Here is a 57,671-nt window from a genome sequence, read left to right as displayed (position 1 = left end):
TATTTTAATGACCCGCTTTAATGCAGAAAAAGTCTTAATTATCTACTCGGTGATTGGTGCGCTGTTCCTAATTTATGTTGCATTTATTCCGAGTTTTACAGCGGTCTATGCAGCGGTGATGGTCAGTATTCTGTTTGGACCTTGCTGGGCAACTATTTATGCAGGCACTTTGGATACCGTTGATAATGAACATACTGAAATGGCCGGGGCGGTTATTGTGATGGCGATTGTCGGTGCTGCAGTTGTCCCTGCGGTTCAAGGCTATGTCGCAGACATGTTGCACTCATTACAACTTTCATTCCTTGTTTCCATGCTGTGCTTCGTGTATGTCGGTATTTACTTTGTGGGTGAACGCCGCTTTAAAGCGAAACAAGCCACGAAATAGTTCCTCAAATTGGGTAGTGTAAGCTGCCCAATTCCATTTATCTCATTAAACCGTGAGTATGAAAATGAATACATTGATACCTCTTCACAAAAGCTTATTTACGGAAAACCCGACGCTTATTTTAAAAAATGACCAATTTACTGCCACGGCATTTCGTTACCAAACAGGCGTGGAAGGGTTACGAATTGAAAATCAGCAAGGGTATTTAACGATTTTACCTTTTTTAGGGCAAATGATTTGGGATGCGGAATTTTGTGGCCAAAATCTGAAAATGGAAAATATGTTTTCAGCGCCAAAATCAGTTCCAACAGTAGTTGAAACCTACGGTTGCTTTGCATTCCATTCAGGTTTAATCAGCAATGGTTGCCCTTCTCCAGAAGATTCTCACCCATTACATGGGGAAATGCCTTGTGCATCAATGGATAGCGCTTGGCTGGAACTGACAGGCGAAAGTTTGAAAGTTGTCGGCGAATATGAGTATGTGATGGGTTTTGGTCACCATTATCGTGCGACACCGTCAGTGCAATTAAATGCGGGCAGTGCATTATTTGATATTCATATGTCAGTCACCAATTTAGCATCGGTTCCTATGCCTCTCCAATATATGTGCCATATGAATTATGCTTACGTGGAGAATGCAACGCTAACACAAAATATTCCTGAAAAAGCGATTAAATTGCGTGAATCAATACCAGGGCATGTACAGCCAACTGAAAAATGGCTGGCATTTAATGAAGCGTTGAAATCTGGCAAAGTCTCATTAAATCAGCTTAATCAGCCACAAATGTGTGACCCTGAAATTGTGTTTTTTATGGATGATCTTAGCCAATATACCGCAACGCCTGAGTTTAGGATGATTTCACCCGCAGGAGATACGTTTGTAACGCGTTTTAAATCTAACCAGCTAAATTATGCAACTCGTTGGATTTTGTACAATGGTGACCAAAAAGTTGGCGCATTTGTACTCCCTGCAACTTGTCGTCCAGAAGGCTTTTTAGCCGCGAAAAATAACCAAACACTGATTTGGTTAGAGGCGGGGCAAACTCGTGAATTTACTGTGACTACTGGTGTTGAAAAGTAGTTTTTTGCCTCAGAAAGGCAGCACATTGCTGCCTTTTACTCGTATTGTTGGCATTCTTCTGCTAAATCGGCGAGAAGCACCGCCGCATCATAAACTAATGTTTTTTTTCCATCAGGTTGCATCATCAAAGCAACCTTAATATTTGCTTCATGCATATCAGGCAAAATTTCTGTCATCAGGTGTTCAAGGGTAAATAGCATTGGCGTAAAATTCGCCCATTCACCCGTTAAACACAATTCAACATACGCTTTGGCAGGCCATAGGGGCAGAAAAAGACATTTTTCATCATTCCATGCGGTAACGAGGTTTTCCCCATCACCGAGGCTCCACACTTGCTCCCAGTCAGCAATTTTACCGACAAAGTAGTTATACTGTTGGTATGGCCTAAGCGCATGGACATTATTTATTTCTTTCTCATTTGGGGAAAATAGGTTGTTATTCATTATTGGATAATCTAAAAAGTAACTGATAATTATTGGGAAAATTATCTTTATAATTGTTATCTTAATAACAAGATAATGAGAAATAGTACACAGTAAAACAAATAAAAATAAGATCTATCAGGTAAATTTTAGGGCGGTTAGAAATGATAGAAGCATTACTTGAAAAATATGCGATTGGCATGACTTTAATTGCGGTTTTTCTCGCAATCTATTTAGCTTTTGAGATTGTACATAAACGACGTAAACATAAACATAAGCGCAAAAGTATTTTGATCCATGTGGTTCAAACTCTTGTGCTGTGTGGCGTGGTGATTGTTATTGCCCAATATGTAGACATGGCAGCAACGGATTTTGATTTAACCTTTATTTCAACTTCTCTGGTTAATTTTATTACCATCTCATTGATTGCATTGATTTTAATGCGAAAACTGTTCCAGCTAGCGAACCGACTAGAAAAAACACAGATTAAAAAAGGCAGTGATCCCACTTCGGCACGTATTGTCGCCCGCGTATTTAAAACCGCGATATTTGTCATTATGGTGCTACTGTTTGGTGAACATTTTGGGATGAGCCTTTCTGGTTTGATGGCATTTGGTGGGATTGGCGGTATTGCTATTGGTATGGCCGGTAAAGATATCTTGAGTAACTTTTTCTCTGGGTTAATGCTCTATTTTGATCGGCCCTTCAACATTGGTGATTGGGTCAGTTCACCGGATCGAAATATCGAAGGGACGGTAGTTGAAATCGGCTGGCGGATCACCAAAATTATTACGTTTGACCACCGTCCACTCTATATTCCCAACTCGGTTTTTTCTTCTATTAGTGTGGAAAACCCAGGGCGCATGACTAACCGGCGCATCAAAACTGAAATTGGTTTACGTTACGAAGATTCAGACAAAATTGGGGCGATTGTCGACGATATCCGCACAATGTTGCAACAAGATGCGAATATCGATACCAGTCAAACCTTATTAGTTTATTTCGATGCTTTTGCCGACTCTTCGTTAAATATTATGGTGTATTGCTTTACCAAAACAACAGTTTGGGCTGAATGGTTAGCGGCGCAGCAAGCGGTGTATTTGAAGATCATTGAGATAGTTAAACGCCACGATGCGGACTTTGCATTCCCATCACAGACTTTGTATGTGGAAAAAAACAACTAACGTCCCATTACGGATAAATTGACCGATTAATTGGTGGTGATCATCGGGTTAATTGGTTAATTTATCTTTTTATTATCTTTATGATGGCCTGAAGTATGGGGGCGTGGGTTGTGATGAGATAGAATTTTTATGCTATTAACCAGTGGCTTATAAAATATATTCGACTTTCTAAATCTGGTTATTTTTTCCGACCATGCTAATCATTTCAATTCCCTGATCTATCAAGTATATTGTCCGCCTCTTTTCCTCAGCTAACTAAGAGCCAGACTGCTATGAACAAAATCAATGTGGCATGTAGCCAGGGGGTCGCAATCTATTTCACTAATCAATTTCAGTGGATAGATATTCGCGATGCACAGTTAAACAATATTGCCGCTGTCGTGTTATCTGAACAAGATGCCAACCAAGGGCTGTGGGAAAGAGTCGTTGAGAGCCAGCTGAGTATTCCGCTGTTTATCATCAGTGATAAACAGCTGCCAACCGATGAAAATTTACCGCCTTATTTGACGGCGCTATTAGCACCCGCCCCCGCTGCTCGTGAAGAAAATAGTCGTCAATTACTCGATGCTGCGAATCAATATCTTGAGCAGTTATTACCGCCATTTTTTGCTCGAATGATGGATTATGCTGCGGGTCATAATGTCACTTTTGCCTGCCCAGGGCACCAAGGCGGCCAATTTTTCCGTCGTCACCCGACAGGGGAGCAATTTTATCAATTTTATGGTGAAAACCTGTTCCGTACCGATTTATGTAATGCTGATGTCGCAATGGGCGACTTATTGATTCACGAAGGCGCAGCGAAAGAGGCGCAAAAATTTGCCGCGAAAGTGTTTAATGCGGACAAAACTTATTTTGTATTAAATGGCACTTCATCATCCAATAAAGTAGTGTTAAACGCGTTGTTAACACCGGGTGATTTAGTTTTGTTCGATCGTAATAATCATAAATCAAACCACCATGGGGCGCAGATACAGGCGGGGGCAACACCGGTCTACCTCGAAACCGCGCGTAATCCTTTTGGTTTTATTGGTGGTATTGATGCGCACTGCTTTGGCGAAAGTTATTTACGTGGACTTATCCAAGAAGTGATGCCAGAAAAAGCGCAAGCCAAACGGCCATTTCGCTTAGCGGTGATCCAACTTGGAACTTATGACGGTACGGTGTATAACGCAAGGCAAGTCGTTGATAAAATAGGTCATTTATGTGATTACATTTTATTTGATTCCGCATGGGTGGGGTATGAGCAATTTATTCCCATGATGCGCCAGTGCTCGCCATTGCTACTTGAATTAAATGAGAACGACCCCGGGATCATGGTCACTCAGTCTGTTCATAAACAACTGGCTGGTTTTTCTCAAGCGTCACAAATCCATAAAAAAGATAATCATATCAAGGGGCAAGAGCGTTTTGTTTCACACAAAAAACTCAATAATGCTTTTATGATGCACGCCTCTACCAGCCCATTTTATCCTCTATTTGCTTCTTTGGATGTCAATGCACGTATTCACCAAGGTGATGCAGGCAAAATGATGTGGATGGACTGTGTGAAAGTGGGGATTGAGGTAAGAAAATCGATATTTCAGCACTGCCGCTATTTTAAGCCTTTTGTCCCTGAAATTGTCGATGGCAAGTTATGGCACGAATACCCAACAGAGCAGATCGCCGCTGAGCAACGTTTCTTTAACTTCATACCGCAAGAACGCTGGCATGCATTTGAGGGTTATGAGCAGGATCAGTACTTTGTTGACCCTTGTAAACTGATGTTAACGACACCGGGGATTGATGTTGAAAGTGGAGAATATGAATCTTTCGGTGTTCCTGCAACGATTCTGGCTCACTTTTTACGTGAACATGGTGTGATCCCTGAAAAATGTGACTTAAATTCAATTCTGTTTTTATTAACCCCAGCAGAAACACATGAAAAACTGGAACTGCTAGTATCTCATTTAGTCCGCTTCGAACAGTTATTGGATGAAGATGCGTTATTAGAGGATGTATTGCCTTCTGTTTATCTGCGTTATCAAGATCATTATCAAGGTTATACATTACGCCGTTTATGCCAAGAAATGCACCAGCTCAGCGTTAATGACAATATTAAACAGCTGCAAAAAGAGATGTTCCGTAAAGCTCACTTCCCTGAAGTGAAAATGGCACCTCAGCAGGCACATTTAGAATTTATTCGTGGTAACTGTGAATTATTGCCATTGGATGAATTAGAAGGCCGTATTGCTGTTGAAGGGGCATTACCGTACCCTCCAGGCGTATTGTGCGTTGTGCCTGGGGAAGTATGGTCAGGGCCAGTACTGCGCTATTTCAAGGCACTAGAAACTGGTATTAATGCATTACCGGGTTTTGCGCCGGAGTTACAAGGTGTTTATATTTCAAAAAATGAAGGTGAGAAAAAACGAGTCTATGCGCATGTTTTAAAATAAATTTCTGAATATTCAGATATTAAGCATAGATTTTACCTTGCTAGCTCGTTAAATTGGGGTCAGTGCCATTTCTGACTCCAATTTTAATAAGGTAAGGTATGAGCAAAAAAATAATCCTCGATTGTGATCCCGGCCATGATGACGCTATCGCGTTATTACTGGCTTACGGTAACCCTGACATTGAATTATTGGCGGTAACAACCGTTGCCGGCAATCAAACCCTCGAAAAAGTGACTCATAATGCACTGGCTATCGCTGAAATGGCGAAAATTACGGGTATTCCCTTTGCTGCTGGCTCGGTACGTCCTTTAGTTCGGGAAATTGAAGTTGCGCCTGACATTCATGGGGATTCAGGGCTTGATGGGCCTGTACTACCGACACCAACATTGCAGCTTGATGAGCGACATGCCGTTTCACTGATTATCGAAACCATTATGTCTCACCCGCCTAAAACAGTAACTTTAGTGCCTACTGGCGCATTAACCAATATTGCGCTTGCTGCTCGTCTTGAACCGCGCATTGTCGAGCGAGTTAAAGAAGTGGTGCTGATGGGTGGGGGCTATCATGTTGGGAATTGGAGTGCGGTAGCTGAATTTAATATCAAAATTGACCCAGAAGCGGCTCATATTGTTTTCAATGAGAAATGGCCGTTAACCATGGTGGGCTTAGACCTTACCCATCAAGCGTTAGCAACTCCTGATGTAGTGAATGAAATTGCTGCGATTGGCAGTGATTGTTCGCAGTTTGTCGTCGAACTACTGGATTTCTTTGGGAAAATGTACAAGCAGGCCCAAGGCTTCGATGCGCCGCCAGTACATGACCCTTGTGCGGTTGCTTATGTTATTGACCCTAGCGTAATGACCACACAAAAAGTCCCAGTGAATATTGAACTGACCGGAACGCACACGTTAGGCATGACAGTGGCTGATTTCCGCCATCCGGCTCCTGAAAATTGCCATACTCAAGTTGCCGTTAAATTAGACCATTATAAATTCTGGCAGTTAATTATCAAGGCATTAAAAAATATTGGGTAATCAATGGATAATGAAATAGAACAAATGCCTTATGAGGCATTAATTGAACGTAGCATGAATGCGTTACAGGCCAAAAACCAATTTCATTGTGATACATGGAAATTAGATGAAGCAGATTGGTCAGTAAACCAAGACGAAGGAACCATTATATTTCATGCACCTGATAATCTTATGGCAACAGCGCCGGTGCAAATTGTTGGTACATATGACCAAAGCCAAGGTAGTTGGATGTGGAGTTGGGCAAACAGTTCTATCGACAACGCTTTAACGCAAGATGCAATCGCGGTGAAAGCTTATGGCGAGCGGAAAGACAACACATTATTAACCGCCCGTATTAGCCAAATTGAAGAATATGACGCATGGCAATTAACGGCATTAGCCTGCGAACTCAATAGCCAACAAGGGGTATACCGTGGAATTGCAGGGCATACTTTAATCTTTATGACATTTGGCGAGGTTTCTCTTCAACAAATTTAGGTTGTATCGGTGCCTTATCTCTGGTCGATAAGGCATTTTAGCACCGTTATTCCATTAGCCTGTCCGTTATGCTCAGTTTCTTTTTCTATATAGAACTTGCTATCAGCTGCAACTCTAGAATTGGCTGAGCAAATGATTGAATTAATAAATAGCTAACTAAGCATCGATGGTTGGATCGATGTATTTAGCCACTTAGCCATCAATGAATCTCTTTCTTATTTCTCTTCTTTTTATCTTATTCAATTTAACTGAATAAGATGAGCGATATTATTAGCTTTAACCTAAATGTCATTACCCGTAAGATACCTTCATCGCAGACAACAAGGGTTGTCTCATCGAATACTAAGTGAAGGAATTAGACTATGAACATGTTAAAAACTTTGATGGCAGCTTCTGTATTATCTTTCGTTGCATTTGGTGCATCAGCAGTAACAATCACTGCAACAGGTGATACGCTGGCTTCAACAGAAGCAAAAATTGCAGCTAAAGCTAAAGCAGCCGGTGCAGACAGCTATACAATTACCAGCGCTCGTATGGGGAATTTTGTCACAATGAGCGCAGAAACTAAATAACGAATTGTATGAATTCATCTTGTTGAAATATTTTTGATAAAAAGTGGTGTTTTAGGCGCGATAAGCAGATTAAATACCACTTTTGTTTTATCTGAACCCACATAGAGTACTTTTCTAATCATTGAGGAGTCGTTGATATGAGTTTCAAATATAACCGACTAGATAAAGATAATGCAGCTGTATTACTTGTTGACCATCAAACGGGTTTGTTATCGCTAGTTCGTGACCAAGATCCGGACAAATTCAAAAATAGCGTGTTAGCGCTAGCCGATCTGGCAAAGTATTTTAACTTACCAACTATTTTGACGACATCTTTTGAAGATGGTCCTAATGGCCCATTAGTTCCTGAATTAAAAGAAACCTTTCCAGATGCGCCTTACATTGCCCGTCCAGGTCAAATCAACGCGTGGGATAACGAAGAGTTCGTCAAAGCGGTTAAAGCCACAGGTAAAAAACAGCTAATCATTGCCGGTGTTGTGACAGAAGTGTGTGTGGCATTTCCTGCACTATCTGCACTGGAAGAAGGCTATGAAGTTTTTGTTATTACTGATGCCTCAGGTACATTTAACCCAATAACACGTGATGCCGCATGGGATAGAATGTCAAAAGCAGGGGCTCAACTGATGAGCTGGTTTGGTGCTGCTTGTGAATTACACCGTGATTGGCGTAATGATGTGGAAGGTTTAGGAACGTTGTTCTCAAACCATATCCCTGATTACCGTAACTTAATGACTAGCTATGCACTGCTTTCTGCGAAAAAATAGTGCGTGACTGAGTATTAAAATGACATAATAGGTTTATAAATCCTCGATATGACATTGCTCATATCGGGGGTTATTTCGTTAAATTAACCAAGTCCAGCCACTCGTTTTCGTCATCATCGCACTTAGTTCGCTCTATGTTATAATAGCCTATTGTTTTTGCTTGGCTCCTTGCTTTTGGAGCTATCCATTTGATTTTAATACACAAGACCACCATGCATCAAAATACCTCAAAACAAGGCTATACCAACCTAAACCGATTTTCCGTTGCCCCTATGCTCGATTGGACAGATCGCCATTGCCGTTATTTCCATCGCCTATTAAGCAAAAATACCCTGTTGTATACCGAAATGGTCACAACGGGAGCGATTATTTACGGAAAAGGGGATTACCTTGCTTTTAGTGAAGAAGAGCATCCAATCGCATTACAACTTGGTGGCAGCGATCCTGCGGCATTAGCGCAATGTGCGAAGCTGGCTCAAGAGCGTGGTTATGATGAAATTAACTTAAATGTGGGATGCCCATCAGATCGCGTACAAAATGGGCGTTTTGGCGCTTGTTTAATGGGCGATGCCCAATTGGTAGCCGATTGCGTGAAAGCCATGCAAGACGTGGTTTCTATCCCGGTAACCGTAAAAACGCGTATTGGAATTGATGAGCAAGACAGTTACGCGTTTCTATGTGATTTTATTGAAACCGTTTCTGATAAAGGCGGTTGCGAAATGTTTATTATCCATGCGCGTAAAGCATGGTTATCAGGCCTTAGTCCAAAAGAAAACCGCGAAATTCCACCATTAGATTATCCGCGGGTTTACCAACTAAAACGTGATTTTCCGCATCTGACAATGGCCATTAATGGCGGTATTAAAACCTTAGAAGAAGCCAAACAACACCTTCAATATTTAGATGGTGTGATGGTGGGGCGTGAAGCCTATCAAAATCCGTCAATTTTAACTGCAGTTGATAACCAATTGTTTGGTGAGCACTTTCCTATCACCAATGGTGTTGATGCGGTTAGGGCGATGTACCCCTATATAGAAAGCGAATTAACAAAAGGGGCTTATTTAGGTCATATGACTCGCCATATGTTAGGAATTTTTCAAGGTATCCCCGGTGCACGCCAATGGCGTCGTCATTTAAGTGAAAATGCACATAAAAAAGGCGCTGACTTAGCCGTTGTTGAGCAAGCTCTGGAGTTTGTCACTCGCGGTGAATAGTTCATCGTGGAAAGAAAGAAAAAGCGCCCATTGGCGCTTCAGACTGCCGACAAACATAATATGTTTGGCAGCAAGTCTAATAGGTTTTGAATATAAATTAGGAAAATCAATCTATTGATTTTCGGCTGATAACACAAAGCGGGAAAAACCACGCTTTTATCCCGCTTTGTCAACAACCTCAAGCGCCAATGGGCGCTTTTTGTATGTTGGGCGGCTGATTACGGAATTAATAAACTTGAGCCTTGGGTTTTTCTCGATTCGATGGTGATATGGGCTTTTTGCGCATCTTTTAGGGCAAAAATTTGTGATTGCGGCACATCTACATTCACTTTTCCGCTTAAAATCATATCAAACAAGGCATTACTAGCTTGGTCTAGCTCAGCACGGTTAGTCACATAGACACCCAGTGATGGGCGCGTCACGTATAACCCGCCTTTTTGGTTTAAAATCCCTAAATTTACACCGGTGACAGGGCCTGATGCATTACCAAAACTCACCATTAATCCGCGACGTTTGAGTGAGTCTAAAGAAGCAAGCCATGTAGATTGACCCACAGAGTCATAAACAACATTCACTTTTTCGCCATGAGTGATTTCTTTAACGCGAGCTGCGATATCTTCGGTCTGGTAGTTGATGACTTCCCATGCTCCTGCCTCTTTTGCTCTTAATGCTTTATCTGCAGAACCCACAGTACCTATCATCTTAGCGCCCAGGGCGTTTGCCCATTGGCAAGCAATTAAGCCAACGCCACCGGCTGCCGCATGGAATAGAAAGACTTCATCGCGTTTTAATTGATAGGTTTGATGGAATAAGTAATAAACCGTCATGCCTTTTAATGAGCTAGCAGCAGCTTGTTCAAAGGTGATGCCATCAGGGAGATGGGCAACCGCACTCTCAGGCACGTTATGGACTTCGCTATAAGCGCCCAGAGGACCTTGCGCATAAACGACACGGTCACCCGGTTTGAAACCTGTAACATGAGCACCTGTTTTCACAACAACACCCGCAGCTTCTGTACCTAGACCACAAGGGAGTTGAGCAACAGGATATAAACCGCTGCGAACGTAGGTATCGATAAAGTTAATCCCGATAGCCCGGTTTTCAATTTGAATTTCGTTATCTGCTGGATTTGCTGGGGAATAATCTACTAAGTTAAGTACGTCAGCGCCGCCATGTTGCGCGAACTCAATACGTTTTGCCATGACAATCTCCAATAAGGACTATTCATTTTAATTACAATAACAATCGTTTTATCATAACGCCATGTTTCAATCAGAAGAATTACAGGTTTGTGCTTTCAGTGATGTATTTATCCTGTGATTACTTTGCGTAAAGACGCAAAGAAAACCACAAAAAAATAAGATTGGCGTATACTAAGCGCAGATCGTTAATTATAGACTTGGATATTAATGTATGGCTAAAAAACCCTCATCAAATTTCAAAACGGATGCCCCACGAGACCACCAAATGGAAGGGTTAAAACTTCCACCACATTCTCTCGAAGCGGAGCAGTCTGTTTTAGGGGGGTTAATGTTAGATAACGAGCGCTGGGATACCGTTTCTGAACGTGTGACTCACGCTGATTTCTTTAGCCGACCCCATCGCACCATTTTCTCACAAATGCAATTTTTGCTTGAGCAAGGCAAACCCATTGACCTTATAACGTTATCGGAATCACTAGAACAGCAGGGTGAGTTGGATAGCGTCGGTGGTTTTGCTTATTTGGCTGAGCTATCTAAAAATACGCCAAGTGCGGCGAATATTAATGCTTATGCAGACATCGTCCGCGAACGTGCGATTGTTCGCGATATGATTTCAGTCGCTAATGAAATTGCAGATGCAGGTTATGATCCACAAGGGCGAAGCAGTGAAGATCTCCTCGATTTAGCCGAAACCAAAGTATTCCAAATCGCCGAGTCAAGAGCGAATAAAGACGAAGGGCCAAAAGGTATTGAAGCCATTTTGTCTGAAACTGTTGAAAAAATTGAGCAACTTTACCAACAACCGCACGACGGCGTTACTGGGGTTTCAACAGGTTACCAAGACCTCGATAAAAAAACCGCAGGTTTACAAGGTTCTGATTTAATTATTGTGGCCGCGCGTCCATCGATGGGGAAAACCACTTTTGCAATGAACTTGTGCGAAAACGCGGCGATGACGGAAGAAAAACCTGTTTTAATCTTCAGTTTAGAGATGCCAGGAAACCAAATTATGATGCGTATGTTGGCATCATTATCCCGTGTTGACCAAACCCGTATTCGTACTGGGCAACTTGATGATGAGGATTGGGCGCGAATTTCAAGCACGATGGGTATTTTGATGGAAAAGCGCAATATGTACATCGATGACTCTTCGGGCCTGACTCCCACAGAGGTTCGTTCACGTGCGAGGCGTATTTATCGTGAACATGGTGGTTTAAGTTTGATCATGATTGACTACCTCCAATTGATGCGAGTTCCTGCTCTTTCTGACAACCGTACGTTAGAAATTGCCGAAATTTCACGTTCACTTAAGGCGCTAGCGAAAGAATTAAATGTACCTGTGGTGGCTCTGTCGCAGTTAAACCGTAGTCTTGAGCAACGTGCCGATAAGCGCCCTGTTAACTCGGATTTACGTGAATCAGGGTCTATCGAGCAGGATGCGGACTTAATCATGTTTATCTATCGTGATGAAGTTTATCACGATAACAGCGAACTCAAAGGCGTTGCGGAAATCATTCTCGGTAAGCAACGTAACGGGCCGATTGGTACAGTACGGTTGACGTTTAATGGGCAGTGGTCGCGGTTTGATAATTACGCGGGGCCTGCGTATAACGACGAAGACTAAATACTCGTCATATTTTACACGGTCGCGGTGTTGGCTGCACTCAGCTACGCGAATCATATACTTATGTATGCTCCCCGCGATATCTTCGCTTGCCGCCTAGCGATATTGCAAACTATTTAGAGTATTAAAGCTAAACGACCAAGATCGAATGGAAATTGGTTTTTTTTAGCGTATAACAAATAGAGAACATATTGAGCTGCCAATGTGCAGCTTAATTTTTAGCGGCTTTATAGAAAAAAGAACGAGGAAACAATGAAAGCGGCAACCGCATTGATAAACCGCCGCGCTCTGCGACACAACTTGCAACGGGTGAAAGAAATTGCACCAAATAGCCGAATGATTGCAGTTGTTAAAGCAAACGCTTATGGTCATGGATTAGTAGGGGTTGGTCAGGCAGTAGAAGAGCTGGTGGATGGCTTTGGTGTGGCAAGACTCAATGAGGCGCTACTTTTACGACAGCACGGCGTGATAAAACCGATTGTTTTACTGGAAGGTTTTTTTGAGCAGTCTGACTTGCTGTTGATGGCAGAGCACCAGATTGACACCGTGATCCATTGTATTGAACAGCTTGAAATGTTAGAAGCCACCAAATTACCTTATCCTCTTAAAGTTTGGATGAAACTGGATACAGGCATGCACCGCCTTGGTGTACTGCCGAAAGATGCCGAAGACTTTTATCAACGTTTACAACGCTGCCAACAAGTTCAGCTTCCTATTAATATTGTTAGCCATTTTTGCCAAGCAGATGCCCCTCATTTACCGACAACTGAAAAACAAATTACTTGTTTTAAACAGTTTATTGCTGGTAAAGAGGGGGAAAAATCCATTGCCGCCTCCGCCGGAATTTTGCTGTGGCCAGAAGCTCACTATGACTGGGTTCGCCCAGGGATCATGATGTATGGTGCATCCCCACAAGAAGGGAAAAGCGCAAAAGATTTCGGTTTATTTCCTGTGATGACATTAAAATCAACATTAATTGCGGTTAGGGAGCATTCGGCAGGGCAATGTGTGGGTTACGGTGAAACATGGTGCAGTGATAAAGATACGCTGCTTGGTGTTGTTGCCATCGGCTATGGAGATGGTTATCCACGTAACGTTCCTTCAGGCACACCGGTGTTAATTAATGGGCGAAAAGTGCCTATTGTTGGGCGAATTTCCATGGATATGACCGTGGTGGATTTGGGACTAAATGCGGAAGATAAAGTGGGTGACGATGTTATTTTATGGGGAAATCAACTGCCAGTTGAAGAAATTGCCGCACAAACAGGCATTATAAACTATGAGTTACTGACGAAGTTAACCTCTAGAGTTGCAATGGAATATGTAGACGAATAGTCAGCAAAGGGTTATTTTCAGATAACAACGTAAAAAAATGGCGCTAAATATGGCAAATCATCGCTTGGTTTATTTAGCGTAAAACAATGATTAGGAGATGTCCTGTGTTCGAACATGTTGATGCTTATCCGGGCGACCCAATTCTGTCGTTAATGGATGAATTTAATAAAGACACTCGTGAAAATAAAATTAATTTGAGTATCGGTCTTTACTATGATGGTGAAGGAAAAACCCCTGAACTGGCAACAGTCGGTACGGCAAAAGCGGCGTTAAATAAACTGCCAGCAAGCGCATCACTGTATTTGCCTATGGAAGGTTTGAAAGATTACCGTACTGAATTACAAAAATTAGTCTTTGGTGAGGATTGCCCGCTAATTGCACAGGAACGTATCGCTACTGTCCAAACTATTGGTGGTTCTGGTGCGTTAAAAATTGGTGCCGATTTTTTACATCAATATTATCCCGATTCCGAAGTGTGGTGCAGTGACCCAACTTGGGAAAACCATGCCTCTATTTTTTCAGGCGCGGGGACAAAAGTGCATTACTACCCGTATTTTGATGAAAAAACCAAAGGCGTTAAATTTGATGAAATGCTAGCAACATTCAAAAAATTACCAGCAAATAGCATCATCCTAATGCATCCGTGTTGCCATAACCCAACAGGCTCCGACCTTACTCCTGCACAATGGGATGAAGTCACTAAGGTGGCATTAGAACACAAACTGATCCCATTCTTAGACATTGCTTATCAAGGTTTTGCCGAAGGCATTAATGAAGATGCTTATGCTATCCGAGCGATGGTCAAAGCCGGTTTACCCGTGTTTGTCAGTAATTCATTTTCTAAAATTTTTGGTATCTACGGTGAACGTGCGGGTGGCCTGTCGGTGATCTGTGAAAACCAAGATGAACGTGACCGTGTGTTAGGTCAGCTAAAAGCGGGTGTTCGCCGTTTATATTCTAGTCCACCATCTAATGGCGCAAAAATTGTTGCTGCGGTATTAACCAATAGCGCTGAAAAAGCTAAATGGTTAGCGGAAGTGGAAGAGATGCGTTTACGTATTTTAGACATGCGTACGGTACTGGTTAATGAGCTGAAAAAGGCACTACCAAACCAAAATTTCGACCACTTATTAAAGCAACGCGGTATGTTCAGCTACACGGGTTTTTCTAAAGAGCAAGTGGCTCGCCTGAAAGACGAATTTGCGGTTTACTTGGTTGGAACTGGCCGCGTTTGTATGGCAGGTGTTAATCGTCATAATGTTAAACGTATTGTGGAAGCATTTGCCGCCGTTAGCCAATAATTTTTAGCTATCGTAATAATTATCAGGGAGCAAAATGCTCCCTGATGGTCTTTCTACTTATTTTTAATGGCCTTTCGACTTAATAGCCGCGTTCTAAAATCGTTTTCAAGAACCTTGCAGTGTGCGATTTTTCACACTCAGCCACTTCTTCTGGTGTACCAGCAATTAAAATTTCACCGCCACCACTACCACCTTCTGGGCCTAAATCGACAATCCAGTCCGCTGTCTTAATGACATCAAGGTTGTGTTCAATCACCACAATGGTATTTCCTTGGTCACGAAGTTGATGTAAAACGACTAAAAGTTGTTGGATATCAGCGAAATGCAGGCCTGTTGTTGGCTCATCCAAAATATAGATAGTTTGCCCTGTTCCGCGTTTAGACAGCTCTTTGGCTAATTTCACACGCTGTGCTTCACCACCTGAGAGTGTTGTCGCTGATTGGCCGAGACGTATGTAGGATAAACCAACGTCCATCAAAGTTTGTAGCTTGCGGGCAAGTGCAGGTACGGCATCAAAGAATTCACGAGACTCTTCGATAGTCATATCCAAAACTTCATGGATATTTTTACCTTTATATTTAATCTCTAATGTTTCTCGGTTATAGCGTTTACCTTTACATTGGTCACAAGGGACATACACATCAGGTAAGAAGTGCATTTCAACCTTGATGACCCCATCACCTTGGCAAGCCTCACAACGGCCACCTTTTACGTTAAAGCTAAAACGTCCTGGGTTATAACCTCGAGTCCGAGATTCAGGTACACCAGCAAATAGCTCACGCACAGGTGTAAATACACCAGTATAGGTGGCAGGGTTCGAGCGTGGTGTCCGGCCTATTGGGCTCTGGTCAATATCAATCACTTTATCAAAGTGCTCTAAGCCCTCTACATCCAAATAAGGGGCTGGTGTGATGGTGGTTGCACCATTTAATTGACGTTGAGCAATAGGGAATAGGGTATCGTTTATCAGTGTTGATTTACCCGAGCCAGACACACCAGTGATACAGGTAAATAACCCGACTGGGATTTTTAATGTCACATTTTTCAGGTTGTTGCCTTTTGCCCCGAACACAGTCAGCATTTTATCTTTATTAATTGGAACGCGTTTTTGCGGGATGTCAATTCTGCGCTCACCACTTAAAAATTTACCTGTGAGTGAATCTGGGTTTGCGACAATATCTTCCAATGTTCCTTGGGCAACAATTTGCCCGCCATGCACCCCAGCACCAGGGCCGATATCAATCACATGGTCTGCGGCGCGGATCGCGTCTTCGTCATGTTCAACCACGATCACGGTATTTCCTAGATCGCGTAGGTGGATCAAGGTTTCAAGTAAGCGGTCATTATCACGTTGGTGTAAGCCAATTGAAGGTTCATCAAGGACATACATCACACCCACTAAACCTGCACCAATTTGGCTTGCTAAACGAATGCGTTGTGCTTCACCACCGGACAAGGTGTCGGCAGAACGTGAAAGAGTCAGATAATTAAGCCCAACATTGACGAGAAACTTCAGGCGATCGCCAATTTCTTTTAAGACTTTTTCTGCGATTTGAGCACGCTGACCAGTGAGTTTTAGGTTTTGAAAAAATTCCATTGCGTGGCCAATGCTGTAATCTGCGATTTCCGGCAACGTTGTATTTTCAACAAAGACAAAGCGCGCTTCTTTACGTAAGCGCGTTCCATGGCAAGAGACACATGGACGGTTACTGATATATTTCGCTAACTCTTCACGGACAGCTGTTGATTCCGTTTCTTTATAGCGGCGCTCCATATTATTGAGTACGCCTTCAAAAGGGTGTCGGCGTACAGTGATATCGCCACGGTCATTACGGTATTTAAACTCAATCGTTTCTTTGCCTGAACCATATAAAATAATTTTTTGGATAGCTGGGCTCAGGGTGTCGTAAGGCGCTTCCACATCAAATTTATAATGCTCAGCTAATGACATTAGCATTTGGAAATAGTAAAAGTTACGGCGATCCCAACCGCGAATTGCGCCACCGGCAAGTGAGATTTCGGTATTTTGGATGACTCTTTCGGGATCAAAAAACTGCTGAACACCTAAGCCATCACAGCTTGGGCAGGCCCCAGCAGGGTTGTTAAAAGAAAATAGGCGAGGTTCAAGTTCTACCATACTGTAGCCGCAAACGGAGCAGGCAAAATTCGCAGAAAAAACCAGTTCTTCTGCGTTTGCGTCATCCATATCAGCGACAATTGCAGTACCACCAGATAGTTCTAGCGCGGTTTCAAAAGATTCGGCTAAACGCTGAGCAATATCATCACGAATTTTGAAACGGTCAACAATGACTTCAATCGTATGTTTTTTCTGTAATTCGAGCTTTGGTGGATCGGAGAGATCGCAAACTTCCCCATCAATTCGGGCGCGGATATAGCCTTGGCTGGCCAAGTTATCGAGTAGCTTAACATGCTCCCCTTTACGTTCTTTAACGACAGGAGCAAGTAGCATCATTCGGCGATCGGTGGGTTGAGCCAAAACATTATCGACCATCTGGCTAACAGTTTGAGCTGCAAGCGGTATGTCGTGATCAGGGCAGCGAGGTTCACCAACACGGGCAAATAATAATCGCAGATAGTCATGAATTTCTGTGATGGTTCCGACCGTCGAACGAGGGTTATGTGAAGTGGATTTTTGTTCAATCGAAATAGCAGGGGATAACCCTTCAATATGATCGACATCCGGTTTTTCCATTAAAGAAAGAAACTGGCGGGCATAAGCAGATAAAGATTCAACATAACGGCGCTGACCCTCTGCATACAGGGTATCAAAAGCTAAAGATGATTTCCCTGAACCAGATAACCCAGTAATAACAATGAGTTTGTCGCGAGGGATGACGAGATTGATGTTTTTCAGATTATGCGTACGTGCGCCGCGGACTTCGATATTATCCATTTACCACTTCCCGGATGATTTGATATTGAACAATCGCAAGAGACTATTATCACATATTTATGGCTGAATGGATATACAGTATTTCCTATTCGTCATATTTCAAACCGTGGCGTTGTTGGCTTCTCTCAGCTACGCAGGTCACATACTTTTGTATGCTCCCCGCGATACCTTCGCTTGCCGCCTAGCCACAGCTTGAACTATTTAGAATAGGTTCTGCTCGTCATATTTCAAACCGTGGCGTTGTTGGCTTCTCTCAGCTACGCAGGTCACATACTTTTGTATGCTCCCTACGATATCTTCGCTTGCCGCCTAGCCACAGCTTGAACTATTTAGAGTAAGATTTTAATGGTGAAACAGAAAAACAGAAAAACAGAAAAACAGCGATCTGAATTTATCGAAAAGGAAAAGATAGATGCGGTGTGCATTATTTTGTGTCTATACTGACAAAAGCACTATGAAATTTCACTAAAAGCTGGAAAGCGTTTCGCAAATTAACAAGCTCAATTTCAAATATTGGTGCAAATCAGCTCTGTCGTGGTAAACTTCACGGCTAATCCAGAGATTAAAATTCAATGCATCAGGAGTAATAAATGGCCAGCAGAGGCGTAAACAAAGTAATTCTTATCGGTAACCTAGGACAAGATCCAGAAATCCGTTATATGCCTAACGGCGGAGCTGTGGCAAACCTGACTCTGGCAACTTCTGAAAGTTGGCGTGACAAGCAAACCGGTGAGATGCGTGAAAAAACCGAATGGCACCGAGTCGTTATTTTCGGCAAACTTGCTGAAGTAGCAGGTGAATACCTAAAAAAAGGTTCACAAGTCTATATCGAAGGTTCTCTGCAAACACGTAAATGGCAAGATCAAAGTGGTCAAGATCGTTATACGACAGAAGTTGTTGTGAATATCGGTGGCTCAATGCAAATGTTAGGTGGCCGTGGTGGTGATGCACCATCACAAGGTCAAGGCGGTCAAGGTGGTTGGGGCCAACCACAGCAGCCTCAAGCGGCACAACAATTCAGTGGTGGTGGAGCGCCAGCCGCACGCCCATCAGCACCTGCACCACAAACCAATGAACCACCAATGGATTTTGATGACGATATTCCGTTCTAATTCTTACTGATTAGAATGTATAAATAAAATAAAGGCTTCCTTGTGAAGTCTTTATTTTTTAATAAATATAAATGCTAATAATATATATCTAGAAAATATTATTTTTTATTGGAATGATAAAACAAATACAGAACCGAAACATTAAGAGTTTATTAATTCTAAATTAAGAATTTCTTAAATAAATAAAAAATCCCCAGCAATTAAATTACATGGGGATTTGTATTGGTAGTGTTATAAAAAAAAGAAATATAAATTTTATTTTCATATTAGCATATCAAGCTACTTTAGGTTCCAGTAGTAATGGGTCATTTTGGCTTTCACCGGACAGGCGGTAGATTGACGGTGACGTACCTAAATAAGCTCTAAATCGCTTTGCAAAAGATTGCTGGGAGTCAAATTGGTATTTTAATGCAATATCAATAACCTGAAGTTCAGTGGAGCATAGGTCTTTAGCAGCTTCACAGATCCTTCTTCGGCGAATATATTCACCTAAAGGCATACCAACAACTTTTCTAAATACTCTTTGTAAATGCCATTTTGTATATCCTGATTTTAGTGCAATATCATCAAGTAATAGACGACTGGTTAAGTTCATTTCAATCCAAACTAATATTTCATTAACAACTGTAGATTGAAATTCTGTGTACTTCCCATTATAGGGAACAGGGATTTCTTTATACATAATATCTTCCTATTAGTTACTTTTTAATCTTATCCCTCATTCAGTCAATAGCCAATAAATAAATAGTAAACAAAGTTGAATTCAGTTTGTTAATTGGCAAAACAGACAAAATACCGATTTTTAATTAGTTTATAGCCAGTAGAGTTTATCTTAAGGAGATATATTCATCATATCGATTAACAATAGATGAAATTATTACGCTCTCTGAATATAAAACCATCGCACAGTGATATCACTTTTCATTGGTGTTTGGGGATATATTTTTTTAGCTTCCAAAAACTCATTAAAATTGTAGCGGAAATGATTACAGATAGAATATTCATCGCTTGCCATCCGAGAGTGAAGAAAAGAACGCCTGCTCCTAAACTGCCTATTCCACCGAAAAAATAGATAAGAAAATCAGTCATGCCTTGTACTTTAGCTCGCTCATGCATTTTATATGTATGGGGCAGTAGGTTGGTGGTACTGATTAAAAGCAAATTCCAAGCAACACCCACAAATATACCCGCCAACAAATAATTGTAAAAATGGTTACCTAGCAGGTTCATAGTTGCTGATAAAATTAACAGTACGATACCGCAGGAAATAATGCGTTTTGCCCCTAAAAGATGAATTAATGTTCCAGTGAAGAATGACGGTGCAAACATACCTAATACATGGAATTGAAATACAATCGCAATAGAGGAAAAGGCGAAGTCATGTTGTTTCATAGATAACGGTATCGAGGCAAAAGTAAAAACTACAATGGCATACCCAGCGGCACTGACAATAGCGATTAATTTTAAAATAGGTTGTGAATACAATGCACTGTAGTTGCGTTTGACTAACACTTCATCCGATGGTGTTTTCACTATTTTCTTTAAAGGCACAACGAGTAATAGAATAAATGCGATCACATAAATGGCGGCTAACGTGATGAACGGCCCTGCAAACGGGTATTCTGTAAAAAAGCGCTGGGTGGTAATGGCTAATGTTGGTCCGATTAAGGCCGCAGCAATACCTCCGCTCATAACAAGGCCAATAGCTTTTGCTCGTAAAGAAATAGGTGCTTCTTCAATTGCGGCAAAACGGAATTGTTGTGCAGTACCAATAGCAATCCCAGTGAAAAACAACCCGATGGAAAAATACACTAAATGACTTTCTATCACACCAAGAATAGAGAAGCCTGCACCGATTAACCCACCGATGTTACCAATAATAAAGCCCACCCTTCTCGAATATTTTTGCATTAAAAATGCGATCGGAATAGTTGCTAAGATTAAGCCAACGTACTGACTTACCAGTGGAATAGTTGCATAAGTTGGGTTGGTAGCCAATTTTTCGCCAATAACTACTGCTACAGAAAGGACAATCGCATTTCCTGTGATAAATAATGCAAGTGTGATAGTTAACCACCAAACGGATTTTGGCATATATCCCTCTGTCTATTAATTAAAAATCAATTGGTTATATTTCTTACATTGAGGGAATAATCCCTCTGAATGCGGCAAAGGATACAACTTAAAGTTGACTTTAAGTCAAGGTCTGCGATGGTATTTTAAGTAGTGATTAATGCTATATTTTTTTATTTTAATGGATAATGTCGCTGCTGGTGCGAGATGTGATGAGTGTCGCAATTACTATTCCTTTGGGATAAAACAAGAAAAAATGATTGTCATGCTGGGAAATTTATGTTCTTTTAATAAAAGAAACTGAAAAACAATAATCAATAAATTAGACAGACTAAACAGGAAGAACCCGTGAACATGACGACTAATCACTTAAACCTACTACTAACCGCGCCACGTGCCGCGGTGGTCGTGCGTGTGGTGGTGGTCGTGGGCTTAGCGCCGTAACGGGTACAAATCAACGCAGATTTAGAAACCCCGCCGGCGCAAACCGAGCGGGGTTTTTTATCACCTCTCGCTCGGATCCGCAGGCTAGCAAAGGATAATTATGATGAGCGAATCGGGCACCACAACACCACATAAAACCCGCTTTACGGGCGCAGAATTAATCGTACATTTACTGGAAAAACACGGTATTACCATCGTTTCTGGCATTCCAGGTGGAGCGGCTTTACCTTTTTATGACGCATTAGGTCAAAGCCAGAAAATCCGTCATATATTGGCTCGCCATGAGCAAGGTGCAGGTTTTATTGCTCAGGGAATTGCACGTACCACGGGGAAAGCCGCGGTTTGTATCTCTTCAAGTGGTCCTGGGGCAACAAACTTAGTGACTGCTATCGCTGATGCAAAATTGGATTCTATCCCGCTGGTTTGTATTACGGCTCAAGTTTCTTCGTCAATGATTGGTACAGATGCCTTTCAAGAGGTTGATACCTATGGTATTTCGATTCCAGTCACCAAACATAATTATTTGGTTCGTAATATCAATGAATTGCCACGAGTGATTTGTGATGCTTTTCGTATTGCAGAGTCAGGCCGCCCTGGGCCTGTTTGGATTGATATTCCAAAAGATGTGCAAACTGCCACTATTGAACTAACTGAAATACCAGAAGTATTACCGAAAGATAAAGCACCTGCATTTGATATGGAAAAAGTTCTGCAAGCGGCTGAAATGATTAATAAGGCGAAACGTCCAGTACTGTATTTTGGTGGTGGGGTAATTAGTTCTGATTCGACAGAAACAGCGATCGCATTCGCGGAAAAGGCTTCATTACCGACAACCATGACATTAATGGCACTTGGCACTATTCCAATGCGCCATCCATTATATTTAGGAATGTTGGGTATGCACGCTGCCGCAAGTACTAATATGATCATGGAAGAATCGGATCTATTGATTGTGATTGGTGCACGGTTTGATGATAGAGCGATAGGTAAAGCAGAGAAATTTTGCCCTAACGCAAAAATCATCCATGTGGATATTGATAAAGCAGAAATCAGCAAAATTAAGCGTCCAGATATCGCTATTCATGCAGATGCAGGGCAAATATTGGAATTGTTATTGCCTTTAGTAGAACGCAATGAGCGCACAGATTGGATGGCGCAAGTGAATCAATTAAAAGAGCAATATCCATTGAATTTTAGCGAGGCTGATAACCCGCTGAATCATTATGGTTTAGTGCTGTCTACGGCACGTGCGGCTGGTGAAGAGGCGATTGTGACAACGGATGTTGGGCAACACCAAATGTGGGCGGCTCAAGCATACCCCTTGTCTCGACCACGTCAATGGCTGACATCAGGTGGGTTAGGTACCATGGGCTTTGGGCTGCCTGCTGCCATTGGTGCAGCGTTGGCAAAACCCGAAAAAACCATTGTGTGTTTTTCCGGTGATGGCAGTTTGATGATGAATATTCAAGAACTGGCAACGGCAGCGGAGCACCAACTGAATATCAAAATTATCTTAATGAATAACCAAGCATTAGGGATGGTACATCAACAACAAGATTTATTTTTTGAAAATCGCATATTTGCTGCAGCTTATCCGTATCAAACCGATTTTATTAAGATTGCTGCAGGGTTTGGTTTGCAAACTTGCGATTTAAATAATGAAGCAGACCCAGAAATGGCATTAGAAGCGATAATGAATACCAAAGGTCCATGTTTGATCCATGCCTTGATTGATGTGAATCAGAAGGTATATCCAATGGTTCCACCGGGTGCAGCTAACATTGATATGATTGGAGCGTAATTATGGTATTTGAACATCATCCGATTGCTTTAGAGCTAATTGTTCGTAATCACCCAGGTGTAATGTCACATATTTGTGGTTTATTTGCACGCAGAGCATTTAATGTTGATGGCATTCTATGTATGCCGATTAAAGATAAAGATGAAAGCCGTATATGGCTATTAGTACAAAAAGATGAGCGTTTGCCGCAAATGATTAACCAAGTTGAAAAATTAGAAGATGTTCGGGAAGTACGCTTTAGTGATGATTTGCGTCTTTTCGAAACAATGCAAAATTATTTGCAGTAATTCTGAGGTAAATTTTATGACCTAGTAGCCCATACCAACAGTATGGGCTATTTTCTTTTATGTTTAATCATAGCGATAATTAGGGTTTCCTAAACCGAACGAAAGTGGTATAAATTCAGTTACTGAATAATGATTTTTTGAACGCATTACAGGTTTGCATTTGGTAAATTGAATAATAAACAGGTATAAATTTATGCAAAATAACATCTATTTATCGAACACTTATCAATGTGAAATTGAAACAACCATACTGGCACAAGGGAATGATGATGAAGGTCATTGGGTGGCTCTAAAAGACAATATTTTCCACCCACAAGGTGGTGGGCAACCCATGGATACAGCTTGGGTGAATGATATTGCTGTTCGTATTAGGAAACAACCGAATGGTTTAATTGTAGGATACCTTCCTGAAGGCGTTACTTTTAGTCAAGAAAATAATGTGGTTGCAAGGGTAGATAAGGAAAAACGTCAGCGTTACGCTGCGCTACATACCGCAGGTCATTTGCTGAATTGGGAATTACGTCGCTTTGGCTGGCTGGCACAAAAAGGCCATCATTTTCCTGATGAATCTCGAGTGGAATTTAGCATGATGGAAGGGGATGTCACTCCTTTTGATAAACTTGATAGCCAATATATCGAAGATATTGTTAACCAAAGCATTCGCAGTGGGCGGTCCGTTGCAATAAAGCAAAAGGGTGATTTGCGGATCAGTTATATCGACCAAACTGAAGAAATGCCTTGTGGTGGAACGCATGTTTCTTCGCTAGATAATATTCAGCATTTTTCAATTAAGTCGATGAAATTTAAAAAGGGAACATTGCGCATTAGTTATGATGCACAACATGCCTTAATTTAAACACTATCACTAAGATGAGAGTAAGTCATGACGACGGTGGCTTGGAGCTCCCCTTCCATGCATAGATAACTGTGTGGGAAATCACCACTGAAAGCATAGAAATCCCCCGCCTCCAAAAGGATATTTTGGTCGTTATGCAACCGCAACATGAGTGAGCCAGAATTCACCATAATGTGCTCGTGAGTTCCACTCATATGGGCGGGGCTATTAATGATAGCGCCTCTTTTCATGGTTAATTGCCAGATTTCAGAGATATTTCCCATGCTAATGCGAAATTTAAACTGTTGTGAATACTCTTTTTCACTGGGAGTGGCTTTAAGCAAGTAGGGATAAGCTTCATGTTGCCGGGTAAACAAATCGCTGAGAGGAAAGCGTAGAGCAATGGCGATCGACTCTAATGTGTCGATGCGCGGGTTTGAATCACCAGATTCCAGTTTGGATAAAGCGGCTTTCGAAATCCCTGATAAACGAGATAGTTCGTTTAGCGAGAGATCCCTTGCTTGCCTAAGTAAACGAATTTTCTGCCCTATTTTTAAATTAATTTTTTTATCCACAATGTGTCTTTACCTGAATTTTAATTTATTGTGCTAGTTCTGTATCACTCAGAGAAGTAAATTATACACTCTTAGTTGTATATTGTATTTAAAGTGGCTATTTTGTTTTTTGATATAGATTTGAAATTTAAAATCCTACAAAAATAAAACTATTTTCTGTATTTGAAAAAATCTATAGTGAGGACGTTAAAAAACTTCTGGAGTTAAGGTCATGCCGTTTGAATTGTTATCACCAGAAATGGCGATTTGTTTCTCGACATTGTTGTTTGCTTATTTGGTTTTTGGCATGGCGGGTTTTGGTTCTGCTCTTATTGCAACCCCTGTATTAGCCATGTATTTGCCGTTAAACATGATTGTTCCAATCCTTGCATTAATAGATCTAACCGCTGCAGTTTTAAATTTACTTAAAGATGGTAAAAATGCGGATTATCAGGAAATTAAATGGATAATTCCATTAATGATAATCGGGAGTTTAGTTGGTGCTGCGATTTTATTAAAAACGCGTCCCGATATACTCGTATTATTACTTGGGTTATTTGTTGTCGGTTATGTCTTACATGCTTTTTTTTCTAAAAAATCAAAATCACCTTTTTCAAAAGCGTTGGTTGTCCCATTTAGTTTAGTGGGCGGTGTTTTTAGTGCTTTATTTGGCAGTGGTGGTTTTATCTATGCCATGTATTTATCTAGCCGAATTGAAGATAAACAGCGTTTTCGTGTCACTCAAATGACGTTAATTGGCTTTAGCACGCTGACTCGAGTGGTGATATTTTTAGTAATGGGTGTGTATCTCAATCTAGATATTTTATTGATTGCTTTAGCATTTTCCCCTGCCATGTTAATTGGTACGTGGGTTGGTCGGCATATAACATTAAAAATTTCACGTGAAAGTTTTTTAAAAGTTATTAATGCCATAATTTTATTATCAGGTATTGTGCTGCTTTATCGATATTTTTTCGTCCTTTAAGTATTTAGAATATTAAAAATAGTTTTATAAAGATAAATAGCAGAATATATGAGTCGTGTTACAATCACCACGAACATTATTAGTTTTACTAGTAATGATGCGGTTTTTTATTTTTCATAATAATCTATTTTATGGAGTTAAAATCTGTTCTTTTGCTAAAAAGAAACGGGTTAATTTCAACATGAGCTCTGATAATCAGCGTTTACAAAATTTTCGACGTTCCCCATCTTTTGCTATTTTTACCATTACAATGAGTATTGCTGTCATTGGTATCGTTATTGGGCTAAGTATTCCAATGGTGGCTCTTAGGCTAAATAATTATGGTTTCAATGAGTTGTATATTGGCATTATTTCTGCGGCTCCTGCATTAGGTATGTTTTTAATTGCCCCTATGGTTCAACGTATTGTGCGTTGGTCAGGTAAGCGAAAGGCAATGCTATTGGCAACCCTCGTTTCTGCCATTAGCCTATTGCCATTATTGAGTACGTTACCACTTTGGCTGTTATTTCCATTACGGTTAGTTACGGGTTTAGCGAGTGGCGTGATGATTTGCTTGGGAGAAACGTGGATTAATGAATTATCCCCTGAAAATAAGCGGGGTCGGATCTTAGCAATCTATACTACCGTGTTCACAGTAAGTCAGCTACTTGGGCCTTCATTTATTGCTTATTATGGTGTGGAAGATAAATCGCCTTTATTGATTTGTACGTTGATCCATTTAATCTCTGTAGTGCTATTTATTTTAATGGATCAAAAAGTTGGTGACCGTTTAGCTGAAAATGCCGCGCAATCTAATTTTTCAATTATTCAATTTGTAAAAATTGCACCGGGTATTTGTGGTGGAATTTTATTTTTTGCTTTTTTTGATGGAACCATTTTATCGATGTTCCCAATTTATGGTATGGGAATGGGGCATACAGAGGCGGTTGCTGCATTAATGATTAGCGCCATCCTTGCTGGAGATGCCATTATGCAGTTACCTTTTGGCTGGCTTGCAGACCATATGAATAGAGAAAAACTGTACCGAATTTGCGGTATTATCACACTCGCAGCTTGCTTATTATTACCCTTCCTTATTACTCAACCTTATCTGATTTGGGTTCTGTTATTTATCTTAGGAGCCACGGCAGGGGCAATTTATACGATTGCCTTGGTACAAATTGGCCAATATTTCAAAGGGAATGAATTGATCATCGCTAATGCAGCGGCGGCCATGCTATGGGGAATTGGTAATTTATCAGGGCCATTATTGGCGGGAGTGGCGACTTCAATCTCACCAGTGGGCTTACCGGTGCTATTGGTTCTGTCTGTGGCAGTATTTTTATGGTTCACACGAGAAAAATATAGCGCTCAAATGGTTGAACAAGTCAGCCCATAAAGCGCATTTGTGGTGCCCTACTTAAGCTAGAGAGCACCACAAATAGATTATTCAATAACTTTATACACAACAAGGTTTTCTCGGAATTCATCTGGCCGATGATTGTGCCAGAATAATTCCATGCCTTGCGGTGCAGGTTTGATTGTTTTCGAGAGTACAATTAACCAGCGGCATTGTTCAGGTTTTTCAAAGCGGTCTTGGCGTTGGTGTAATACGCCAGTGTAATAGTAGAGCATCGGTGCTTCAGATTCGCCAATATTATCAGAAGCCATACAATCGTTTTTTGTAAACTGGCCTGCTAAATGCTGGTTTAAATCGACAAAAACCCCTTCGAAACCTTTTGCGTAGTCTATCCAGCCCAAAAACAAGGTTAAAATTATCCCCCAAGCGGCACATAGGCCTAATAACCAATTTTTCATCATGTGAAAAGCCGGTGAGATAAAGTTTGGAATAATTTTATTGCGTAAAAACCACACTAATGTAATCAACAGACCACTGATAAATGCAATGGAAGAAAAGGGCATTTGGTAGCTCATGGGAAGCCAGCGACTAAATGGGGTTAGCCATTCGTGTTGATGGCCAATCAAGGCGATAAGATAGCAGACCCATAAAAACAGAATGAGTACAGACCATAAAATAGCCGCAAAGCGAGCGATACCATTAAGAATTTTTTCAGGGAAACTGAGTAGTGTTAGGGTTCCTAATATGGCCATGGGGGCAACAAAAGGGAGTAAATATAGCGCGCGACCAGAAGCTGAAATCTGTAAAAAAATGATACCTAATAAAGGAAATAGCGCCAGCAGAAACTCATTTGAATTAAATAAACGTTTAATCGGGTGCCTTAGAAAATAAGCGACAGCCAGTAAACCAGAAGGAAAGGCAAATAAGGAAACTGCCGCTGGAATGCGAGTTAAATTAGCTTTTGCCCCTAATTTTTCAACCGAAAAACCAAAGAAGCGGCCGATATTGTTTTCCCAAAACCACACAAGAAATAAATCGGGATGCTGAAGATACAGTTGGATAGGCCAAGGTAAAATGGCGATAAGCGCGATTAACCCCGCCGTTAAACTGTATAACCAAAACTGCTTAGTTCGGCATTGAGCAAGAAAAATAGGTGATAAAAAAAGGCAAATCCAGAGAACGCCAGGAATAAAAACGCCTTTTGACAACATGGTGACGATGGTCCCAAGAGATAACCAAAGTGCAGACATGCGCATTTTTTGTTGTTGTATCAGCCCCAATAACCCATATAAGCCAATAGTTGTTCCTGCCATTAGTGCAACATCGGTAAACATATCATGGCTATGCCTGATAATACCGGGAGCACAGGCATACAGTGCAAAAGCGACCCAAATCCGAGTATCAGTGAAGTCTGTGGCTTGGAAAAAACGACGCGCCAAAAGGATAAAAAATGAAAAATTAATAACCGAAAAAATTAAGCTTGCACTACGGGCTGCATCATAAAGTGGCATCAAGCTTGATAACCAATGAGAGGTAATCGTAGCAACCCAATAATAAAGCGGAGGTTTTTCCATAAATGGTTCACCCGCATTTGTGGGAACTAACCATTTACCAGTTTCATACATAGTTTGAATAATACCAAAACTATAATTTTCATCTTGCTTCCAAGGGCTATGGCTATATATTCCTGGTAATAAATACAGAGCAAGAAAACTAATAAAAAGCAGTAAAATACTCCGCTGTAATATGATTAATGGTGCATTCTTATTTGACATTTTAATACGTTTTATGTGTTTTTTACTTGATTAAATTGAAACTATAACTGCGGTTGATAATAATTGAGCTTATATACTTAAATATATATTTACTCAGTGAATGATATTTTTTTAATGAAAAACAATAAGAAATGTATTTTTAGCCACATTTTTAACAGACGCATATTACCACCAGTAAATAAGTTTTTAGCTATTGGTTTTGTAAGCAAATATTCTTGGATTGTATCAAAAAAATAACCTTCCACTTTAAACAGACATTATATGAAAGGTATTTAGCTATTTTTACGTAAAATAAATGTAACTAAAAAGAATCATTATTTGAAAATAATGTTCATTGCTTAAGAGCCTATATATTTGGGAGCGGGGGAAAGAACAAACGGGTAAGAAATGCTAAAAATGCTTGATCATTCCCCCTGTTTAGAATGATAATTGCTCCCCTCACGATACGTTTTATTCTATTTTAAAAACCAAACGATTGCGCAACTGTTTTTATTGGGATTTTTTCTCAGCCAGTTTGTTTTTTCTTAAAAACGTAATCGTTTACGTCAACGTATAAATTAGTCGTTAGCAGTATTTGAAAGTCGTCGTTTTCCATTAAACAGCAGAGGTATACCATGTCAGGCCAACAGGCTTCATCCAGTTGCAAATTGGATTCATTTTTCAAGATAACAGCGCGCGGCTCTTCAGTTCGCCGTGAAATCATTGCAGGATTAACCACATTCTTAGCGATGGTTTATTCTGTCATCGTTGTACCTGGCATGTTAGGGCAAGCAGGGTTCCCACCAACAGCGGTCTTTATTGCAACTTGCTTAGTGGCTGGTTTTGGTTCTTTATTGATGGGGTTATGGGCCAATCTACCGATGGCGATTGGTTGTGCTATTTCACTGACTGCATTTACCGCATTTAGTTTGGTATTAGGGCAGCAAATTAGTATTCCTGTGGCATTGGGCGCTGTCTTTTTAATGGGGTGTTTGTTCACCATCATTTCTGTGACAGGTATTCGTAGTTGGATTTTACGCAATATGCCAATGGGTATTGCTCATGGCACAGGTATTGGTATCGGCTTATTTTTACTGTTAATAGCTGCTAATGGGGTGGGTTTAGTGATCAAAAACCCAAATGCAGGCCTGCCTGTTGCTCTAGGTGAATTTACATCTTTCCCTGTATTAATGTCATTAGCTGGGTTAGCGGTCATTTTTGGTTTAGAAAAACGCCGCGTTCCGGGTGGCGTATTACTTGTTATTATTGCAATTTCAATTATTGGTTTAATTTTTGATCCTGCGGTTAAATATCAAGGCTTTTTCAAGTTGCCTTCATTGGGTGATGATGGGCTTTCATTAGTTTTCAATATGGATATCATGGGCGCATTACAGCCAATGGTATTGCCAAGCTTACTTGCATTAGTGATGACCGCTGTTTTTGATGCAACGGGGACTATTCGCGCGGTGGCGGGACAAGCCAATTTATTGGATAAAGACGGCCAAATTATTGATGGTGGTAAAGCGTTAACCGCAGACTCCGTGAGCAGTATCTTTGCGGGGGCGATTGGCGCATCTCCTGCTGCTGTGTATATTGAATCTGCAGCGGGTACCGCTGCTGGTGGTCGTACAGGCTTAACCGCAGTGGTTGTCGGCGTACTATTTTTACTCATTCTCTTTTTATCGCCACTTTCTTATTTGGTACCTGCCTATGCAACGGCGCCGGCATTGATGTATGTTGGGCTTTTAATGTTAAGTAATGTCTCTAAGCTTGATTTCGATGACTTTGTAGATTCAATGTCTGGTTTATTGTGTGCGGTATTCATTGTTCTGACTTGTAATATCGTCACGGGTATCATGTTGGGCTTTGCTGCTTTGGTTATCGGCCGTATTTGTGCAGGTGAATGGCGCAAATTGAATATTGGCACAGTCATTATTGCGGTACTTTTAGTGGCGTTTTACGCTTCAGGATTGGCAATCTAAAGTATATTATTTCAATAGGGTGGCTAATGTTGCCACCTTTTTAACTTATTGTATTAATTAATCGTAAAGTCTCAATTTTTTCCCCGAAAATGGATGGCTAAGGATAAAATAGAGAGAAGGCGGTTAATCAAGTGGATGTGCATGATTTCCACTGGTGAATGGCTGGGTTTTAATAATCATGGTCTGGACGGTGCTATCTCTTACTATGCGGCGGCAGGCAATATTTTAGGTTCTAGTCGCTAGGTTAATTCAGTAAGGGCAACATGGAAATTTTCTTTACTATTCTTATTTTGATTTTAGCTGTCTCTGTTTCAGGGGTTGCCGCTAAAATTCTTCCTATTCGTATTCCTCTTCCTCTCATTCAAATTGCTATTGGTGCGCTATTAGCATGGCCTCAATTCGGCCTACATGTCACCTTTGACCCAGAACTTTTTATGGTTCTGTTAATTCCACCTTTGTTGTTTGTTGATGGGTGGAAAACGCCAACACGCGAATTCTTTCAAAACGGTCGAGAAATTTTTATTTTAGTATTGGTTCTTGTACTGGTTACAGTGATTGGGATTGGTTATTTAATTTACTGGCTGATGCCAGGTATTCCATTGATTGCAGCATTTGCTCTAGCGGCGGTGTTATCACCAACCGATGCCGTTGCCTTATCATCCATTGTCGGAAAGGGGCGTATCCCTAAACGAATGATGAGTGTGCTAGAAGGGGAGGCATTGATGAATGATGCCTCTGGTCTGGTAGCATTAAAATTTGCAGTAGCAATTGCCATGGGGACGATGGTATTTAGTGCCTCTGGCGTCACCATTGAATTTTTCAAGGTCGCGATTGGTGGGCTACTCGCGGGTATTATCGTGACTTGGTTATACAGTAAATCATTACGTCTAATGAGCCGTTGGAGCGGTGATGACCCAGCAACCCAAATTGTGTTTATGTTATTGCTACCATTTGCTTCATACATGATAGCGGAACATATTGGTTTTTCAGGTATTTTAGCCGCTGTTGCGGCCGGTATGACTATCACAAAGTCTGGGGTTATCCGTAACGCTCCATTAGCGATGAGACTACGCGCTGATAGCGTTTGGTCTATGCTTGAATTTGTCTTTAACGGGTTGGTTTTCATCATGTTAGGGCTTCAATTGCCCGGTATTTGGGAAACGTCTGTTATCCAAGCGGATCTCGATCCAAGTGTAGAAACTTGGATGCTATTTGCGGCAGTAGCCATTATCTATTTTGCTCTACTGCTATTGCGTTTCTGTTGGCTATGGCTGATGAAAAGGTTTAGCCGTTTATTCTTAAAGAAAAAACCACTGCAATTTGCTAACTATACCGTACGTGAGCTTTGGCTAGCCTCTTTTGCAGGGGTACGCGGTGCGATTACCTTAGCGGGTGTGCTTTCTATTCCGTTATTTTTAACCGATGGTTCACCATTCCCAGCGCGTTATCAGCTAGTATTTATTGCCGCAGGGGTTATCTTATTTTCCATTTTTGCAGGTGTGGTCGCTTTACCGCTTCTGCTGCGTAATTTTACCGTGGGAGACAAAGAAGCCGATGCCAATGAAATTCGAATGGCAAAAGCCGCAATGGCAGAAGTGGCGATTGTTAGCTTAAATAAGATGCAGGAACGTTTATCTGCTGACGTTGATGAAAAACTCGATTCAGAAGATATCAGTGAAGTCGCTTCCCGTGTGACAGGTTATCTAAGACGACGTACGGCAGGGCAAGATGAAATTGATCATAATTTGCTGGTTGAAGACCTTGAACGACGTTTTCGTTTGACGGCATTACGTGCGGAGCGTGGTGAGCTTTATCACTTACGTGCAACCAAGAAAATCAGTAATGAAACGTTACAAACGCTGTTGGTTGATCTGGATTTATTAGAAGCCGTTTTGATCGAAAAAGAGCATTAAAACCAAAAAGCGAGTATTCTAGCCGACATTGTAAAGTTTGGGGCGAAATACAGCATTATGTGGTTACTTGTTATCACGACGCTGCTTTGGGCAGCGTCGTTTAGTCTTATCGGCGAATACCTTGCGGGCCAAGTAGATAGTTGGTTTTCAGTACTTGTAAGGGTGGCACTGGCTTCGCTAGTTTTTTTACCTTTCCTACGTTGGCGCCAGTTTAGCGCTAAAGTGATTGCACTTTATATGCTAGTGGGCGCTTGCCAACTTGGCATCATGTACCTATTTGTATTCCATGCTTATCAATACCTTACCGTTGCCGAATTTTTGCTTTTTACAGTATTAACACCACTATATGTCACGTTAATTTATGACTTACTAGAACGGCAAAAGTTGCGTAAAGGTTATTTGTTTAGCTCACTATTGGCGGTAATTGGCGCGGCAATTATTCGTTATGACCACTTGAGCGAATCTTTTTGGTTAGGTTTGCTTTTTGTGCAGCTAGCAAATATCTTTTTTGCGATTGGGCAGGTGGGGTATAAGCGTCTGATGGAGGTGCATCCAATCCCTCAACATCAGGCTTTCTCATGGTTTTACCTTGGTGCAACGTTAATTGCATTACTAGGGTGGTTGCTATTTGGTAATAAATCGATGATGCCGACAACAACTCTCCAGTGGGGTGTCTTACTGTGGTTGGGGATTGCAGCTTCAGGCATTGGCTACTTTATGTGGAACTATGGCGCAACCAAAGTGGATGCTGGAACCCTTGCTATTATGAATAACATGATGGTCCCAGCGGGGTTATTAGTTAATTTTGCTATCTGGCAACAACATCCGGATTGGCTGAGTTTTACCATAGGATCGAGCCTAATAGTTGCTTCTCTTTGGGTGCATAAGCGTTGGATCCTTTCGCGGCCTTCACATAAGACAAGTTCTCCACAGCGTGATCCGTCGTCGTCTCAGTAAACGCCTCAATAGCTGGCTGGCGCTGCTCTCCTTCACGGCAAGCGGCATACAGCCGGCTCCACAAACCGCTACCCAAGGTTTTGGTTTTGATCAACCCTTGTTTTTCAAATGAATCAACTGCCCAGTGAGGCAGTGCGGCAATGCCCATTTTAGCTGCGACCATTTGAATTAAAATTAATGTGTTATCAACATTTTTCACATTAGGTGACACGCCTGCAGGTTGCAGAAAATGGCGCCAAACATCGAAGCGATCCCGTTGTACCGGGTAGATAAGCAACGTTTCATCCGCCAAATCATGGGGCTCAATATGCGGTCTTTTGGCTAGCGGATGGTCATTCGCCACAATCAGCTTCACTTCATAATCAAACATTGGCGTATAGTGGATGCCTTGATCTGGCAAAATGTCAGAGGTCATCACAATATCCAATTCCCTTGAAAGTAACTCAGGCTGTGGGTCGAACGTCACCCCAGATTTAAAATCGATGCTAACTTGAGGCCAAGTTTGTCTGAATTGCTGTAATGCAGGGGTCAACCACTGAATGCAGCTATGGCATTCAATAGCGATGCGTAACGCACAAACCCCAGGCTCATTACATACTCGAATGGCATCTTTTACTAATGGCAGAACTTGTTGTGCTAATTGTAATAAGACTTCTCCTTGTGGCGTAAAGCGCAATGGTTGGCTTTTACGAACAAATAACCGGAAACCTAATCGATGCTCTAAATCACTAAATTGGTGTGATAGAGCAGATTGTGTCTGGTGCAAGTGTGTTGCTGTTGCCGCTAATGAACCGTATTGGCTGAGCGCTTGCAATGTTTTTAGATGTTTTAATTCGATCATGAGAAACCTTCACGGTGACAATGAATAATTTGCGCTTGTGCTTTATACAGTACCTGTTGATTATGGATGTGTAAACATCTAGACGGCTAAATATTTTAAGGGGTCAATATGTCTGTTATAAATCATACACTTGGATTTCCACGTGTCGGTCTAAAAAGAGAGCTCAAGCGTGCACAAGAAGATTATTGGGCAGGTAAAATTGATCAGGCCACACTATTAGAAACCGGTTATCAGTTACGTGTGCGCCATTGGCAGCAACAAAAAAATGCGGGCGTTGAGCTATTACCTGTTGGTGATTTCGCTTGGTATGACCAAGTGCTGACAACCAGTTTGCTATTGGGCAATGTACCGCCACGCCATCAAAATGAAGATGGTTCGATTGATTTGGATACTTTATTTCGTGTTGCTCGCGGTCGCGCACCAACGGGCAAACCTGCTCCAGCAGGCGAGATGACGAAATGGTTTAATACTAACTACCACTACATCGTGCCTGAATTTCAAAAAGGGCAACAATTTTCGCTGTCTTGGACACAACTGTTTGATGAAGTCGATGAGGCATTAGCATTAGGCCATAATGTGAAACCGGTTATCATTGGTCCTATTACTTACCTTTGGTTAGGTAAAGTGAAAGGTGAACCGTTTGACCGCTTATCATTATTGAATGAAATATTACCTGTTTATCAGGAGATCCTGTCGCGCTTAGCAGAAAAAGGTCTTGAGTGGGTGCAAATTGATGAGCCTGCATTAGTGTTAGATTTACCAGAGCAATGGCAGCAAGCTTATCAGCAGGCTTACCAAGCGCTGTCAGGCCAAATAAAATTACTGCTAACCACCTATTTCGATGGCATTAGTCACCATGTAGACTTGATTAAGCAACTCCCTGTGCAAGGTCTACATGTTGATGTGGTTGCAGGCGCTGATGATATTGAAAAATTACACCAAATACTGCCAGCAGACTGGGTATTATCACTAGGAATTATTAATGGTCGTAACGTATGGAAGGCTGACTTAGGGGAAAAATTCTTACAGGTGAAGCCGTTCTTAGGCCAGCGTGATATATGGGTAGGAACGTCATGTTCATTACTACACAGCCCAATTGACTTAAATGATGAGACACGTTTAGATGCTGAGGTGAAAAGCTGGTTTGCTTTTGCTATCCAAAAATGTGAAGAACTTGCTCTGTTAACAAAAGCGTTAAATCAGCCAACAGACAGCCATATTGCTGAATTAGATACATACAGTGCACCTATTCGAGCGCGTAGAACATCAGCTCGTGTGAATAATGCATCAGTAGCTCAGCGTTTAGCAGCAATCAGCGAAGGGGATACAGAACGTTATAGCCCCTATCCACAGCGAGCAGCACGCCAACGTCAACGCTTTAACTTACCATTATGGCCGACAACCACGATTGGCTCATTTCCTCAAACAAGTGAAATCAGAACATTACGTTTAGACTTCAAAAAAGGGAATGTGGATAAAACCTACTATCGCACCAATATTAGTGAGCATATTAAGCAAGCCATTAAAGAACAAGAAATTTTAGATATCGATGTCCTTGTGCATGGTGAAGCTGAACGTAATGACATGGTGGAATACTTCGGTGAGCACTTTGATGGTTATGTATTTACCCAAAATGGTTGGGTGCAAAGTTATGGTTCGCGTTGTGTAAAACCCCCAGTGATCATTGGTGACATTAGTCGCCCAGAAGCGATTACAGTAGAGTGGGCAAAATATGCTCAGTCCTTAACGGAAAAACCGGTCAAAGGGATGTTAACCGGCCCAGTCACTATTCTATGTTGGTCATTCCCGCGTGAAGATGTGAGCCGTGAAACGATTGCGAAACAAATTGCGCTAGCCTTGCGTGATGAAGTCGACGACTTACAAAAAGCAGGTATCGGTATTATTCAAATCGATGAGCCTGCACTGCGTGAAGGGTTGCCATTGCGTCGAGACGAGTGGGCGGCTTACCTCAAATGGGCGGTTGATGCTTTCAAACTCAGTGCTGCGATTGCGGATGACGACACACAAATTCACACCCATATGTGCTATTGCGAATTCAATGACATCATGGATTCCATTGCGGCATTGGATGCCGACGTGATCACGATTGAAACATCACGTTCAGATATGGATTTGTTAGATGCATTCGAAGATTTTGATTATCCAAATGAAATTGGTCCAGGAGTGTACGATATTCACTCACCAAATGTACCTAATGTGGAATGGATTGTTGCGCTATTAAGAAAGGCAGCGAAGCGTGTTCCGGTTGAGCGCTTATGGGTAAACCCAGATTGTGGCTTGAAAACTCGCGGCTGGCCAGAAACTCGCCAAGCATTAGCCAACATGGTTGAGGCAGCGAAACAGCTTAGAAATGAGCAGTAAAATGGCGACTAGTTAGTGTGTCAAAAAGGCAGGGAAACCTGCCTTTTTAGAAAATATTAACCAAATAATTTGGATTTCAGTAAGTTCATACCGATAGAAGCCAAATCGAGGTTTTCTGGAACTTCGCCATTTGGTGTGGCGCTGTCAACTAACTGAGGAAGATATTTAGCAATCATTTCTGAGGTTGCTTGAGGTTCTAAGCCTACCTGTTGAGCCAATTCTTGGATATTCGCATTTCCAAAAACTTGCATTAATTGGCTGGCATCGATAGGTAAATTATTCCCTTCACTGATCCACGAGGCAATAACACCACCTAAGCCTTGTTCATTAAATTTTTCGATAACACCTTGAAGGCCACCTTGATTCTCAACCCAGTTTATTACTGATTGAAACTGTTGCATTTTATCGCCTGCAACCATACCCATCATTTGCTCAAACAACCCCATGTTATCTCCTAGGCAATCTGCCAATTTATGCTCTCATTCATAGTATGGAGCATTATTCAAAAAATTGTAGTCGGCTATTTTCAGCAATTTAAGTTTTAGGTCAATAGAAATGATGCATTGAATATAGCCCAGTAAAAAAACCACGGTTTGGCATTTGTGAATTAAACGTGAATAAACATAATGTGCATCACATTTTTTATCACATTATCCTGTGAAAGTGTGTTTGAGGTGCGGTGTTTTTTATTTTGTTTTAATTCAACTAATTATGCTTTATTTGTTGGTTTTTTATATTATCTCAAATGTGATATTAGTCATGTGTTTGTGAATTTTATTGTGTGAAAATTCACAACAGTCACGAAGATTAACAACATCAGGGGTCATTATGGGAAATTTCGTTAATAAAATTGGCGTGATTGGCCTAGGTTCTATGGGGATGGGGATCGCACAATCTCTTATAAAAAATAACATTCCCACCTATGGATTTGATTTAAACCAAGATGCATGCAAAAGCCTATTTAATGCAGGAGCAATTGCAGTGGGGCAAAATGCAGCGGAATTTGCCCATGAAATTGATGCTTTGTTGCTGGTAGTGGTTAATGGTCGTCAAGTTGAAGCCATTTTGTTTTCGGGTGAACAGCCTTTAGTTGAACAATTACGCCCCGGCACAGTTATTGTGCTGCACAGTACCTTGGCTGCGGAACAAACTAAAAATATCGCTCAGCGACTTGCTGTATATCAATTACCCCTTGTAGATGCGCCTATTTCAGGTGGCTCAATTAAAGCCGCTGAAGGGAAGTTGACCATCATGGCTTCAGGTGAACCAGCTCTATTTGAGCAGCTTTCACCCGTATTTAACGCTATTTCTGAGCGCTTGTATCGAGTAGGGAATGAAGTTGGCTTAGGTTCAACCGTCAAAACGATTCACCAGTTATTAGCTGGGGTACACATTGCTGTTGCGGCAGAAAGTATGGCTTTAGCCGCCAAAGCGGGTATTGAGCTTGACGTGATGTACGACATTGTCACTCATGCAGCTGGAAATTCATGGATGTTTGAAAACCGTATGCAACATGTCTTAGACGGTGATTATACGCCAAAATCCTCAGTAGATATTTTTGTCAAAGACTTAGGGCTAGTGATGGAAACTGGAAAAGCACTAAATTTCCCATTACCACTTGCTTCAACAGCTCATCAAATGTTTATTTCAGCGAGCAATGAAGGCTTTGGTCAACAGGATGACAGCGCGGTGATTAAAACATTTAAAGGTATTACTTTACCGGAGAAAAAAGCATGACAGTGAAGTTAGGCGTAATAGCAGATGATTTTACCGGTGCGACAGATATTGCAGGCTTTATGGTGCAAAACGGTTGGAAGGTTGTTCAGTTATTGAATGAACCCAATGAGAGCACACCAGTACCACAAGATGTTGATGCGATAGTGATTAGTTTAAAAAGCCGCTCTTGTCCTGTCGATGAAGCCGTCAGTGCATCGACCAATGCAGGTAATTGGCTGAAACAAAAAGCGCATTGCCAGCAAATTTTCTTTAAATATTGTTCGACGTTTGATTCAACCGAAAAAGGCAATATTGGCCCCGTTACGGATGCATTAATGGCGCAACTGGGTACAAACTTAGCATTAGTTTGCCCCGCGCTACCCGTTAACGGTAGAACGGTGATTCATGGACATTTATTTGTGAATGGCCAGCTACTTAATGAAAGTGGCATGCAGCACCATCCTGTAACGCCAATGACCGACGCAAATTTATTGCGTGTGATGGAAAAACAATCAAAAGGTCAAGCCGGTCTAATCAAACTTGAAGATATTCAAAAAGGCAGTGAGGTTGTTAGCCAAAAACTGACCGAGTTAGCCCAACAAGGTGTGAGTTACGCGGTTGTTGATAGCTTAACAATGGATGATTTGCTCCCTATCGCACAAGCGGTTAAAGCGATGCCATTGTTGACAGGGGGTTCCGGTCTCGGTGCTGCACTGGCCAATGTGGATAGCCAATGTCCATGGGGCGGTACAACGCAACGAGGTGAAAAGCCAACAGGTAAAAACAGGAAAACAGTTGTTTTATCGGGAAGTTGCTCGGTAATGACTAACAAACAAGTTCAGGCTTATCAGCAAGTTGCTCCTGCAAAAATGTTGGATGTGGGTGAGTGTTTAAATAACCCTGAGTATGCCAAAACATTGGCAGATTGGGTGCAAGCACAGCAACTAACGGGTTTGGCGCCAATGCTTTATGCCACTCAATCACCTGAATTACTGAAAAAAACACAAGAGAAATACGGTGCTGCGGAGTCGAGTTTCGCGGTCGAGAAGGTATTTGGTGAGGTCGTCGCGCTGTTGCAAGCGAAAGGGTATGACACCTTTATTATTGCGGGTGGTGAAACCTCCGGAAAAGTGGTTCAAAGCCTTGGGACAGAACAATTAAGTATTGGCTCACCAATCGCCCCAGGTGTGCCATGGGTACAGGACTTAGCAAGCGGTAACTGGTTAGCGTTGAAATCAGGTAATTTCGGCCAAGAAAATTTCTTCCAGTTTGCACAGGAGATGTTTAATGAGTGATGAAAAGGCTCTGCGCCAAGAGTTAGTCGATTGGGCTAAATCAATGTTTAACCGTGGTTACAGCAGCGGTGGTGCAGGAAATATTAGTGCTCGGTTACCTGATGGTTCGATTATTGTGACACCGACAAATTCCAGTTTTGGTGATTTAGACCCTAGCAAACTGAGTAAACTCGATGCACAAGGAAATTGGATTGGGGGAGATAAACCGACAAAAGAAGTTTCTATGCATATGGCGATGTATTTGCAACGCCCTGATTGCCAAGCGGTTGTTCATCTTCACTCACCTTGGTTAACGGCGTTGTCTTGCTTGCCGGGGTTAGATACAAAAAATTGTTTACCTCCAATCACACCTTATTATGTGATGCGAGTGGGGAAACTGCCATTGATTGAATACTTGCCACCGGGGGATGACCGAATTGGTGAGGAAATTGCAAAATTAGCACCGACACATAATGCGGTATTGCTGTCGAATCATGGTCCGGTCGTGGGTGGCAAAACGTTAAGACAAGCGTTCTTCAATGCAGAAGAGTTAGAAGATACCGCTCGTTTATATATCACATTACGCCCACATGGCTTTACAACATTAACGCAAGAGCAAGTTGAACAGCTCGAAAGTCGTTATCCACAAAAGTAGCGAGGCGAAAATGGCTAAATTTGCTGCAAATTTAAGCATGATGTTTACCGAAGTGCCTTTTATACAGCGCTTTGAACGTGCTGCGAATGCGGGGTTTAACGGTGTTGAATATCTCTTCCCTTATGAAGAAGATGCCAATGTCATTGCGGGTGAACTGAGCAAACACCATTTAACACAGGCCCTGTTTAATATGCCTGCGGGAAATTGGGCTCAGGGAGAGCGTGGTATGGCTTCGCTCCCGGGTCGTGAGAGCCAATTTGCCGAGGGCGTACAAACTGCATTGAAATACGCAAAAGCATTAGGCTGTAAACAAGTTCATGCGATGGCGGGGAAAGTGAATGAAAATTATACACTTGAACAGCAAACTGCGTGCTATATCAAAAATATTCAATATGCGGCAGATGTGATGGCTGAGCACGGTATTCGTGTGCTTATCGAACCCATCAATACCCGCGATATGCCTGGATATTTTTTGACGACGCAAAAACAAGCGGAAGCATTACTACCTGAAATTAATCGTGAAAATGTATTTATCCAGTTGGATTTATATCACTGCCAAATTATGGAAGGTGATTTATTGAAAACAATTGAGCGTTTATGGGGTAAATTTAGTCACATTCAGATAGCGTCAGTCCCATATCGTCATGAACCGGATAGCGGTGAAGTCAATTACCCATGGATTTTTAAGCAGTTGGATGAAATGGGTTATGAGGGTTGGTTAGGATGTGAATACCATCCTGCAGGCCGCACCGAAGATGGATTAGGCTGGCTTAAACAAGCAAATTCATAATTAGGAGAACCTATGCTCCCTTCTGAGCGTCGTGATTTTATTTACCGTTACGTGCATGAACATCAAACCGTATCGATCAGTGATTTGGTTGAGCTAATGAATGTTTCTCATATGACAGTGCGACGTGATATTCGGATGTTAGAAGAAGAAGGGAAGGTACTCAGTATCAGTGGTGGCGTTAAGTTAAATGATGTGTTGCGCCAAGAGCTACCTTGGAGTGAAAAGGCGCGGTTGCATCATCGCCATAAGCGTGAAATTGGTCAGTTTGCCAGCTCATTAGTTGAAGATGGGCAAGTGGTGTATCTCGATGCAGGAACCACCACTTTTGAGATAGCGCGCGTACTCGGTGAGCGTTTTAATTTAACGATTGTCACTAATGATTTTTCGATTATGCAGTACTTAATGAATAAGTCGCAGCTAAACCTATACCACACCGGGGGATTGGTGGATAAACGTAACCATTCTAGTGTAGGAAATACGGCTGCGATGATGCTGAAAACACTCAATGTTGATATTGCTTTTATCAGCACTAGCTCATGGGATTTACAGCACGGGGTTTCTACCCCACATGAAGAAAAAGTTCAGATAAAACAAACGCTATTGGATGTTGCCCGTCGCTGTGTACTGGTTTCAGACAGTAGCAAATTCGGCAAATATGGCATGTTTCGTGTTTGCCCATTGAATCAATTGCACGACATCATTTGCGATGACCAGTTGCCAGCTGATGTGGTGCAGCGGATAACAGAACAAAACATAAAACTTCATTTAATCAAGACATAAAACATAAATAATCTTACCTAAAACTGCATAGCCAGCTAAAAGGCTATAGCAAGGAGAATTACAATGAAAGTTATTATTACTGGTGGCGCAGGCTTTCTGGGCCAGCAGCTAGCCGCTGCTTTGCTTAAAAATAGCCAGGGTTTAAAATTTGACCACCTTGTTTTAGCCGATATTCAATGCCCTACATCACCGGTTGAAGATGCCAGAGTCAGTTGCGTTGCGTTAGATTTAACGCAAGCAGGCGCGGCTGATAAACTGATCGATGCACAAACCGATGTGGTTTTCCACCTTGCCGCTATCGTAAGTAGTCACGCTGAAAGTGACTTTGACTTGGGTATGAAGGTTAACTTCGAAGCTACTCGCCAATTATTGGAAGTCGCTCGAGCCAAGAACCCAGCAATCAAATTTATGTTCACCAGTTCTCTTGCCGTGTTTGGTGGTGAGCTACCGGATGTCATCACAGACTTGTGTGTCGTTAACCCACAGTCATCCTATGGCGCTCAAAAAGCGATGTGTGAACTGATGGTCAATGACTATTCACGTAAAGGCTTTGTTGATGGCCGTGTGATGCGTTTACCCACCATTAGTATTCGTCCTGGTGTACCCAATAAAGCGGCGTCTTCATTCGCAAGTGGCATTATTCGTGAGCCATTAAATGGGGTTGAAAGTGTTTGCCCTGTCTCCCCTGACCTTGCGCTATGGTTATCTAGCCCTGAAACCGTGATTAACAACTTTATTCATGCGGTCAGTATCCCTGCTGAGAAATTCGGTAAATCTCGCACTGTGAACCTACCAGGTATTACGGTTACTGTTCAAGGCATGATTGATGCCCTGCGTGATGTTGCAGGCAAAGAAGCGGTGGATCTTATTCGTTTTGAACCAGATGAAGCTATTAACCGCATTGTGGCGAGCTGGCCGGGTAAATTTGATATTAGCCGTGCATTGGATCTCGGTTTCCGTGCAGATGGCTCGTTTGGTGATGCGATCCGTTCGTTTATCACTCACCACGGCTCGTCTAAGTAGGAGATAGCCTATGTCCTATATTCCTGTTATTGGCCTCGCAGTGGCCATATTTGTCCTGATCTTTTTAGTATTACGAACGCGTGTTCATGCGTTATTAGCTATGCTAATTGCTGCGGCAATCGCTGGTGTATCTGGTGGTTTGACTGCCGCAGAGACAGTGACAGTCATTACAAAAGGCTTTGGGTCAACACTCGGTAGCATCGGTATCGTTATCGGACTCGGGGTAATGATGGGAAGGGTGCTGGAAGTTTCAGGTGCTGCTGAACAAATCGCTTATAGCTTTATCAAATGGTTAGGTAAAAAGCGTGAAGAATGGGCGTTAGCGATTACGGGTTATATTGTTAGTATTCCTATCTTCGTTGACTCTGCTTTTGTGATTTTATACCCATTGGCAAAAGCATTAGCCAAAAATGGTAAACGTAGCATACTAACTTTAGGCGTTGCACTCGCTGGTGGGCTAGTGGTGACACACCATACCGTTCCACCAACACCAGGGCCTTTAGGCGTGGCAGGGATTTTTGGTGTCGATGTTGGCGCCATGATCCTAGCGGGTATGAGTCTGGCTATCCCTTGTGTTATCGGTATTGTGTTTTACGCAAAATGGTTAGGGACTAAGTACCCTGAATTTATGCCAGATGAAACGGGCAGTGAAGACCTGAAAGAAGTTCACGCTCGTTATATGGAAGAAAAAGCGAATAAGCCATTACCAAGCCTGTTCTTATCGCTTTTACCGATTATCACACCTATTTTGTTAATTTTTATCAATGCTATCAATGGATTAATTCTCAAAACAGAATCTTTCCAAGGTATGGAAAGTAATTGGTATTTCCAAACATTTGAATTCTTAGGCGCACCAATTATTGCATTATCAATTAGTGTGTTGATCTCTGTTTACACATTAATGCCAAAAGCAACAAAAGAAGAAGTCATCGACCGTATGGAAGAAGGCTTACAAGCAGCGGGTATTATCCTGCTAGTTACGGGAGCGGGTGGTGCATTAGGTGCGGTACTGCGTGATAGTGGCACAGGAAATATTCTTGCTGAACATGTTGCAAATCTGCCGATTACACCAGTATTGATTCCGTTTATCATCGCGACATTGGTTCGTTTGATTCAAGGTTCGGGTACGGTAGCAATGATTACCGCAGCATCTATTTCTGCGCCAATCATTAGCCAAATACCGGATATTAACTTATTGGTCGCGGCGCAAGCGGCAACCATGGGGTCTCTGTTCTTCGGTTACTTCAACGACAGCCTGTATTGGGTGGTGAACAGAATGATGGGAATTAAGGACGTTAAACAACAAATGATTGTTTGGTCTATTCCGACCACCATTGCGTGGGCGATAGGCCTAGTTGGTGTCCTCGTTCTTGATGTAATTCTCTAACATAGCGTTATCAGTTTTAGTTCTGCCAAATAATCAAAGCGCCCAGCAATTAGGGGCGCTTTTGTCGTTATGCCAAACTTTCATCTATACTGATGGCAATGGAATTCAAAGAGAAATAAAATTCATGAATTTATGTGATTCAAGTCACTAAACAATGAAATCAATCTTTTATTGTTTTCATTAAAAGTGATATTCATCACTAAAAAAATATCGTTTTCTCGCTATATTACAAATAACGATTAATCAGTATTGACTGATTTAATGATGCCATTGTGTAAAGGAGTTTGAAATGTCTGACGTTTTCCACTTAGGTTTAAAGAAAAGTGACTTACAGGGTGCGACCGTAGCGATTGTTCCTGGGGATCCTAACCGTGTTGAAAAAATTGCACGTCTGATGGATAACCCTGTACACCTTGCGTCATTACGTGAATACACCTCTTGGCGTGGTGAGCTTGACGGAAAAGCTGTCATTGTTTGTTCAACCGGTATCGGTGGTCCATCAACGTCAATTGCAGTTGAAGAACTTGCACAGCTTGGTATCCGTACTTTCTTACGTATTGGTACAACAGGTGCAATCCAAGAAGATATCAATGTCGGTGATGTTCTGGTGACAACAGGGGCAGTGCGCCTAGACGGTGCTAGCCAACACTTCGCACCATTAGAATACCCAGCTGTTGCTGATTTTGACTGTACTAATGCGCTTTATGCCGCAGCGAAAGATGCAGGTGCGACCGTTCATGTTGGTGTTACTGCATCATCTGATACCTTCTACCCAGGTCAAGAGCGTTATGATACCTATACTGGCCGTGTGATGCGTCATTTCAGAGGTTCGATGAAAGAGTGGCAAGACATGGGCGTAATGAACTATGAAATGGAATCAGCCACATTGCTGACTATGTGTTCTAGTAGTAAAGGGTTACGTGCTGGTATGGTTGCGGGTGTTATCGTGAATCGTACCCAACAAGAAATTCCAAATGAAGCGTTACTGAAGAAAACGGAAGGTAACGTATTAAGTATTGTGGTTGAAGCTGCTCGCCGCTTACTGTAGTCCCTGATTTACTGGCCCGTTTACTTGACTTTCACTCGGTTGTGGACAAAAAGTAAGCGGGCTTAGTCCCTTTATCCACTTTTCATTTCTCTTTATTTCCTCGATAGATTTGGCAATTACTAATCAATTTACAGGAAATATTCTGATCCTCTTATTTGCTAGATCTGTTATTGTCATAAAAACAATTATCAATATTATGTGCCCTTAAATTATTCAGGTTACGTTTATTTTATGGCTAACTGGAATGAAAGCTATAGGGCGAAAAGGAATTATTATGTCAACAACACCTTATCTTCATCCTTCTGTTCTGCCTTTGAAGGGCGGTATTAACTTTCGTGATCTCGGTGGTAAAAAACTTGCTAACGGTGGCAAAATTAAGCCCGGTGTCCTGTTTCGTTCCGGTGCGTTAGACCGATTAACACAGGAAGACGAAGCGGTTTTGCGTTCACAAAATCTTTTCCAAATCATTGACTATCGTGATGAAGCTGAAATCTTAGATAAGCCTGATGTCATTTGGCAAGGAGCGCATTATGTGCATGCGCCAGCAAATCCGTTAGCCAAAGAAGTCACCGCAAATTTAGATAAATTAACGCCAGAGATATTGGAACAATTTGATCCGCAAGCCTTTATGTTTCGTTTATATGAATTGTTACCACTGAACAACCCCGCTTATCATCAATTGGTCAATTTACTCAAACAACCAGAAAAAGGTGGCATAGTACAACACTGTGCTGTAGGAAAAGACCGTACGGGCGTCGGGTCCGCATTGGTGTTATTTGCTTTAGGTGCAGATTTAGACACCGTAATGGAAGATTACTTACTGACTAATGAAACACTTGCACCTTACCGCAAACACTTACTTGAAGAGCATGCAAAAACGATGGACGAAAGCATCGTGAAAAAATTTGAGTATGTCTATTCGGTACGTGAAGACTTCTTGAGAACAGCACTAAACAGTATTGAAAGCCAGTATGGCAATGTTGACCAATGGCTAGAAAAAGATTTTGGTTTAGGAAGGCAGCAACGAGAAGTACTGCAAAGCCAGTTTCTGGACTAAGTTGCTCTAATTGGAATATGAGTTGTCGGATAATCCGTTTTTCTTTATCCACAACTCGGTTTTCCCAAAGGTGTTTTTGCTTTGTTTAACTTTGATTTACCACTTTTTCGTTACAGTATTCTGATTATCCCCTAATGAAAGGAACTGACCGTGACACTCAATGAAATTGTCACCATAGTGACGGACTTTACACGCGAACATGAAGTATGGGCGCTTCCTATTATTTTCTTTCTGGCTTTTGGGGAATCTCTGGCATTTTTGTCGCTTCTGTTACCTGCAACGGTTATTTTACTTGCGCTCGGTGCTTTGATTGGTGAAAGTAATATTACTTTCTGGCCAATATGGCTAGCAGCAGCACTCGGCGCTTTCTTTGGGGACTGGCTTTCTTATTGGTTTGGTTATCATTACAAAGAAAATGTACGCCATATGTGGCCGATTTCTCGTAACCCGCAAATGATTGATAAAGGGCAGCGTTTCTTTGACCGATGGGGTATTTGGGGCATTTTCTTTGGGCGCTTCTTCGGGCCTTTGCGAGCCATTGTTCCCTTGGTTGCAGGGATTTGCGCCATGCCACAACGGCATTTCCAACTCGCTAATATCGCTTCTGCGATGATTTGGGCATTTGGTATTCTAGCGCCTGGGGCATTAGGCTTGAAATGGTTTGCGAGCTGGATAGGCTAAGCTTGCGAAGCGCTTCGCAAAATTTTCTTCCATGGCTAAATTACCTCTGGACACTTATACAGTATCCCATTACCTTACACTAGACTTTGTAAAGTAAGGATTTAACCGTGGATACCTCTCTTTTATATGCTGTTATTGGTGCGTTGAGTGGCGTTTTAGTTGGTGGCTTGGCAACGTGGTTCTCTATTGCCCAAAAAATTACGCAAAAAGATCAGGAACTGCAACAACTCAACCGCCAACTTGCGGCAAGTGACGAAAAAAATATTCACCTTGCGCAATGGAAAGAAGAATACGAAAGGCTAGATCAAGAGCTGCGTACTCAAAGGGATATTAACCGAGAACAAGAAGCAGAGCTTCGCGAGGTAATCACTCGTTTTGAACAGAACCAGCTAGCCAACGAAGAAAAACAGCGTATTTTACAAAATAGTGAACAACGGCTGACAGCACAATTCGAAAACTTAGCTAACCGTATTTTTGAACAGAATGAGCGTCGTGCATCTGAGCAACAACAAAAAAGCCTATTGGCGATGTTGTCACCTTTTCGCGAGCAATTAGAAGGTTTTCGTCAGCAAGTTCAACAAAGTTTTGGTGAGGAAGCCAAAGAGCGCCACACTTTAGCCTATGAAATTCGGCAATTACAGCAGCTCAATAATCAAATGACCAAAGAGGCCGTTAACCTGACACGAGCGCTGAAAGGGGATAACAAAATTCAAGGGAACTGGGGGGAAACCATTCTTACTCGGATCCTCGAAGTCTCAGGTTTACGTGAGGGAAGTGAATTTGAAACCCAAGTTAGTATCAATACAAGTTATAATAGCCGTTATCAACCGGATGTGATTATTCACCTTCCAGAAGGGAAAGATGTGGTTGTTGATGCAAAAATGTCGCTGGTTTCCTATGAACATTACTTCAATAGCGAAGATCCACATGAACAGCAACAAGCGTTAAAAAATCATGTGGCATCTATCCGTAATCACATGCGTATGTTGAGTCGTAAAGATTACCACCAGTTACCGGGAATTCGTTCACTGGATTACGTTTTAATGTTTATCCCTATTGAACCTGCGTATTTACTGGCTTTGAAAGAAGCTCCCGAGTTACTTGATGAAGGAATTAAACAGAATATTATGTTAGTTTGTCCTTCAACATTGCTAGTCGCAGTGAGAACGATTAATAATATTTGGCGGTATGAACGCCAAGGGCAAAATGCTCAGGAGATAGCAAATAGAGCAGCAAAAATGTATGACAAGCTGCGTTTGTTTGTAGATGATATGCAGGTTTTAGGCACCAGTCTTGATAAAGCAAATAATACTTACCTATCGGCAATGAAGCGTCTTGCTCAAGGGCGTGGAAATTTAATTAGCCAGGCGGAAAGTTTTAAAGAGCTAGGGGTCGAAATTAAGCAACCTATCCCGCCTCAATTGGTTGAGCGGTCTGAGACGCCTAATTGTGCGGAATCTTAGACTTCTGATAGGGTTTTGGCTCAAAGACTGTTACACTTCCTACAAAAGTTTGAATGATAAGCAGGCATAAGAGAAATGACTGAACCAACTAAAGAAACCATTGATTTCGGTTTCCGTACTGTCGGCAAAGAAGATAAAGCTGGCCTAGTAGCGAATGTTTTTCACTCAGTAGCATCAAAATATGACTTAATGAATGATTTGATGTCATTTGGTATTCATCGTATTTGGAAGCGTTTTACCATTGAGGCGAGCGGAGTACGTCGTAATCAGCGAGTACTTGACCTTGCGGGTGGAACGGGTGACTTAACCGCTAAATTTTCACGTTTAGTGGGCGAAAAAGGCGAAGTCATACTCGCAGACATTAATGATTCAATGCTAAAAATGGGGCGTGAGAAATTACGTGATCTTGGTATTGTCGGTAATGTTAATTACGTGCAAGCCAATGCGGAAGAGCTGCCATTCCCTGATAACTATTTTGACTGCATTACTATCTCTTTTGGTCTGCGTAATGTCACCGATAAAGACAAAGCGCTACGCTCTATGTTCCGAGTGTTGAAGCCAGGTGGGCGTTTATTGGTATTAGAGTTCTCAAAACCAGTTATTGAGCCACTGAATAAAGCTTATGATGCCTATTCATTCCATATACTCCCTCGTATTGGTCAAGCGATCGTTAATGATCCCGATAGCTATCGCTATTTAGCTGAATCAATCCGCATGCATCCAAACCAAGAAACACTAAAAGGTATGATGGAAAATGCAGGGTTTGAACAGGTTTCCTACACCAATATGACAGGTGGAATTGTCGCATTGCATAAAGGGTTTAAATTCTAAGATGGAAGCACCATCAACACATACCGAAAACCAAAATACAGTTTTGTATTCTTTGATCACAGCATTGATGGAAACCTCTCTTAACCACATGTTGTTCAAAGAAAAAGTTCTACAGCCAGCTAGGATGCGTTTGGCAGGCAAAGTTATGGCAATTGAACTTAAAGAACTGAATAAAACGTTGACGCTCGTTTTTGCTGAAAATCATGTTGATGTGTTAAGCCAGTGGGTTGAGCCTGCGGACTGTACCATTAAAACATCCATCTTCACGCTCGTTAAATTGAAAGACAAACAGCAATTATCTCAACTTATCAATCGTGGTGATATCGTGATTGAAGGGGATATGCAAATTGTACAGCACTGGTCTTCTTTGCTTGACTTAGCTATTTGGAACCCTGCTCATTATCTGTCTCCTTACATTGGTGATGTTGCAGCAGAGGGCCTTAGTAAGTTCCTGAATAAAGGTGTTTGTCTTGCATCTCATTTAGTAAAACGGCAAAAAACGTATATCAAAGACGCCATTGTTGAAGAATGGAAAATGGCACCTAGCCAGCTTGAACTCGCTCATTTTAGTGATGAGGTTGAGCAAGTGGAATATTCAATGAGTGCGCTTGAGCAACGGTTAAGCCAGTTGGAGGAGAAGCATGACACCCGGTGAAATAAAACGACTTTACTTCATTATTCGGGTTTTTCTCTCTTACGGATTAGATGAGTTAATCCCCAAAATTAAACTAACGTTACCATTAAGAATTGGTCGCTTAGGTTTCTTTTGGATCAGAAATAAGCATAAAGACAAAGCATTAGGTGAAAGGCTTCGTCTCGCCCTACAAGAACTCGGGCCGGTTTGGATCAAATTTGGCCAAATGCTATCGACTCGTCGAGATCTTTTCCCACCCGCAATCGCAGATCAACTTTCGCTATTGCAAGACAAAGTGGCGAGTTTTGATGGCAAACTGGCACGAAGCTATATTGAAGAATCCCTCGAAGGCCCTTTAGAACAATGGTTTGATGATTTTGATGAACAAGCTTTAGCTTCTGCATCTATTGCTCAGGTTCATACCGCAACGTTAAAAGAAAATGGCAAAGATGTTGTCATCAAAGTTATTCGCCCTGATATTCTGCCAATTATTAAAGCTGACATTAAATTAATGTACCGCATTGCCAATTGGGTTCCGTTGTTGCCAGATGGGCGGCGGCTAAGACCAAAAGAAGTCGTGCGTGAATACGAAAAAACGTTGATTGATGAGCTTAATTTGCTCCGTGAATCAGCAAATGCCATTCAGCTTCGTCGTAATTTTGAAAACAGCGCCATGCTGTATGTGCCAGAGGTCTATCCAGATTATTGTCGTGAAAATGTGATGGTCATGGAGCGTATCTACGGGATCCCAGTTTCTGATATTGCTGCGCTTAAAGCGCAAGGAACCAATATGAAACTGCTGGCAGAGCGTGGTGTTAAAGTCTTCTTTACACAAGTTTTTCGCGACAGTTTTTTCCATGCAGATATGCATCCAGGAAATATCTTTGTTAGCTACGATCATCCAGAAGATCCTCAATACATAGGGATAGACTGTGGAATAGTCGGTTCATTGAACAAAGAAGACAAACGTTATTTGGCAGAAAACTTTATTGCGTTTTTTAATCGTGATTACCGCAAAGTAGCAGAACTACACGTTGACTCAGGCTGGGTTCCTTCAGACACGAATGTGGAAGACTTTGAGTTTGCTATCCGTACGGTATGTGAACCTATTTTTGAAAAACCATTGGCTGAAATTTCATTTGGGCAAGTGTTATTGAATTTATTTAATACAGCACGTCGTTTCAACATGGAAGTTCAGCCACAGTTGGTATTATTACAAAAAACATTATTGTATGTTGAAGGGTTAGGTCGGCAGCTTTACCCGCAGCTTGATCTCTGGAAAACAGCAAAACCATTCCTTGAGGATTGGGTTCATAGCCAAGTAGGGATACCTGCAATTACTCAAGCATTAAAAGAAAAAGCACCGTATTGGGCAGAAAAAATGCCTGAAATTCCTGATTTAATTTATGGTGCATTACGGCAACATAAGTACTTACAATCAAACATAGACCAACTAACGCAACAACTGAAAAGTCAGCGTAATAAACAACGTAAATCTCAGTACCTTTTAGGTATAGGTGCCACATTTATTCTCTGTGGGAGTATGTTCCTTATTTCGAATCTCACCCCGTTTGGTATTGTGTTTATGGTGGCAGGAGCACTGTCTTGGTTGTTTGGTTGGTGTAAAACTGGCGGAAATTAAGTAAACTTTGTTTTGCGACAAGTTTATAAGGCTGTGAACATTTCCGTATTTTGTGTTGGTTGTATATAATAGATCTAACAACAATTGATCCCAAAACTATAGAGGTATTAACAATGGAATCAACTATTGCAATGGCTGCTTTCGGTAGTCCTTGGCAACTCATTATCATTGCTTTGCTTATTATTTTAATTTTCGGCACCAAAAAATTGCGTTCTTTAGGCTCGGATTTGGGGGAGTCACTCAAAGGCTTTAAAAAAGCAATGAATGATGACGAAAAAGCAAAAGCAGAACAAGAAAAGCAAGATGCTGACTTCGCACCTAAAAATATTACTGAACAACAGGCTGCTGAAAAGAAAGAAAGCCCAGTTGAGAGCAAAAACAAAGAGCAGGGTTAAACCGTGTTTGACATAGGTTTTAGTGAACTGTTGCTTGTTGCAGTTATTGGTCTCGTTGTATTAGGCCCTGAGCGGTTACCAGTGGCAGTGAGAACTGTCGCTGGGTGGATCCGTGCGATGCGCTCTATGGCTGCAAATGTACAAAACGAGTTATCGCAAGAATTAAAGCTGCAGGAGCTACAAGATACGCTGAAAAAGGTGGAAGAAAAAGCTAATTTAGAAGCGCTTTCTCCGGAACTTAAGCAGTCTATGGAAGAACTGCGTACAGCGGCACAATCGCTTAAAAGCGATTACCAAGCGACAACTAATGATATTGAAACAGAGTTAAACAAAGCAAAAGAGATCACTGACAGTTACGATAGTGCTGTAAAGGAAGCGAAAGATAATACTCAGCAACCTGAAGAGTCTGATCCAAACCCTGAACATGCAGCTAAAATGGCGGCAGTTGTTGAGGAGGAGCAGAAACCGGAAGATTCAGCCGCTGTGAAAACAGTAGAATCACTCGATGCTAATGTAAAAAACTCTAATCAAACTGAAAGTGAAAAATAACACATGGCTGTAAATGATACACAACCACTTATTAGCCACCTCATTGAACTTCGTAAACGGCTACTCAACTGTTTAATTACAGTTTTAATTGTTTTTGCTGCGCTTGCTTATTTTTCAAATGATATCTATCGGCTGGTTGCAGCTCCTTTGATTGATAAGCTGCCAGTAGGTTCGCAAATGAGTGCGACGGATGTGGCGTCTACATTCTTTACCCCAATTAAATTGACAATGATGGTTTCGGTTTTTGTATCGATCCCAGTTATTCTCTATCAAATATGGGCTTTCATTGCACCTGCCTTATACAAGCATGAACGTAAACTCATGTTGCCTTTGCTTGTTTCAAGTAGTTTCTTGTTTTATTTGGGAATGGCATTTGCCTACTTCGTTGTTTTTCCGCTCGCATTTGGTTTCTTTGTTAAAACAACCCCAGATAGCGTTAACTTTATCCCAGATATCAGTAAATACCTTAGTTTCGTCATGACATTATTCATGGCTTTTGGTGCTGCATTTGAAGTCCCTATTGCAATTATTTTACTGTGTTGGACAGGCGTCACTACACCTGAAGCCCTAAAACGTAAACGTCCTTATATTTTAGTCGGGGCATTTATCGTTGGGATGTTTTTAACGCCGCCTGATGTTCTCTCTCAAACTTTACTTGCTGTTCCTATGTATTTGCTCTTTGAGCTCGGTGTTTTACTATCCAATTTCTATGTTGGCAAAGGTAGAAATCGACAAGAAGGCGTAGAGGAAGAAGAAAAAGAAGAGTCCTAATTTGCGTTAACCTATCGTTATTCAATACAGAATGATGAAAAGCCCTCTAAGAAGGGCTTTTTTATTACTTCAATGCTTAATCTGTATTTTTTTTAAACTGTGTATTATCAACTACTTTGGGGACGCTTTTATTTAAAATATTCAGCAAAAGAATAGAACGGTACTCACCATTAGGTTCAGCAAAAATAGCTTGCACCCCCGCAAAAATACCTTCGGTAATAGTCACTTGGTCACCATGCTTTGGTATATCTGGCGCGACAGAATAACTAATAGGGGTTTGTTGTAGGAGTTCAATAATCTCTTCAGGGACTTCCGTCGGCAATTGGCCAAAACGAATAAAATGGCTGACCCCTCTCGTTGACTGGATTGTTGTCGTATGAATTTCATTATGATCAAATTTCACAAATAAGTAATTTGGAAACAGAGCTTCTTGCACAGTCGTTCTTTTTCCTCTAACCACTTTTTCCATTTCAGTCATGGGCGTCATACAAACAACATTCTGTCGATTTAAATGCTCCATAGCGCGTTCAATTTGGCCTCGTTTGCAATAAAGCAAATACCATTTTTCCATTTTTTTGAATTCCATCTGACGAAACTATGTTTATGATAACAAATTACGACATAACAATGTGACTAATGAATAACAGCACCATATCATTGATATTCATCAGTCTATATTAATCGAATATAGTCTTATGATAACTGTAATGCAAAAACCAAATCAGTAGGAGACATAATGGATATCTTTTTGTTGAGTAACGGCAAGCTACCAGGCAACCCTGTATGGCTAAGCTACGCTTTACCTCGAATCAAAGAAATGATTGCTCGTAAGAACATAAAGTCAGCGGTTTTGGTTCCTTATGCAGTTCTTCGTGGCTCACATGACGAAAGAGCAGAGCAGCTTTCCGAAGCGTTGGGAATAAAAGTTACATCAATTGAGCATTTTTCTAGTCCAGTGGACGCGATTGAGCAGGCAGAATGCATTCTTGTAAGTGGCGGCAATACTTGGTGGTTGAATAAATGCCTACATGAGAATGGGTTGATCGTTGCGATTCAACGCGCAGTTCGTGAACGTGGCGTGCCATATATCGGCTGGAGCGCAGGATGTAATGTAGCGACACCAAGTATTCGTACTACGAATGATATGCCTGTGAGTAACGCAGCAATTATGCCATCTTTAGGGCTATTCCCATTACAAATTAATCCTCATTATATTGATGCTCACATCTCTGGTCATATGGGAGAAACTCGTGATGAGCGATTACAAGAATTTTGTGTGATTAATCCTCATGAAGTTGTTGTTGCGCTCAGGGAAGGAAGTGGGTTACAAATTAAAGGTAATGAACTTCATTATTTCAGTGGAAAAGATGAAGGTTTTAAACTATTTCAGCATAATAAAACATTCTCAGAGCAATTTAATACATTACTATTAGAAAAATTAGTCCCTTTTGATTGCCAGTAAAATGGTATACTAAACCAGAAAAAGATTGATTTTTAAGTGCTTTAGACAGTAACTTGTAACCTTGGCCGGACGTCTTATAATGGGACTCCCTCTGTAACAGTAAAAGAAGATAATGAAATACCGTGACCTTAGAGATTTCATCTCGCAACTTGAAAAACAAGGCGAGCTAAAACGCATTACAATGGAAGTCGACCCCTATTTGGAAATGACAGAAATTGCAGATCGTACACTAAGAGCAGGGGGACCGGCCCTATTATTTGAAAATCCCAAAGGCTATAACATGCCTGTCTTGTGTAACCTGTTTGGAACAACTAAACGTGTTGCGATGGGGATGGGGCAAGAAGATATAAAAGCTTTACATGAAGTAGGCAAATTACTGGCGTTTCTGAAAGAGCCTGATCCACCGAAAGGTTTCCGTGACCTTTTTGATAAGCTTCCAAAATTTAAACAAGTGTTGAATATGCCAGCTAAACGGTTAAGCTCAGCGGCTTGTCAGGAACAAATTTGGGCAGGTGAAGACGTTGATCTCACAAAAATACCTGTTATGCATTGTTGGCCAGAAGATGCTGCCCCTCTAATTACATGGGGTCTGACGGTGACTAAAGGCCCACATAAAGAAAGGCAAAACTTAGGTATTTATCGTCAGCAAGTTCTTGGAAAAAATAAAGTTATTATGCGTTGGCTATCTCATCGCGGTGGTGCTTTGGATTTTCAAGAATGGTGCCAAGCACATCCCGGTGAAAAATTTCCTGTTGCAGTTGCCCTTGGTGCAGATCCTGCGACCATTTTAGGTGCGGTAACACCAGTTCCTGACACATTATCAGAGTACGCTTTTGCGGGGTTGTTGCGTGGTAATAAAACCGAGGTTGTTAAATGCATATCGAATGACCTCGAAGTTCCTGCTGGCGCTGAAATTATTTTAGAAGGGTATATTGAACCGGGTGAAATGGCCCCTGAAGGCCCTTATGGTGACCATACTGGTTATTATAATGAAATAGATAATTTCCCAGTATTTACTGTAACTCATGTGACTCAGCGTCGTGATGCAATTTATCATTCAACTTATACGGGAAGGCCACCAGATGAGCCCGCAGTATTAGGGGAAGCCTTAAACGAAGTCCTTGTTCCCATTCTTCAAAAACAATTCCCTGAAATTGTTGATTTTTATCTTCCTCCTGAAGGGTGCTCGTATCGTCTTGCCGTTGTGACAATGAAAAAACAATATGCAGGACATGCTAAAAGAGTCATGATGGGAGTCTGGTCATACCTGCGCCAATTCATGTACACTAAGTTTGTTATTGTTTGTGATGATGATATTAATGCACGAGACTGGAAAGATGTCATCTGGGCAATTACAACCCGTATGGATCCAGCTCGTGACACAGTAATGATGGAAAATACGCCCATAGATTATCTCGACTTCGCTTCTCCTGTATCAGGATTAGGCTCAAAAATGGGGCTTGATGCCACCAACAAATGGCCGGGTGAGACAGATCGTGAGTGGGGGCGTCCTATTGTAATGACAGAGAGCGTTAAATCTCGCATTGATGATATTTGGGAACAGTTAAATATTTTTGACACAAAATAAGAGGGAAACCATGGCAACTTTAAGCTGTAAAGTAACATCTGTTGAATCTATCACGGATACGGTTTATCGGGTGATTTTGTTGCCAGATGGTCCTTTTCATTTTAAAGCAGGTCAATATTTAATGGTCGTGATGGATGAGAGAGATAAGCGACCATTTTCAATGGCTTCTACACCGAATAATAAAGAAACTATTGAATTACATATTGGTGCTTCTGAGATTAATTTATACGCAATGGCTGTCATGGATAGAATTTTAGACCAGAAACGTATAAATATTGACATTCCTCACGGTAAAGCTTGGTTTCGGGAAAATAGCAGTAACGCAATGATCTTAATTGCAGGTGGGACCGGTTTTTCCTATACCCACTCTGTATTACTTGCAGCTTTAGCTGAAAACTCGGATCGTGATATCACTTTCTATTGGGGTGGTCGCCAATTGGAACACTTATATGACCTTGGTGAATTGCAGGCCCTCAGTGAAAATTACCCTAATTTGAAGATCACTCCAGTTGTAGAGCAACCAGACGAACTATGGCGTGGTAGAACAGGAACAGTCCTGAGCGCAGTATTAGAAGATTTTGGTGATTTGTCCAGTCATGATATCTATATCGCAGGCCGCTTTGAAATGGCTAAAATAGCGAGAGAGCGGTTTTGTAGTGAGCGAGGAGCTAAGGCAGAACAACTCTTTGGAGATGCTTACGAATTCATTTAACCCGTCCTACTTC

General features: G+C 41.5%; 53 protein-coding genes (1 of these 53 running past the window's edge). 43 read left to right on the top strand and 10 right to left on the bottom strand.

The genetic code is table 11. The features are described from left to right. Together fucP and PR683_RS18925 are read left to right on the top strand one after the other, a co-directional pair. Positions 1-385, top strand: the end of a protein-coding gene (fucP, locus tag PR683_RS18930) for an L-fucose:H+ symporter permease (RefSeq protein ID WP_004915008.1). The gene continues 923 nt to the left of window position 1, outside the view; only the last 385 of its 1,308 coding nucleotides appear in the window; its start codon lies off the left edge, out of view; it ends in the stop codon at positions 383-385. A 64-nt stretch (positions 386-449) separates the two neighbouring features. Then, positions 450-1,466, top strand: coding sequence for an aldose 1-epimerase family protein (locus PR683_RS18925; protein WP_164528349.1), 1,017 nt, complete (start codon positions 450-452; stop codon positions 1,464-1,466). A gap of 35 nt (positions 1,467-1,501) precedes the next feature. On the opposite strand, the gene PR683_RS18920 is transcribed toward PR683_RS18925, so the two are convergent. Beyond that, the gene (locus tag PR683_RS18920) at positions 1,502-1,909 is read right to left on the bottom strand and encodes a DUF2750 domain-containing protein (RefSeq protein WP_004915000.1); all 408 of its coding nucleotides are present in this window, start codon (positions 1,907-1,909) and stop codon (positions 1,502-1,504) included. A gap of 143 nt (positions 1,910-2,052) precedes the next feature. Between PR683_RS18920 and PR683_RS18915 the strand changes: the two genes are divergently transcribed. The 7 genes from PR683_RS18915 to dusA all read left to right on the top strand — a co-directional run bounded on the left by PR683_RS18915 (position 2,053) and on the right by dusA (position 9,565). Further along, a complete protein-coding gene (locus PR683_RS18915) occupies positions 2,053-3,072 on the top strand; it encodes a mechanosensitive ion channel family protein (RefSeq protein ID WP_004914997.1) in 1,020 nt (339 codons plus the stop codon). 272 nt (positions 3,073-3,344) lie between these two features. Beyond that, entirely contained in the window at positions 3,345-5,504 is a 2,160-nt protein-coding gene (locus tag PR683_RS18910) for an ornithine decarboxylase (RefSeq protein WP_272581940.1), read from the top strand. Positions 5,505-5,602: 98 nt separating this feature from the next. Then, positions 5,603-6,538 (top strand): uridine-preferring nucleoside hydrolase UriH, encoded by a 936-nt coding sequence (uriH, locus tag PR683_RS18905; RefSeq protein WP_272581939.1) that lies wholly within the window; start codon positions 5,603-5,605, stop codon positions 6,536-6,538. 3 nt (positions 6,539-6,541) lie between these two features. Next, positions 6,542-7,015, top strand: a complete 474-nt coding sequence (locus PR683_RS18900; RefSeq protein ID WP_004914988.1) for a DUF6882 domain-containing protein — start codon at positions 6,542-6,544, stop codon at positions 7,013-7,015. A gap of 362 nt (positions 7,016-7,377) precedes the next feature. Beyond that, entirely contained in the window at positions 7,378-7,587 is a 210-nt protein-coding gene (locus PR683_RS18895) for a YdgH/BhsA/McbA-like domain containing protein (RefSeq protein WP_117163027.1), read from the top strand. A gap of 137 nt (positions 7,588-7,724) precedes the next feature. Then, positions 7,725-8,351 (top strand): isochorismate family cysteine hydrolase YcaC, encoded by a 627-nt coding sequence (gene ycaC, locus PR683_RS18890; RefSeq protein WP_004914979.1) that lies wholly within the window; start codon positions 7,725-7,727, stop codon positions 8,349-8,351. Positions 8,352-8,563: 212 nt separating this feature from the next. Beyond that, positions 8,564-9,565, top strand: coding sequence for a tRNA dihydrouridine(20/20a) synthase DusA (gene dusA, locus PR683_RS18885; RefSeq protein ID WP_272520356.1), 1,002 nt, complete (start codon positions 8,564-8,566; stop codon positions 9,563-9,565). A gap of 218 nt (positions 9,566-9,783) precedes the next feature. On the opposite strand, the gene PR683_RS18880 is transcribed toward dusA, so the two are convergent. Next, a complete protein-coding gene (locus PR683_RS18880; protein WP_198642000.1) occupies positions 9,784-10,767 on the bottom strand; it encodes a quinone oxidoreductase in 984 nt (327 codons plus the stop codon). A 211-nt stretch (positions 10,768-10,978) separates the two neighbouring features. Here PR683_RS18880 and dnaB point away from each other — a divergent pair, with 211 nt between their 5' ends. From dnaB to PR683_RS18865, 3 genes are all read left to right on the top strand, one after another. Next, complete coding sequence (dnaB, locus tag PR683_RS18875) at positions 10,979-12,391, top strand: replicative DNA helicase (protein WP_004260904.1); 1,413 nt, start codon at positions 10,979-10,981, stop codon at positions 12,389-12,391. A 252-nt stretch (positions 12,392-12,643) separates the two neighbouring features. Next, positions 12,644-13,726, top strand: coding sequence for an alanine racemase (alr, locus tag PR683_RS18870; RefSeq protein WP_004914965.1), 1,083 nt, complete (start codon positions 12,644-12,646; stop codon positions 13,724-13,726). A 104-nt stretch (positions 13,727-13,830) separates the two neighbouring features. Further along, the gene (locus tag PR683_RS18865; RefSeq protein ID WP_115166560.1) at positions 13,831-15,027 is read left to right on the top strand and encodes an amino acid aminotransferase; all 1,197 of its coding nucleotides are present in this window, start codon (positions 13,831-13,833) and stop codon (positions 15,025-15,027) included. A 79-nt stretch (positions 15,028-15,106) separates the two neighbouring features. Here PR683_RS18865 and uvrA read toward each other — a convergent pair whose 3' ends face one another. Beyond that, entirely contained in the window at positions 15,107-17,941 is a 2,835-nt protein-coding gene (uvrA, locus tag PR683_RS18860; RefSeq protein WP_109912590.1) for an excinuclease ABC subunit UvrA, read from the bottom strand. A gap of 590 nt (positions 17,942-18,531) precedes the next feature. On the opposite strand from uvrA, the gene PR683_RS18855 reads away from it, so the two are divergent. Then, on the top strand, positions 18,532-19,053 hold the full coding sequence (locus PR683_RS18855; RefSeq protein ID WP_109912589.1) for a single-stranded DNA-binding protein: 522 nt from the start codon (positions 18,532-18,534) through the stop codon (positions 19,051-19,053). Positions 19,054-19,327: 274 nt separating this feature from the next. Here PR683_RS18855 and PR683_RS18850 read toward each other — a convergent pair whose 3' ends face one another. Further along, positions 19,328-19,735, bottom strand: a complete 408-nt coding sequence (locus PR683_RS18850) for a helix-turn-helix domain-containing protein (protein ID WP_117163030.1) — start codon at positions 19,733-19,735, stop codon at positions 19,328-19,330. 239 nt (positions 19,736-19,974) lie between these two features. Further along, positions 19,975-21,147 (bottom strand): MFS transporter, encoded by a 1,173-nt coding sequence (locus PR683_RS18845; RefSeq protein ID WP_209102665.1) that lies wholly within the window; start codon positions 21,145-21,147, stop codon positions 19,975-19,977. Between the two features lie 333 nt (positions 21,148-21,480). On the opposite strand from PR683_RS18845, the gene ivbL reads away from it, so the two are divergent. The 4 genes from ivbL (at position 21,481) to PR683_RS18825 (ending at position 24,514) form a co-directional block, all read left to right on the top strand. Next, positions 21,481-21,570 (top strand): ilvB operon leader peptide IvbL, encoded by a 90-nt coding sequence (gene ivbL, locus PR683_RS18840; RefSeq protein WP_109912586.1) that lies wholly within the window; start codon positions 21,481-21,483, stop codon positions 21,568-21,570. Between the two features lie 103 nt (positions 21,571-21,673). Continuing rightward, on the top strand, positions 21,674-23,371 hold the full coding sequence (gene ilvB, locus PR683_RS18835) for an acetolactate synthase large subunit (protein ID WP_272581943.1): 1,698 nt from the start codon (positions 21,674-21,676) through the stop codon (positions 23,369-23,371). A 2-nt stretch (positions 23,372-23,373) separates the two neighbouring features. Further along, positions 23,374-23,658, top strand: a complete 285-nt coding sequence (gene ilvN / locus PR683_RS18830) for an acetolactate synthase small subunit (protein ID WP_004914949.1) — start codon at positions 23,374-23,376, stop codon at positions 23,656-23,658. 193 nt (positions 23,659-23,851) lie between these two features. Next, positions 23,852-24,514, top strand: coding sequence for a hypothetical protein (locus tag PR683_RS18825; RefSeq protein WP_272581938.1), 663 nt, complete (start codon positions 23,852-23,854; stop codon positions 24,512-24,514). Here the strand turns inward: PR683_RS18825 and PR683_RS18820 are convergent. Next, on the bottom strand, positions 24,511-25,068 hold the full coding sequence (locus tag PR683_RS18820) for a helix-turn-helix domain-containing protein (RefSeq protein ID WP_109912583.1): 558 nt from the start codon (positions 25,066-25,068) through the stop codon (positions 24,511-24,513). The two genes, PR683_RS18825 and PR683_RS18820, sit on opposite strands and share 4 nt — an antisense overlap. A 211-nt stretch (positions 25,069-25,279) precedes the next feature. Between PR683_RS18820 and PR683_RS18815 the strand changes: the two genes are divergently transcribed. Together PR683_RS18815 and PR683_RS18810 are read left to right on the top strand one after the other, a co-directional pair. Continuing rightward, complete coding sequence (locus tag PR683_RS18815) at positions 25,280-26,032, top strand: sulfite exporter TauE/SafE family protein (protein WP_210850585.1); 753 nt, start codon at positions 25,280-25,282, stop codon at positions 26,030-26,032. A gap of 94 nt (positions 26,033-26,126) precedes the next feature. Then, positions 26,127-27,410, top strand: a complete 1,284-nt coding sequence (locus tag PR683_RS18810; protein ID WP_272581942.1) for an MFS transporter — start codon at positions 26,127-26,129, stop codon at positions 27,408-27,410. Between the two features lie 47 nt (positions 27,411-27,457). Here the strand turns inward: PR683_RS18810 and PR683_RS18805 are convergent, their stop codons facing one another. Further along, entirely contained in the window at positions 27,458-29,146 is a 1,689-nt protein-coding gene (locus tag PR683_RS18805; protein WP_109912581.1) for a hypothetical protein, read from the bottom strand. A 614-nt stretch (positions 29,147-29,760) separates the two neighbouring features. Between PR683_RS18805 and PR683_RS18800 the strand changes: the two genes are divergently transcribed. From PR683_RS18800 to PR683_RS18790, 3 genes are all read left to right on the top strand, one after another. After that, positions 29,761-31,107, top strand: a complete 1,347-nt coding sequence (locus PR683_RS18800; protein ID WP_004914933.1) for an NCS2 family permease — start codon at positions 29,761-29,763, stop codon at positions 31,105-31,107. Positions 31,108-31,370: 263 nt separating this feature from the next. Beyond that, on the top strand, positions 31,371-33,020 hold the full coding sequence (locus PR683_RS18795) for a Na+/H+ antiporter (protein ID WP_004914931.1): 1,650 nt from the start codon (positions 31,371-31,373) through the stop codon (positions 33,018-33,020). Between the two features lie 57 nt (positions 33,021-33,077). Further along, positions 33,078-33,977, top strand: coding sequence for a carboxylate/amino acid/amine transporter (locus PR683_RS18790; RefSeq protein ID WP_117163035.1), 900 nt, complete (start codon positions 33,078-33,080; stop codon positions 33,975-33,977). Here PR683_RS18790 and metR read toward each other — a convergent pair. Further along, positions 33,862-34,818: an HTH-type transcriptional regulator MetR gene (gene metR / locus PR683_RS18785; RefSeq protein WP_004914926.1), complete on the bottom strand. Its 957-nt coding sequence runs from the start codon at positions 34,816-34,818 to the stop codon at positions 33,862-33,864. The two genes, PR683_RS18790 and metR, sit on opposite strands and share 116 nt — an antisense overlap. Before the next feature lie 108 nt (positions 34,819-34,926). Here metR and metE point away from each other — a divergent pair, with 108 nt between their 5' ends. Continuing rightward, the gene (gene metE / locus PR683_RS18780; protein ID WP_109912579.1) at positions 34,927-37,200 is read left to right on the top strand and encodes a 5-methyltetrahydropteroyltriglutamate--homocysteine S-methyltransferase; all 2,274 of its coding nucleotides are present in this window, start codon (positions 34,927-34,929) and stop codon (positions 37,198-37,200) included. A gap of 56 nt (positions 37,201-37,256) precedes the next feature. On the opposite strand, the gene PR683_RS18775 is transcribed toward metE, so the two are convergent. Then, positions 37,257-37,646 (bottom strand): YidB family protein, encoded by a 390-nt coding sequence (locus PR683_RS18775; protein ID WP_004914918.1) that lies wholly within the window; start codon positions 37,644-37,646, stop codon positions 37,257-37,259. Between the two features lie 382 nt (positions 37,647-38,028). On the opposite strand from PR683_RS18775, the gene ltnD reads away from it, so the two are divergent. The 17 genes from ltnD to tatC all read left to right on the top strand — a co-directional run bounded on the left by ltnD (position 38,029) and on the right by tatC (position 53,896). Continuing rightward, positions 38,029-38,937, top strand: a complete 909-nt coding sequence (gene ltnD / locus PR683_RS18770; protein ID WP_004914916.1) for an L-threonate dehydrogenase — start codon at positions 38,029-38,031, stop codon at positions 38,935-38,937. Continuing rightward, the gene (gene otnK, locus PR683_RS18765) at positions 38,934-40,211 is read left to right on the top strand and encodes a 3-oxo-tetronate kinase (RefSeq protein ID WP_004914914.1); all 1,278 of its coding nucleotides are present in this window, start codon (positions 38,934-38,936) and stop codon (positions 40,209-40,211) included. Before ltnD ends, otnK begins: the two co-directional genes overlap by 4 nt. Next, positions 40,204-40,845 carry a 3-oxo-tetronate 4-phosphate decarboxylase gene (gene otnC / locus PR683_RS18760; protein ID WP_109912576.1) on the top strand — a complete coding sequence of 214 codons (642 nt, stop codon included), beginning with the start codon at positions 40,204-40,206 and terminating at the stop codon, positions 40,843-40,845. Before otnK ends, otnC begins: the two co-directional genes overlap by 8 nt. Positions 40,846-40,855: 10 nt before the next feature. Then, positions 40,856-41,635: a 2-oxo-tetronate isomerase gene (gene otnI / locus PR683_RS18755; RefSeq protein ID WP_004914909.1), complete on the top strand. Its 780-nt coding sequence runs from the start codon at positions 40,856-40,858 to the stop codon at positions 41,633-41,635. Between the two features lie 12 nt (positions 41,636-41,647). After that, positions 41,648-42,415, top strand: coding sequence for a DeoR/GlpR family DNA-binding transcription regulator (locus PR683_RS18750; RefSeq protein ID WP_004914906.1), 768 nt, complete (start codon positions 41,648-41,650; stop codon positions 42,413-42,415). A gap of 63 nt (positions 42,416-42,478) precedes the next feature. Beyond that, the gene (gene denD, locus PR683_RS18745) at positions 42,479-43,438 is read left to right on the top strand and encodes a D-erythronate dehydrogenase (RefSeq protein WP_196724066.1); all 960 of its coding nucleotides are present in this window, start codon (positions 42,479-42,481) and stop codon (positions 43,436-43,438) included. Between the two features lie 10 nt (positions 43,439-43,448). After that, the gene (locus tag PR683_RS18740; RefSeq protein WP_004914902.1) at positions 43,449-44,825 is read left to right on the top strand and encodes a GntP family permease; all 1,377 of its coding nucleotides are present in this window, start codon (positions 43,449-43,451) and stop codon (positions 44,823-44,825) included. Between the two features lie 289 nt (positions 44,826-45,114). Further along, positions 45,115-45,873: a uridine phosphorylase gene (gene udp / locus PR683_RS18735; RefSeq protein ID WP_004914901.1), complete on the top strand. Its 759-nt coding sequence runs from the start codon at positions 45,115-45,117 to the stop codon at positions 45,871-45,873. A 274-nt stretch (positions 45,874-46,147) separates the two neighbouring features. After that, on the top strand, positions 46,148-46,930 hold the full coding sequence (locus tag PR683_RS18730) for a tyrosine-protein phosphatase (protein WP_109912574.1): 783 nt from the start codon (positions 46,148-46,150) through the stop codon (positions 46,928-46,930). A 150-nt stretch (positions 46,931-47,080) separates the two neighbouring features. Continuing rightward, complete coding sequence (locus PR683_RS18725; protein ID WP_004914898.1) at positions 47,081-47,611, top strand: DedA family protein; 531 nt, start codon at positions 47,081-47,083, stop codon at positions 47,609-47,611. 107 nt (positions 47,612-47,718) lie between these two features. Next, on the top strand, positions 47,719-49,074 hold the full coding sequence (gene rmuC / locus PR683_RS18720) for a DNA recombination protein RmuC (RefSeq protein ID WP_109912573.1): 1,356 nt from the start codon (positions 47,719-47,721) through the stop codon (positions 49,072-49,074). Positions 49,075-49,149: 75 nt separating this feature from the next. Beyond that, positions 49,150-49,905 (top strand): bifunctional demethylmenaquinone methyltransferase/2-methoxy-6-polyprenyl-1,4-benzoquinol methylase UbiE, encoded by a 756-nt coding sequence (gene ubiE, locus PR683_RS18715; protein WP_047756010.1) that lies wholly within the window; start codon positions 49,150-49,152, stop codon positions 49,903-49,905. Position 49,906: 1 nt separating this feature from the next. Beyond that, a complete protein-coding gene (locus PR683_RS18710) occupies positions 49,907-50,560 on the top strand; it encodes a ubiquinone biosynthesis accessory factor UbiJ (protein ID WP_004914888.1) in 654 nt (217 codons plus the stop codon). Next, positions 50,547-52,181, top strand: coding sequence for a ubiquinone biosynthesis regulatory protein kinase UbiB (gene ubiB, locus PR683_RS18705; RefSeq protein ID WP_004914885.1), 1,635 nt, complete (start codon positions 50,547-50,549; stop codon positions 52,179-52,181). The genes PR683_RS18710 and ubiB overlap by 14 nt, the downstream gene beginning before the upstream one ends. A 113-nt stretch (positions 52,182-52,294) precedes the next feature. Further along, a complete protein-coding gene (gene tatA, locus PR683_RS18700) occupies positions 52,295-52,576 on the top strand; it encodes a twin-arginine translocase TatA/TatE family subunit (RefSeq protein WP_004260812.1) in 282 nt (93 codons plus the stop codon). 3 nt (positions 52,577-52,579) lie between these two features. Further along, on the top strand, positions 52,580-53,125 hold the full coding sequence (tatB, locus tag PR683_RS18695; protein WP_272581937.1) for a Sec-independent protein translocase protein TatB: 546 nt from the start codon (positions 52,580-52,582) through the stop codon (positions 53,123-53,125). A gap of 3 nt (positions 53,126-53,128) precedes the next feature. After that, on the top strand, positions 53,129-53,896 hold the full coding sequence (gene tatC / locus PR683_RS18690; RefSeq protein WP_109912571.1) for a Sec-independent protein translocase subunit TatC: 768 nt from the start codon (positions 53,129-53,131) through the stop codon (positions 53,894-53,896). Positions 53,897-53,972: 76 nt separating this feature from the next. Here tatC and rfaH read toward each other — a convergent pair whose 3' ends face one another. Beyond that, positions 53,973-54,467: a transcription/translation regulatory transformer protein RfaH gene (gene rfaH / locus PR683_RS18685; RefSeq protein WP_004914877.1), complete on the bottom strand. Its 495-nt coding sequence runs from the start codon at positions 54,465-54,467 to the stop codon at positions 53,973-53,975. A 165-nt stretch (positions 54,468-54,632) separates the two neighbouring features. On the opposite strand from rfaH, the gene pepE reads away from it, so the two are divergent. From pepE to fre, 3 genes are all read left to right on the top strand, one after another. Next, positions 54,633-55,358, top strand: coding sequence for a dipeptidase PepE (gene pepE, locus PR683_RS18680; RefSeq protein WP_109912570.1), 726 nt, complete (start codon positions 54,633-54,635; stop codon positions 55,356-55,358). A 112-nt stretch (positions 55,359-55,470) separates the two neighbouring features. Continuing rightward, the gene (gene ubiD / locus PR683_RS18675; RefSeq protein WP_004914873.1) at positions 55,471-56,946 is read left to right on the top strand and encodes a 4-hydroxy-3-polyprenylbenzoate decarboxylase; all 1,476 of its coding nucleotides are present in this window, start codon (positions 55,471-55,473) and stop codon (positions 56,944-56,946) included. Positions 56,947-56,956: 10 nt separating this feature from the next. After that, positions 56,957-57,658: an NAD(P)H-flavin reductase gene (fre, locus tag PR683_RS18670; RefSeq protein ID WP_004914872.1), complete on the top strand. Its 702-nt coding sequence runs from the start codon at positions 56,957-56,959 to the stop codon at positions 57,656-57,658. The last annotated feature ends 13 nt before the right edge of the window (positions 57,659-57,671 follow it).

The organism is Providencia sp. PROV269 (assembly GCF_028477785.1).
Classification (GTDB): domain Bacteria; phylum Pseudomonadota; class Gammaproteobacteria; order Enterobacterales; family Enterobacteriaceae; genus Providencia; species Providencia rettgeri.
Note: the sequence above shows the minus strand (reverse complement) of the source record. Positions and strands in the feature narration are given on the sequence as shown.

What these genes read in the sequence shown, in the direction of transcription:
- ycaC (WP_004914979.1), top strand. Translation starts at nt 7,725, where the DNA reads ATGAGTTTCAAATATAACCGACTAGATAAAGATAATGCAGCTGTATTA.
- PR683_RS18810 (WP_272581942.1), top strand. Translation starts at nt 26,127, where the DNA reads ATGATGCGGTTTTTTATTTTTCATAATAATCTATTTTATGGAGTTAAA.
- PR683_RS18750 (WP_004914906.1), top strand. Translation starts at nt 41,648, where the DNA reads ATGCTCCCTTCTGAGCGTCGTGATTTTATTTACCGTTACGTGCATGAA.
- PR683_RS18775 (WP_004914918.1), bottom strand. Translation starts at nt 37,646, where the DNA reads ATGGGGTTGTTTGAGCAAATGATGGGTATGGTTGCAGGCGATAAAATG.
- denD (WP_196724066.1), top strand. Translation starts at nt 42,479, where the DNA reads ATGAAAGTTATTATTACTGGTGGCGCAGGCTTTCTGGGCCAGCAGCTA.
- tatA (WP_004260812.1), top strand. Translation starts at nt 52,295, where the DNA reads ATGGAATCAACTATTGCAATGGCTGCTTTCGGTAGTCCTTGGCAACTC.
- ubiB (WP_004914885.1), top strand. Translation starts at nt 50,547, where the DNA reads ATGACACCCGGTGAAATAAAACGACTTTACTTCATTATTCGGGTTTTT.
- otnC (WP_109912576.1), top strand. Translation starts at nt 40,204, where the DNA reads ATGAGTGATGAAAAGGCTCTGCGCCAAGAGTTAGTCGATTGGGCTAAA.
- pepE (WP_109912570.1), top strand. Translation starts at nt 54,633, where the DNA reads ATGGATATCTTTTTGTTGAGTAACGGCAAGCTACCAGGCAACCCTGTA.
- rfaH (WP_004914877.1), bottom strand. Translation starts at nt 54,467, where the DNA reads ATGGAAAAATGGTATTTGCTTTATTGCAAACGAGGCCAAATTGAACGC.
- PR683_RS18880 (WP_198642000.1), bottom strand. Translation starts at nt 10,767, where the DNA reads ATGGCAAAACGTATTGAGTTCGCGCAACATGGCGGCGCTGACGTACTT.
- PR683_RS18910 (WP_272581940.1), top strand. Translation starts at nt 3,345, where the DNA reads ATGAACAAAATCAATGTGGCATGTAGCCAGGGGGTCGCAATCTATTTC.
- uvrA (WP_109912590.1), bottom strand. Translation starts at nt 17,941, where the DNA reads ATGGATAATATCGAAGTCCGCGGCGCACGTACGCATAATCTGAAAAAC.
- PR683_RS18825 (WP_272581938.1), top strand. Translation starts at nt 23,852, where the DNA reads ATGCAAAATAACATCTATTTATCGAACACTTATCAATGTGAAATTGAA.
- dusA (WP_272520356.1), top strand. Translation starts at nt 8,564, where the DNA reads ATGCATCAAAATACCTCAAAACAAGGCTATACCAACCTAAACCGATTT.
- ltnD (WP_004914916.1), top strand. Translation starts at nt 38,029, where the DNA reads ATGGGAAATTTCGTTAATAAAATTGGCGTGATTGGCCTAGGTTCTATG.
- PR683_RS18805 (WP_109912581.1), bottom strand. Translation starts at nt 29,146, where the DNA reads ATGTCAAATAAGAATGCACCATTAATCATATTACAGCGGAGTATTTTA.
- PR683_RS18855 (WP_109912589.1), top strand. Translation starts at nt 18,532, where the DNA reads ATGGCCAGCAGAGGCGTAAACAAAGTAATTCTTATCGGTAACCTAGGA.
- ubiE (WP_047756010.1), top strand. Translation starts at nt 49,150, where the DNA reads ATGACTGAACCAACTAAAGAAACCATTGATTTCGGTTTCCGTACTGTC.
- PR683_RS18740 (WP_004914902.1), top strand. Translation starts at nt 43,449, where the DNA reads ATGTCCTATATTCCTGTTATTGGCCTCGCAGTGGCCATATTTGTCCTG.
- uriH (WP_272581939.1), top strand. Translation starts at nt 5,603, where the DNA reads ATGAGCAAAAAAATAATCCTCGATTGTGATCCCGGCCATGATGACGCT.
- PR683_RS18815 (WP_210850585.1), top strand. Translation starts at nt 25,280, where the DNA reads ATGCCGTTTGAATTGTTATCACCAGAAATGGCGATTTGTTTCTCGACA.
- PR683_RS18895 (WP_117163027.1), top strand. Translation starts at nt 7,378, where the DNA reads ATGAACATGTTAAAAACTTTGATGGCAGCTTCTGTATTATCTTTCGTT.
- alr (WP_004914965.1), top strand. Translation starts at nt 12,644, where the DNA reads ATGAAAGCGGCAACCGCATTGATAAACCGCCGCGCTCTGCGACACAAC.
- fre (WP_004914872.1), top strand. Translation starts at nt 56,957, where the DNA reads ATGGCAACTTTAAGCTGTAAAGTAACATCTGTTGAATCTATCACGGAT.
- ubiD (WP_004914873.1), top strand. Translation starts at nt 55,471, where the DNA reads ATGAAATACCGTGACCTTAGAGATTTCATCTCGCAACTTGAAAAACAA.
- otnK (WP_004914914.1), top strand. Translation starts at nt 38,934, where the DNA reads ATGACAGTGAAGTTAGGCGTAATAGCAGATGATTTTACCGGTGCGACA.
- PR683_RS18900 (WP_004914988.1), top strand. Translation starts at nt 6,542, where the DNA reads ATGGATAATGAAATAGAACAAATGCCTTATGAGGCATTAATTGAACGT.
- ilvN (WP_004914949.1), top strand. Translation starts at nt 23,374, where the DNA reads ATGGTATTTGAACATCATCCGATTGCTTTAGAGCTAATTGTTCGTAAT.
- tatC (WP_109912571.1), top strand. Translation starts at nt 53,129, where the DNA reads ATGGCTGTAAATGATACACAACCACTTATTAGCCACCTCATTGAACTT.
- PR683_RS18795 (WP_004914931.1), top strand. Translation starts at nt 31,371, where the DNA reads ATGGAAATTTTCTTTACTATTCTTATTTTGATTTTAGCTGTCTCTGTT.
- PR683_RS18800 (WP_004914933.1), top strand. Translation starts at nt 29,761, where the DNA reads ATGTCAGGCCAACAGGCTTCATCCAGTTGCAAATTGGATTCATTTTTC.
- metR (WP_004914926.1), bottom strand. Translation starts at nt 34,818, where the DNA reads ATGATCGAATTAAAACATCTAAAAACATTGCAAGCGCTCAGCCAATAC.
- otnI (WP_004914909.1), top strand. Translation starts at nt 40,856, where the DNA reads ATGGCTAAATTTGCTGCAAATTTAAGCATGATGTTTACCGAAGTGCCT.
- PR683_RS18920 (WP_004915000.1), bottom strand. Translation starts at nt 1,909, where the DNA reads ATGAATAACAACCTATTTTCCCCAAATGAGAAAGAAATAAATAATGTC.
- PR683_RS18845 (WP_209102665.1), bottom strand. Translation starts at nt 21,147, where the DNA reads ATGCCAAAATCCGTTTGGTGGTTAACTATCACACTTGCATTATTTATC.
- metE (WP_109912579.1), top strand. Translation starts at nt 34,927, where the DNA reads ATGTCTGTTATAAATCATACACTTGGATTTCCACGTGTCGGTCTAAAA.
- PR683_RS18790 (WP_117163035.1), top strand. Translation starts at nt 33,078, where the DNA reads ATGTGGTTACTTGTTATCACGACGCTGCTTTGGGCAGCGTCGTTTAGT.
- PR683_RS18915 (WP_004914997.1), top strand. Translation starts at nt 2,053, where the DNA reads ATGATAGAAGCATTACTTGAAAAATATGCGATTGGCATGACTTTAATT.
- dnaB (WP_004260904.1), top strand. Translation starts at nt 10,979, where the DNA reads ATGGCTAAAAAACCCTCATCAAATTTCAAAACGGATGCCCCACGAGAC.
- PR683_RS18850 (WP_117163030.1), bottom strand. Translation starts at nt 19,735, where the DNA reads ATGTATAAAGAAATCCCTGTTCCCTATAATGGGAAGTACACAGAATTT.
- ilvB (WP_272581943.1), top strand. Translation starts at nt 21,674, where the DNA reads ATGAGCGAATCGGGCACCACAACACCACATAAAACCCGCTTTACGGGC.
- udp (WP_004914901.1), top strand. Translation starts at nt 45,115, where the DNA reads ATGTCTGACGTTTTCCACTTAGGTTTAAAGAAAAGTGACTTACAGGGT.
- PR683_RS18925 (WP_164528349.1), top strand. Translation starts at nt 450, where the DNA reads ATGAATACATTGATACCTCTTCACAAAAGCTTATTTACGGAAAACCCG.
- PR683_RS18710 (WP_004914888.1), top strand. Translation starts at nt 49,907, where the DNA reads ATGGAAGCACCATCAACACATACCGAAAACCAAAATACAGTTTTGTAT.
- PR683_RS18730 (WP_109912574.1), top strand. Translation starts at nt 46,148, where the DNA reads ATGTCAACAACACCTTATCTTCATCCTTCTGTTCTGCCTTTGAAGGGC.
- ivbL (WP_109912586.1), top strand. Translation starts at nt 21,481, where the DNA reads ATGACGACTAATCACTTAAACCTACTACTAACCGCGCCACGTGCCGCG.